We start from the raw sequence: 45,221 nt of genomic DNA on the forward strand, positions 1-45,221 counted from the left end.
ACTCTAGCACGGCGGCCCGGGCCGCGCGGGGGGCGGCGAAGAACTGGGCGGTTTGCGCGCGGTAAAACACTACCTGCAACGCGCCGCCGTACAGGGCTCGCCGAGCATGCTGGCAGCGGTGACCGGGGAATACGTACGCGGCGCCAAGGTCATCGAAACCGACGTGCACCCGTTCCGCCGGTACTTCCAGGACCTGCAGATCGGCGAGTCACTCCTGACCCACCGGCGCACCGTCACCGAAGCCGACCTGGTGAACTTCGGTTGCCTGTCGGGTGATCACTTCTATATGCACTTCGACGACATCGCCGCCAAGGAATCGCAGTTCGGCAAGCGCATTGCCCACGGCTACTTTGTGCTGTCGGCAGCGGCTGGCCTGTTTGTCTCCCCGGCACCCGGCCCGGTACTGGCCAACTACGGGCTGGACACCCTGCGGTTTATCAACCCGGTGGGGATTGGCGACACCATTCAGGCGCGCCTGACCTGCAAGCGCAAGATTGACCAAGGCAAGAAGAGCCCCCAAGGCATCCCGCAAGGGGTAGTGGCGTGGGATGTAGAAGTGACCAACCAACTGGGCGAGCTGGTCGCCAGTTACGATATTTTGACCTTGGTGGTTAAGCGCGAAGCATAAGCACCTTCCACCTGAATCGGTCGAGAACCATACTGCATGCGCCTCAAAGGACTGAACTAAGTCTTTTGGGGCGCATTTTGTTCTGAACTTAAAATGGCAAACCTACACGCGCCTTAACAGGATTGATCCACATGACACACCCCATCTTCCGCCAGGCAGTACCCACTGATGCGGATCGCTGCTTCGAAATCGAAACCCAGGCCTACGAAGGCGACGAAGCCGCCACTCACGCAAAAATCGCCACGCGTATCGGTCAGTATCCAGAAGGCTTCCTGGTGCTGGAACTGGACGGCGAAATCGCCGGGTTCATCAACAGTGGTTGCGCCCATGAAGTGGTCATGTCTGACGAGTCTTTCAAAGAGCTGATAGGCCACGACCCAGACGCTGCCAATGTCGTAATCATGTCGGTGGTGCTGGATCCGGCCCATCAAGGCAAGGGCCATGCGGGCAAGCTGATGCGCCAATTTGTCGAACATATGCGCGGCATGGGTAAATCCACCATTCACCTGATGTGCAAAGAACAGCACATCGAGCTCTACACGCATTTTGGCTATGTCTACGTGCAGCCTTCACCCTCCGAGCATGGCGGGATGGCGTGGCACGAGATGGTGATGGTGCTGTAGGAGGGATCGTCTTAGACGCCGCGCTGTCGCGCAGCAAACAGACCACTGTAGTCGCTGACGAGGTACGAAGGCTGCGATCGGCTGCGTGCAGCCGTAAAACCATCTACCTCGGCATTCTTGGGTACATATCCATTGCTGCGGCAACGGCCACTTAGGGTTCCGCCCTTACGGCGCGTCACTTTGAAAGCGCAAAGTAACCAAACGCTTTTTGCCCCACCACTCGGTGCCTCGCTGTGGCTCGGCATGCCCTCACCACAGGCCTTGCTTCGTGGGCCCGCCGCGATCGGCCATCCATGGCCGTGTCGCGGCTAACCCGGCGTCCTGCCGTGTTACCCACTGCGCAAAACCTGCGTTCGGCCAGCGTGGTTTAACGGGGCCTCTTAGATCAAGAGCAAAAGCCAGATCAAGATCAAAAGATCGCGAGCAAGCTCGCTCCTACAGGGCCTTTAGAATCAATCAATTTTTTTATTTGATAAGAAAGGCCGCGCCGTCTTGGACACCGCGCTGTCGCGCAGCAAACAGGCTACCGAGAATCTTCAGCATTCCCCAATCGGTTCCCTCTCCTTCGGGAGAGGGCTAGGGTGAGGGGGCTCTTGATTTGAGTACATATCCATTGCTGCGGCAACGGCCACGTAGGGTTCCGGCCTTACGCCGTGCCACTTTGAAAAGCGCAAAGTAACCAAACGCTTTTTGCCCCAACCCCTCGGTGCCTCGCTGTGGCTCGGCATGCCCTCACCACAGGTCAGCGTGGTTTAACGGGGCCTCTTAGATCAAGATCAAAAGCCAGATCAAGATCAAAAGCCAGATCAAGATCAAAAGCCAGATCAAGATCAACAGATCGTGTGGCAAGCTCGCTCCTACAGAGCCTTTAGAGTCAATTACTTATTTTATGTTTGATAAAAGCGAGCTTGCCTCACGGTCTTTTGATCTTGAGCTGTTCGCAAGTTTTAACCTCGCTGTCATACAAATCACCATGACTTGACCGTAACGTGTCGTCGACATTGTCACGGCCTGCTTCCCCTCCCCATGCTGAAAACCACTCATAAATCCAAAAAACTGACACACATGTCAGTTTTTTTCAGTTTGAGCCAGCAACTCACCTACATCCTGCGCCCCAAAACAAAACCCTTAAAATCACGTTAAAACCCATAAAAAACCGCGACTTACACAGCGCCTTTACAGAAACAACACACATCCAGAGCTTTCGTAACAAAATAATATTGCTGAAATCAAAATGAAACACCGCTCCCCTACTCTCCAACCTGTCACTTGAGACAGGTTCGACAGCTACTGTGCCCTGGCTAACCACAAGTGAGAATCTGAATGGGCGATCAGCTGTGTGATCCCCTCTGTGGACTGGAGTACACGTGATGCGAAGCTGGGAAGAACCTAAGAAAAAACGCCTGCATATCGAGATCATTCCGATGATCGACGTGATGATGTTTCTGCTGGTGTTTTTCGTATTGATCAGTCTCAACGTGATCCCTGCGCTGGGGATCAAGACTCAGTTGCCAGGCGCTGCACACGCGCAACAACTCAAGCCGCAAAACAAGGCTGTGATTACCCTGGGCCTGGACGACCGTCTGCAACTGGACGGCAAGGATCTGGACCAGACCGAACTGGTGGTACAGCTCAAGGCCATGGAAAACCCTGAGCAGAAGATGGTGATCATCCTCAACAGCGATGAGGGTGTTGAAGTAGCGCGTTTGGTGAGCGTGATGGACGTGCTCAAAAGCAGCGGTTTCTCCTCCGTTTCCATCGCGACCCGGAAGCTCTAAGTCATGTCGGTTCTTTTCAAATCCCGCAAAGCAATCGCCTGTCTTCCAGCGATTTGCCTGCTGGCGGTGGCCATTCATAGCGCCACACACACGACCTTGAAGATCACGCCGAAGTACGACGATACAACCGTCGAAATCGCCCTGATCGATCCTGAGGAATTGCTCCCGCCGCCACCTGAGCCCGAGCCTGAGCCAGTGGTTGAACAACCGCCACCGCCGCCGGAAATCGAAGAGGCCGAAGCGCAAATCGAAGAGCCACCACCACCGCCACCCAAGCCCAAGCCGCCGGCACCAAAACCGCCGCCGCCCAAGCCCAAGCCACAAGTGGTCAAGGCCGCACCGACACCGCCCAAGCCTCAACCCGTGGTGCAGGCACCGGCCCCCGCTCCGGCAGCAGCACCGCCAGCGGCAGCCCCGGTGACCAGACCTGTTGCGCAAGTGCCACACACCAACCCGGCAGACCAGGAGAGCCGCTACACCGCTCGCCTGCTGGCGGAGTTAGAGAGATACAAGCAATACCCGCGAGGTCGCGAAGCTTCATTACAACGCCCGGAAGGCAATGTGGTGGTGTGGTTGCTGATTGACCGAAGCGGCAAGGTGCTCGATTCGGGCATTGAAAAGAAGGCGGCAAACATGTTGCTCAATCGGGCAGCACAAACAAGTTTGAAACGCCTCGACCAAGTTGTGCCTTTTCCCGACAACACTTTTTCGGGCAAGGATAAATACCGCTTTAGCGCCACGCTTGTATACAACATTGAGCAATAACTAAAACCACTTCTGCTCCACTCATGATGTTCAAGAGGAAAGCGTTTTGAAACTCAATACTTTATTTGCAACGTTGCTGGCCGTTGGGGTTGGCGGCTGGACTTTGTCTGCGCTCGCGCAAGATTCAGTTGATATAGGCGACGTTAAAGTAACCGGCCAAAGTCTGGGCAATGGCCATATGGTTCAGGAAGACTCGGCCAAGGCACGCTCAACGGTAACCAAAGAGGCGATGGACGAAATGGCACCGACTGCCAACGCCCTCGACAAACTCAAGTACACGCCCGGCATCAACGTGTCCAGCACCGACGCCTCGGGCCTTAGCGGCACCAGCTTCACCATGCGCGGCATGAACTCCGACCAGGTCGGCGTCTCGGCTGACGGCATCCCGATCAACGACTCGGGTGACTACTCGATCTATCCAAACTTGCTCGGCGACCCGGAAAACTTCAGTGAAATATTCGCCACTCAAGGTTCTTCGGAAATTGACGGCCCGCATATTGGTTCCAGCGGTGGCAACATTGGCCTGGTGACCCTGCGCCCGACGAAAGACTTTGGTGTTTTCGTTAAACAAGCAGTAGGTTCCAACAGCCTCGACAAATCATTTGTGCGTATTAACACCGGCGACATCAACGGTTTTAAAACCTATATATCGGCGTCGCACACCGAAGGTGATAAGTGGCGCGGTAAAGGCGTTGTACGCGCAGACAAAGTTGAATGGAACACGTTGTTTGAAGACGGCAATGGCAACTCGACCAACGCCATCATTAAATACAACCGCCAAGACAACTATAACTACAACACTCTGAGCAAGGCGCAGTTCGAGAAGTCGGGTCGCAGCCTTGATTACGCAGAAAACCCGATCTACAACAGCAGCGGCAAGTTGACCTCGTATTACAAGATCAACCGAAACCCGTTTGAAAACCTGTCCGCCACGCTGACCCAGCGCTTCCAGCTGCGCGACGACCTGTCACTGTCCATCGCGCCTTACTACATGTGGGCCAACGGCGGCAGCTTCAGCGGCCAGACCGCCTCCGCCCTGTCGTCCACCAGCAGCAAAGCCGGCAACTACGACCTCAAGGGCCTGCCGTACGACACCTACTACCGCCCTTCCTGGACCGAAACCTGGCGTACAGGTATCTACAACAAGCTGAAATGGGACATGAACGAGTCCCACAGCATCGACCTGGGCTACTGGTACGAGCGCGCCCGTCAGCGCCAGACCCAGCCATTTATCAGCATCGATGCCAACGGCGCGCCAAGCGACATCTGGGGCGATTACAACTCGGGCAACCAGGTTAAAGACAACAATGGCGTGACCGTACAGGGCCGCCATCAGTACACCGTTACCCCGGCGCAGAAACTCTCGCTGCAAGACACCTGGATCGTGACACCCGACCTGACCCTGGTCGGTGGCCTTGCCTACCAGTACGTCGAGCGTGACGGTAACAACCTCGGCGACCTGTACAACAAGCCTGAAAAGCGTGACGCCAAGTACCACCAGTTCTTGCCGAACTTCAGCGCCCGCTACCAGATCAACGAGCAGAACCAGGCGTTCTATAACATCACCCGCAACATGCGTACCCCGCCTAACTACGTGCTGTACAACGTCGGCGACTCGATCAGCACCAAGCCTGAGCTGAGCTGGAACCAGGAACTGGGCTGGCGCTTCACCAAGGACGACATGGCGTTGAGCGCAACGCTGTTCCACATCTCGTACCGCGACCGTCAGTTGTCGACCACCAACTCGGATGGCGACTACGAAATGCTCAACGTCGGCAGTGTGGTCAACAAAGGTCTTGAGCTGGAGTGGAGCGGCCTGCTGCCGTACAACTTCAACTACTACACCTCGTACACCTACACCGATTCCGAGCAGAAAGACGACATCTCGATCCGCAACAAAAACCTGCCGACCGCGGGCAAGCAACTGGCCAACGTGCCGAAAAACATGCTTAACGCCAGCATCGGTTGGGACAACAAACGCTACTACGCCAACATCGCCGGCAAATACGTCGGCAGCTACTACGGCGACTTGACCAACGACCAGGAAATCGCTGGCCGTACCACCGTTGACCTGAGCGCCGGTGTGCGCCTGCCGGTCGACAAAAAGATCTTCAAATCTGCCGCCATCCGCGTCTCGATGCTCAACGTCTTCGACAAGGAATACCTGTCGTCGGCACGCACCGTGGTGCTCAACGCCGCGCCGGTTAACGGTCTGAACGCTGCAACGCCGTACTACAACGTCGGTGAAGAACGCACTGCCATGGTTTCGTTTGAAGCCAGCTTCTAACCCTTGATTTGACCTGTAACCAGGCCCGGCTAAACAGCGGGCCTGGGCTGTACCCACCCATAGGAAGAACCTGATGAACATGAATCTGCTGCACGATCTCACTTTCTACGTCATGTACGGCGCTGCTGCGCTGGCCGCCTTTGTCGTCGTTGAACGTTGCATCTTTTTCAGCTACTCCCTGCGCAAGGCCCGCCAACTGGTCCCGGCCATCAGCGGTAAAGTGCGCAGTGTCGATGACCTGCCAGCAGCCTTGACCCAACGTGACAGCCTGCCACTGCAATTGCTCTCGCAGATTTACGACGGCCGTCGCCAACTGCACTCGCACCAGGAACTCGAAGACCTCGGCCAGGCCATTTATATCTCCATGCGCGGCAAGCTGTCCCACAGCCTGTGGATCCTCGAAGCCGTCGTCGCCGGCGCACCGCTGCTGGGCTTGCTCGGCACCATCATGGGCATTATCGACACTTTCAAAGCCCTGGCCGAAGCCGGTGTTTCCGACCCGGGTGAAGTGTCCCGCGGTATCGGTACTGCGCTGTACGCCACCGCGCTAGGTATCGCCATTGCACTGGTGGGCATGGTCTTCAACAGCCACCTGCAAGATCGCCTGGAACTGATCAACGACAACCTGAAAATGCTTCTGCTGCGCGCAGGCCTGGGCACTCAATACGTCGCCTCCCCTACACCTGCCGCCTCGCTGGCCGGCCAGCCACGTACCGCCTGAGCCAAGCCAAGGAGCCCCCATGTCGAATGTATTCTCGCGCCTGTGCCAGGCCAGCCTGATTCTGCCGCTGGCCCTGGCAATAGCCGCCTGTAACCCGCCCGGCAAAACGGTCGAGGTCAACATTGCTGCCATCAACGACTTCCACGGCAACCTCGCACCCAACCCGTTCACCTACGCCGATGCCTCGGCGCCGGGTGGCAAGGTGACGATGCAGGCGGGCGGCATCAACGCCCTCAGCGGTGTGGTCAGCGAATTGCGCAAAAAAGACCCGCAAACGCTGTTGGTCGGCGCCGGGGACATGATTGGGGCCAGCCCGCCGATGTCTGCCATGTGGGCCGACGAGCCGACGTTGACGGCTCTCGGCACCCTGGGGCTGAAATTCAGCGTGATCGGCAACCATGAACTGGATCAGGGCACGATCGAGTTGCAACGCCAGATCAACGGCGGCTGCGACTCACCGCGCCCGGAAAAGGCCTGCCTGTACAGCAAGGATTACAAAGGCACGCGCTTCCCCTATGTGGCAGCCAACCTGATGGACGCACAAACCGGCAAAACACTTTTCCCGGCTTACCAGATTGAAGAAGCCAACGGCGCGAAAATAGCGTTCGTCGGTGCCGTGCTGCGCAATGTCTCGACCTATGTCAGCACCCAAAGCATGAACGGCCTGTACACCATCGATGAAGCCGAAGCGGCCAACGCGCTGTTGCCAGAACTGCACAAGCAAGGCGTGGACGCGGTGATCATGGTGATTCACCAGGGCGGCGAAACCGCCGAATCCTTCGACAAAACCGATTGCAGCCAGCTCAAGGGCGACATCCTCGACGTGACCAACCGTCTGGCCCCGGAAATCAAAGTGGTGATCACTGCGCACACCCACCAGGGCTACATGTGCCGCCTGGGCGACAAACTGATCACCCAGGCCAGCTCGTACGGGCGTCTGGTCACGCACCTGAACCTGAAGATCGACACCGGCAAGCACCAGTTGCTGGATGCCAAGGCCGAAAACATTGTGGTCGACCCCAAGCGCTACCAGCCGATGCCAGAAATCGCTGCACAACAGGCCGAAGTCGAAGCCCGTAGCCATGAGCAACTGAACAAGCCCATCGCGCGCATGGCCGCGACAGAAGTCAAACGCACACTCAACGCCGCAGGCGAGTCCGCCATGGGCGACCTGGTGTCCGATGCGCAACTGCATGCCACCCGCTCGCTGGGTGCGCAAGTGGCGTTCATCAACCTCGGCGGGATCCGTACCGACCTGATTCTCGACCCGGGCCAGGACCAACTCAGCTACAGCCAGGTGGCCTCGGTCCAGCCCTTCAACAACACCCTGAACATCCTCACCCTGACCGGCGCGCAACTGAAACAACTGCTGGAGCAACAGTGGCAAAACAACGGTTTCGGCTTCTACCCGTTGCAGCCGTCGTCTTCGCTGACTTACAGCTGGGATGCCAGCAAACCTCAAGGTGACCGGGTACTGGCCAACAGCATGAAAATTGACGGTGTGCCGGTGATTGCCGACTACCCGTACCAAGTCACGGTCAACTCGTTTATGGCCGGTGGCGGCGATAACTTCACGGTCTTCAAGGACGCCAGCGAACGTCTGGACACCGGCCTCAATGACCTCAATGCGTTGATCGACTACCTGCAAGTCAACGACCGCGCCGGTAACCCGGTGGGCGAACAAACTCCCGCGCAGCGCATTCACAAGGTCGACGATGCATTGGCCAAGAGTGCCCAGCGATGAGCCGCACGGCCCAAGCGCAAGCACTTTACGAGCGCCTGCTGCCCGAGGCCATTGCGGCCTCGAAAGCCGCCTGGTGCCCGCACTCGGACTTCCCTGTCGGGGCCGCGTTGCTGACCGCGGATGATCAGATCATTCGCGGCTGCAACGTCGAAAACGTCTCGTACGGGCTGACCAACTGCGCTGAACGCAGTGCACTGTTCAGCGCGATCGCCCAGGGGCATGCCCCCGGCAGCTTCAAGGCGATGTTGGTGTATGCCCCCAAAGTGGCGCTGATTTCACCCTGCGGCGCCTGCCGTCAGGTCATGCACGAACTCATGCTTGCTCACTGCCCGGTGTTTTGCGTCGGGCATCAAGAATCGGCCAGCCGCGACTGGACCATCGAGCAACTGTTACCCGGCGCTTTCCGTTTTTAACGACCCACTGCCCTGCCCGCCGCAGCACCCAACAGAGGTGCAGGCGATTTTGATGCTTTACACATGGGAATGCAGTCATGAGCTTCATTGGTGTAGGTGTATTGATCCTTCTGGCGGTCTTGCTCTCCAGCAACCGCCGGGCGATCAAGTTACAAACAGTGGGCGGAGCCTTTTTACTGCAAGCAGGTGTCGGTGCATTCGCGCTGTACGTGCCATGGGGGCAGACCACCCTGGCGGCCATTTCCAACACCGTTTCGTCGCTGCAGGACTATGCCAACGAAGGGATCAGCTTTCTCTTCGGGCCGCTGGCCAGCGAGAAGATGTTTGAGGTGTTCGGCCATCAAGGGTTTGTCTTTGCGATCAAGGTGTTGCCGCTGATTGTGTTCTTCAGCAGCTTCATCGCCATTCTTTATTACCTGGGCGTGATGAACGTAATCATCCGGGTGATCGGTGGCGCATTGCACCGCATCTTGGGCACCAGCCGCACCGAGTCGATGTCGGCCACCGCCAACATCTTTGTCGGCCAGTCCGAAGCGCCGATGGTGGTGCGCCCGTTTCTGGCCAGCATGACCCGCAGCGAACTGTTCGCGGTGATGGCGGGCGGTCTGGCCTCGGTGGCCGGCTCTGTATTGATCGGCTACGCCAGCCTCGGCATCGAGCTTAAATACCTGATCGCTGCCAGCTTTATGGCCGCCCCCGGCGGGCTGCTGATGGCCAAGCTGATGGAGCCTGAAACCCACCTGCCCCATGACGACCCGAGCTGCGTTGAGGTCTACCCCGAGGACAAACCGGCCAACGTCATCGACGCTGCGGCACTGGGCGTCAGCAACGGCCTGCACCTGGCACTCAACGTCGGCGCCATGCTGCTGGCCTTTATCGCCCTGATCGCCATGCTCAACGGCATTCTCGGCTGGTGCGGCGCCTGGTTCGGCCTGCCGCACCTGAGCATGCAACTGATCCTCGGCCACCTGTTTGCACCGCTGGCCTTCCTGATTGGCGTGCCGTGGAGCGAAGCCACGATTGCGGGCGGGTTTATCGGTGAAAAACTGGTGCTCAACGAGTTTGTTGCTTACGTCGACTTCGCGGCTTACATCGATCCGGTGCAAGCGGCAAGCAAAGGCGTCAGCGTGTTGTCGGCCCACACGCAAGTTATCGTGACCTTTGCCCTGTGCGGTTTTGCCAACCTCTCATCGATCGGCATCATCCTCGGCGGCCTGGGGGTCATGGCCCCCTCCCGTCGCAAGGATCTCGCCCGCATGGGCCTGCGCGCTGTCACCGCCGGGACATTGTCTAACCTTATGAGTGCAGCACTGGCCGGCGTGTTTATTTCACTGTGAAACGCACCTTATTACCCCAACAGGCGCCCGCCACTGACCGGGCGCCCTTGAAAGATCGAAGAACCGACATGAATGACACCGAACTCCAACTGGCACGTCGAGTCATCGCCCTGCTGGACCTTACCTCACTCAACGCCGACGACACCGACGCCAGCATTCAGGCGCTGTGCCGCAAGGCCCTGACCCCGGTCGGGCCTGTCGCCGCAGTGTGTGTCTACCCGCAGTTTGTCCGTTTGGCGCGCAGCACCCTGAATACCCTGGGTGGCGACTCGATCCAGGTGGCCACTGTGTGCAACTTCCCCGCAGGCGATGCGCCGCTGGCCGAGGTGCTTGAGCAAATTCGCCAGGCACTGGCAGACGGGGCCAACGAAATCGATGTGGTTTACCCGTACCGCGCCCTGATTGGCGGCGACGAACAACGCGGACGCGAGCTGGTCGCCGCCTGCAAAGCGCTGTGCGAAGGCCGCGCGCTACTCAAAGTGATCCTCGAAACCGGCGAACTCAACGCCTTGCTGATCCGCCGGGCGAGCATCGACGCCATCGAAGCCGGGGCCGACTTTATCAAGACCAGCACCGGCAAAGTGAAGGTCAACGCCACCCCTGAAGCGGCTGAATTGATGCTGCATGTGATCGCCAAAACCAACCCGAACGTCGGCTTCAAGCCCGCAGGCGGCATGCGCATGCTGGGCGACGCAGCGGTGTACCTGTGGCTGGCCGAGCACACCCTTGGCAAAGCTTGGATCTCGCCGCGCCACTTGCGCTTTGGCGCCTCCAGCCTGCTCGACAACACGCTTGAACTCATCGGCCTGAGTGCCGACACCCCAGCGCAAGGAGCGTACTGATGAACTGGTTGCCACAAGAAGTCATTCGCCGCAAAAGCGCAGGCCTGACCCTCAGCGACAGCGATATCCAGCGCTTTGTTCGCGGTATCACCGACAACAGCATCGGCGAAGGCCAGATCGCCGCCTTCGCCATGGCCGTGATGCTCAAGGGCATGACGGTGCAGGAACGCGTCGCCCTGGCGCTGGCCATGCGCGACTCAGGGCAAGTCATGAGCTGGAACCTGCCGGGCCCAGTGGTCGACAAACACTCCACCGGCGGGGTCGGTGACATGGTCAGCCTGCCGCTGGCACCTTTGCTGGCCGCCTGCGGCTGTTACGTGCCGATGATCTCCGGGCGCGGGCTGGGCCACACCGGTGGCACCCTCGACAAACTCGACAGCATCCCCGGCTACAACAGCCTGCCCTCGCCTGAGCGTTTGCAAGCCATCGTCGCTGACGTGGGTTGCGCGATCATTGGCCAGACTGGTGATCTGGCCCCGGCCGACAAGCGCCTGTACTCGATTCGCGACGTGACCGCGACCGTCGAATCCATCGACCTGATCACCGCCTCGATCCTCAGCAAAAAGCTCGCGGCGGGGCTCGATGTGTTGCTGATCGACGTCAAAGTGGGCAACGGCGCGTTTATGTCCACCGCCGACAACGCCGTGGCCCTGGCCGACTCGCTGGTGTCCGGGGCCAACGGGGCCGGGGTCAAGACCCGCGCCCTGATCACCGACATGAACCAGCCGCTGGCGCGCTCGGCGGGCAACGCGCTGGAGGTCGAAGAAGCGATTGCCCTGTTGCGCGGTGAAGTGCGCAGCGAACGCTTGTGGGAAGTAACCCTGGCGCTGGCCACCCAAGTGCTGCTCTGTGCAGGCCTGGCCAGCAGTGCCGAACAGGCCCGTGAGCACTTGCTCGACGCCTGGCGCAGCGGTGAAGCCCTGCGCCGCTTCTCACGTATGGTCGAAGCACTCGGTGGCCCGGCCGATCTGGTCGATCACCCGCAGGCCTACCTGGCTTCAGCCGAGGTAGTGATCCCGGTCTGCGCCCCGGTGTCGGGTGTGGTCAACAGCATTGATACCCGGGCCATCGGCATTTGCGTGGTGTCTCTGGGCGGCGGCCGCCTGCACCCGCAAGACCGCATCGACCCGAGCGTCGGCCTCAGCCAGTTGAAGCTCCCCGGCGAACACGTTGAGGCGGGTCAACCGTTGGCCATGGTGCATGCCAGCAACCCGTTCAAGGCCGAGCAAGCCACCAAGGCCGTGCTTGCGGCCTATACCATCACCGAGCACACAGACAGCGCCTCGCCGTTGATCGTGCAGCTGTTGATGGAGGCTTCATGAGCCGGGCACTGCTGCTGGTGCTCGACTCTTTCGGGATTGGCGCTAGCGCCGATGCGGACACCTTTGGTGACAGCGGGGCCAACACCTTGCTGCATATCGCCCAGGCCTGCGCCCGTGGCGAAGCCGACACCCCACAACGCCAAGGGCCGCTGCACCTGCCCAACCTGGCCCGCCTCGGGCTGGGGCATGCCGCTGCATTAAGCGCCGGGGTATTCCCGCCCGGCCTGCCAGCCGAGAGTCAGGTCGAGGGCGCCTACGGCTACGCCCGTGAGCTATCCAGCGGCAAAGACACACCGTCCGGGCACTGGGAAATGGCCGGTGTGCCGGTGCTGTTTGAATGGGGTTACTTTTCCGAACAGCAAAACAGCTTCCCGCCCGAATTGCTGGAGGCTTTGATCGCACGGGGCAATCTGCCGGGCATTCTCGGCAACTGCCACGCCTCCGGCACCACTATCCTTGAGCAATTGGGCGACGAGCATCGGCGCAGCGGCAAACCGATTCTCTACACCTCGGCCGACAGCGTGTTGCAAATCGCCGCCCACGAGGACGACTTTGGTCTTGAGCGGTTGCTGGCCCTGTGCGAAATCGCCCGTGAATTGTGCGATGCGTACACCATCGGCCGGGTCATCGCCCGGCCCTTCAAAGGTGATAGCCCGAGCACCTACGTGCGCACGGGCAACCGCCATGACTACACCGTGCCGCCGCCCGCCCCGACCGTACTTGACCGCATGTGCGAAGCCGGTGGCCAGGTTTTTGCCGTGGGCAAGATCGGCGATATTTTTGCCCACCGTGGCATCAGCCGCTTGTACAAGGCCGACGGTAACGATGCGCTGTTCGACGCCACCCTCAGCGCGCTGGACGAAGCCCCGGACCACACGTTGATTTTCAGCAACTTTGTCGACTTCGACATGCTCTACGGCCATCGCCGTGACATTCCCGGCTATGCCGCAGCGCTGGAGGCCTTCGACCGGCGCCTGCCCGAGTTGCTCGCACAGATGCGCCCTGACGATCTGCTGCTGCTTGGCGCCGACCATGGCTGCGACCCCAGCTTTGCCGGCAGCGATCACACCCGCGAACACATTCCCGTGTTGGCCTGTGGCGCAGGCATTACGCCTGGCAGCCTCGGCGAACGCGACAGTTTTGCCGATTTTGGCCAGACCCTGGCTGATTTCTTCAGGCTACCGCCATGCTCCCATGGGCGGTCTTTTCTTCACGAAACACCGGCGCGAGGCAACTGATCATGGCCACTGTGCACATCAACGCCGAACCTGGCGCCTTTGCAGACACCGTGCTGATGCCCGGCGACCCGCTGCGCGCCAAGATGCTCGCTGACACCTACCTGACCGACGTGGTGCAGGTTAACGGCGTGCGCAACATGCTGGCCTACACCGGCCGCTTTAACGGCCAGCGGATCTCGGTGATGGGCTCCGGCATGGGCATCCCCTCGGTGTCCATCTATGCCCATGAACTGTTCAGCCAGTTTGGCGTGGAGCAGATCATCCGCGTCGGCAGTTGCGGCTCGGTGCAGCCCCACGTACAGCTCAGCGAGCTGGTTATCGCCATGGGCGCCTGTACCGATTCCAACGTCAACCGCAAACGTCTGGCAGGCCACGACTTTGCCGCCATCTGCGATTACCGCCTGCTTGAACGGGTGGTGCGTCAAGCCGACAGGCAAAAATTGCCGGTACACATCGGCAATATTTTTTCCGCCGACCTGTTCTACGAACCTGAGACCTGGCTGTTTGAACGCATGCAAAAAATGGGCTTGCTGGCCGTCGAAATGGAAGCGGCCGGGCTGTATGGCGTTGCCGCCGAGCTGGGGAAAAAAGCCCTGACCGTACTCACCGTCAGCGACCACATCCTCACCGGTGACAGGCTCAGCGCCCAACAACGCCAGGACGACTTCCACGCCATGATGCAGTTGAGCCTGGAGGCGCTGACCACTCCGTAACCCCTGACGCTTAAGACCAACACTTCCCTACTTGCCTGGATCGATCCACCATGAAATTCCTCCGTGCCCCTATCGCCATTGCGCTGAGCGTCCTGTGCCTGAGCGCCTGCACCCCCCATCACAGCGCCGACACGGCGCGGGTGTCGCTGATGACCTATAACGTCGAAAACCTCTTCGACACCGTGCACGACGAGGGTAAGGACGACTACGCCTACCTGCCCCTGAGCGTCAAACAGGCCCACCCGGAATACCTCGCCACCTGCACCAAAATTGACGTGGCGGCGTGGCGCAAGGAGTGTGAAGAAAACGACTGGACCGACGCCCTGCTCAACGAAAAGCTCAAACGCCTGAGCGCCGTCATCCAGCAGATCAACCAGGGCCGCGGCCCGGACATCCTGATGCTCGACGAAGTTGAAAACATCAACGTGATTGAGCAGCTCAACAGCCACCTCGGCAAGTCGGACTATCAGACCCGCGTGCTGATCGAAGGTTGGGATGCGCGGGGTATCGACACCGCCGTGCTCAGCCGTTTACCGCAATGGGACAAGGCCCGTCTGCACCGCGTGCCGTACAAAGCCCTGGGCAACGAAGACCAGGAACGCGTGAGCAAAACCCGCGGCATTCTTGAAGTGCGCTTGTTGCTGCCGGGTGGCCAAAAGGCCGCCGTGTTCGCCGTGCACCTGCCGTCTGGCGGCGCTCCGGGCTATCTGCGCCAGCAAGCCGTGGCGTATCTGGCACACCTGAAAAGCGAACTGCCAAGCGATGTGCTGCCCATTGTCGGCGGTGACTTCAACATCAATGCCGGGGAAGAAAAACAGAACGGCTACATCGCCAAAGACCTGGCCAGCACCTGGGCAGTCTCGCAATTCATTGGCTGCAATGACTGCAAAGGCAGCTACTACTACCACACCAAACGCGAGTGGTCGTTCTTCGACATGCTGCTGTTTCCCAAGCAAATGACCACGGCGGGCGGCTTCAATGGCTGGCAGGTTGACCCGGCGAGCATCCGGTTAGCCAACCGCAGCCCGTACCAGGTCAATCGCTGGGGCAGTCCGGCACGTTTTGACAGTGCCCGGCATGCCGAAGGCGTTTCTGACCACTGGCCGCTGTACGCAGAAATATTCCGCCCTGCGCCTTGAAAAAGCGGGCCGGTCGGCCGTCTGTTCAGGCGGCCGACCTGATTGTCGTGAATGATTTGAACTATGCTACGCACGCATAAACCCGAGCTGATCCTTCGCCCGAATATGGAATTCGATGACCAATCCTAAAGTTAAAATCCGCCGAAAAAACGTCGAAAAAATCCTTTTAGCCGCGGAGAAAATTTTTGCCGAACAAGGCTATGCCGGGACCAAAATGGCCGACATTGCCCTGCATGCCGAACTGCCACGCTCCAACCTGCATTACTACTTCACCACCAAGGAAGACCTCTACCGCGAGGTGCTGGTTAACCTCCTCGGCACTTGGGATCTGGAAGGCGACTGCTTTGTGCAGTTCGACGACCCGCGCGTGGTACTGACCAGCTACGTGATGAAAAAAATGACCCACTCGCGTTTGCGCCCCCACGGTTCAAAACTCTGGGCCAACGAGATCATGCGCGGTGCGCCACTGTTTCAGGACATGCTTGAAGAACACATGTCCAAGGGCGCCAAATTCATGGAAGAGAAGATCCGCCAGTGGGTTGAAGAAAAACGCATCAACCCGGTCGAGCCCTCTGCCCTGCTGTACATGATCTGGGCCTCGACCCAGCACTACGCGGACTTCGACTACCAGGTCAACGTGCTCAACGGCCACCAGCCGCTGTCAGACCAACAGTTCGACCAAGCGGTACAAACCATCACCACGGTCATCCTGCGCGGCATCGGGCTGGAGCCGTAGGCTGCCCTTGCCCCCCGTTGCCTCGCGATTTTTCAAGATCAAAAGATCGCGAGGCAAGCTCGCTCCTACACATTGATTACCCCACACCCGCCCCAAAACGTGGCGCCCGGTAACAAATCGCACCGCTTAGGCGCACCTTCCCCCCTCAAAAAATCATTTATCTGACTCTAAAGCGCTCTTTCGCACGCCAAAAATAATAGTTGGCACGAAATACGCTTACTCACAAATAACAAATTGTTGAACAATCATTGCCGCACTGCTGTCACCCACCGAGGATACGAAGATGCGTAAAGGTCTGATGAGCAAAAACACCAAGCACACCCTGGCGCTGACAGTCGCCCTTGCGTGTTTAGCGCCGCTGGTATCGGCGGCAGAGGTCAAAGGCACGCTCAAACAAGGGGAGCTGTCGGTCGGCTCCGACCTGACCTACCCGCCCTACACCTACCTGGATCAAAAACAACCCGCAGGGTTCGACCCGGAGTTCATCCAGTTGCTCGGCCAGCAATTGGGGCTGAAGCCGCGCTTTCTCGATACCCGCTTTGCCAACCTGATTCTCGGGGTCAACGCCCAGCGCTTCGACGTGGTGGCTTCGGCGCTTTACGTCACCCCGGAGCGCGCCAAGCAGGTCGACTTTGTCAGCTACCTGAAAACCGGCTCGTCGCTGATGGTGCTCAGTGGCAGCGACTTCAAGCCTCAGCAACCCCAGGACTTGTGCGGCAAGCGCGTCGGCTCGATCAAAGGCGCCTCGTGGGTGCCCAAGCTCAACCAGGTTTCCGCCGAATACTGCCTGCCCCATGGCAAGCCAGCGATTGAGTCCCGCGAGTTCCCGACTTCGCCGGAAGCCACCCAGGCCCTGCTGTCGCGCGCGGTCGACGTGCAAATGGAAGACCCCGCCGTGGCCAAGATCACCGTCGAAAAACTTCAGGGCAAAACCGTTATCAGCTCCAACGAACTGATTTACCCGGTGGTCATCGGCCTGGCCGTGCGCAAGGGCAACCAGCCGCTGCTGGAAGAACTGACCGAAGCCCTCGCGCAAATCAAGCAGAACGGCAGCTACGGCCAACTGCTCGCCCGCTACAACCTGGCTGAACCCACGACTCAGGAAGTCAGCACGGCATTGGGCAACTGAAACACCCCGTGAGGCGTAACCGGTAGCGGATTCCCCGGTGTTTCCCTACCGGCGCAACGATCACAGACATTCGGAGCAAGCACATGCAATTCGATTGGCACTACACCCTGGGCCTGTTGTGGAACGGTGACTTCTGGCGGGCTGTCGCGACGGTGGTTGAACTGAGCCTGGAAACCTGGGTGCTGGGGATCATCTTCGGCTTCTTTCTTGCCCTGGCCAGACAGTCGCAACGCCGCTGGCTGCGCAATGCCGCGGGCCTGTATATCTGGTTCTTTCGCAGCCTGCCGCTGCTGGTCCTGCTGATTTTTGTCTACAACCTGCCGCAGGTGTTTCCGTCCACCAGCGTGGTGTTGTCCAACCCCTACAGCGCCGGGCTTATCGCGCTGGTGCTCAGTGAAGCGGCGTATATTGCCGAGATCCACCGTGGGGGGCTGCTGGCCGTGGTCAAAGGGCAACTGGAGGCCGGCAAGGCGCTGGGCGTCGGCTATAAAGGCATTCAACGCCTGATCGTGGTGCCTCAAGCCTTGCGTGTCGCGCTACCCACCCTGGCCAATGAATACATCACGATCGTCAAACTGACCTCGCTGGTGTCGGTGATTTCGCTGTCAGAAATCCTTCTGGTAGGCCAACAGCTTTACACCCAGAACTTCCTCGTGATGGAAACCATGCTGGCCGTGGCGTTCTATTACGTGCTCATCGTCACAGTGTTCAGCCGCCTGCTGCACCTGCTGGAAAACCATCTGGACGTGACCCGCCGCAAACCCAAAACCATCGCCCCGGCTGAACTGGGTCAAGTGGTGACCCGGCGTAACAGCGATCAGGCTGCGCCCGGCGAATTCGCCCTGCAAGCGCAAAGCGTGCGCAAGTCGTATGGCGAGCTGGAAGTGCTCAAAGGCGTGGACCTGAATGTGCGCTGGGGTGAAGTGGTGTCGATCATCGGCCCTTCCGGCTCGGGCAAAACCACGCTGATCCGCACCATGAATGGCCTCGAAAGCCTCGACCATGGCCAGATCACCCTGCAAGGCCAGCCATTTCTGCGCGGCACGCAAGACCCTGAAGGCCCGCTCAGCCACAAAGTGCACATGCAAAACATTGTGCATGTAGGCATGGTCTTCCAGGGCTTCAACCTGTTTGCCCACAAGACCGTGCTGGAGAACGTGATGCTCGCCCCGGTCTATCACGCCCACGGCGCGGGTGAAGAACTGCGCCTGCTGAGCCTGGCCCTGTTGAAAAAGGTCGGCATGCTCGACCACGCCGGAAAATACCCGCATCAACTGTCTGGCGGCCAGCAACAGCGGGTGGCCATCGCCCGGGCATTGGCCATGCGCCCTTCGGTAATGCTGTTTGACGAACCCACCTCGGCCCTCGACCCGGAACTGGTCGGTGACGTGCTGGCGGTCATCGAAGAGCTAGCCCGCGAAGGCATGACCATGGTCATCGTCACCCACGAAATGAACTTCGCCTTCAAGCTTTCGGACCGCGTGGTGTTTATGGAAGGCGGCCAGATCATCCAGGACGCGGCGCCGCGCGAGATGCTCGAACAACGCAGCGAACGCATGACCAAGTTCCTCAAAGACGTACAGCTTGCATGAGCCCAAGGAGTCTCAGCGTGAATCAGCCCAAGGAAAAAAGCCTGTCCCTGTCGGATCAGGTCGCCATCGAATTGCGTGAAGACATCATTGGCGGGCGCCTGCTGCCGGGTATGCCGCTGACAGAAAGCGAACTGGTGAATGCCTACAACGCCTCACGCAACACCGTGCGCGAGGCCCTGCACCAGTTGGGCCGTGAAGGCCTGACCAGCTACGTACGCAACAAAGGCGTGATGGTACGGCGTATGGGCATCGACGACGTGCGCGACATTTTCAATGTGCGCCGCACCCTCGAATTACAGGCCATTGCCGCCAGCAAACCGCTGCGCGAGTACCAGTCCGACTTGATGCTTGAAGCCATCGAAGCCGCGCAACTGGCCCAGGACCGGGAAAACTGGCAAGCCTTCGGCACCCACAGCTTGCGCTTTCACCAACACATCGTCGGCTTGCTGCGCAGCCCGCTGTTCGATGAGTTTTTCACCCAGGTCGCGGCGCAAATGCGTCTGGTGTTTTCCAGCGCCCCCAGTGAAGAAAACTTTCAGAAACCCTGGCTCGAACGCGACCGCCAGATCCACGACCTGCTCGCCGAAGGCAACAAGAAAGCCGCCGAGGAAGCCATGAGCAGCTACCTCAATGATTCCGAAACCGTGCTGTTGGACATTCTGGCCAGCACGCCCAAACCCTGAGAAGAGGACCCACTATGTACAAGGACTATCCAGCGGCCTACCAAGTCAGCAAAGGTGCCGCGCTACAAGTCGACAAGCCTTTCTATGACCGCGTGCGTGAATCTGCCGGCAAACGCACCCTGATCGAACAGTTCGAAGTGCCGATCCGTACCGGCCGTGCCTGGAAAGTACCCGCAGGCCATGTGTTTCGCGTGACCACGCCGGTAGGCCCGCAAGTCGGCGACTTCAACATCTGGAACGCCAACGACCCGCGCGAGCGGATGTGGGCCGCCCGTACCCGCCAGTTGCAGGGCGCGCACGTGACCACCTATGACCGCCTGTGGTCGAACCTGCCGTTTTTGCGGCCCTTGGTAACCATCACGGACGACAGCTTGGCCGATTACGGCATTGACGAACACGGCGGCCGCCTGCACGACTTGCTCGGCACCCGCTGCGACCCTTACGTCAACAAGATGCTCACCGGCGAAGACTTTCATCATCACTGCCACTCAAACCTGACCCGCGCAGTCCTGCCCCACGGCCTGACCGAGTTCGACGTGCATGACGTGCTGAACATCTTCCAGTGCACCGGTCTGAACCACGATGACATGTACTTTATGAAGGCATGCCCGGCAAAACAGGGTGATTACCTGGAGTTTTTCGCCGAAATTGACGTGCTGTGCGCCCTGTCGACCTGCCCTGGGGGCGACCTGTCATTGCCCATGTGGGGCCCGGACGCAGAAGACCCGCTCAAGGTCTGCCGCCCGCTGGGCGTTGAAATCTACAAGCTCGACGAGTCGCTGCTCGAAGGCTGGAAGCAACCCGAACGCGCCGCCTATAACGGCAATCACGGCTTGCTGATTGCCAAGGCTGAGTGGGAAAAGTAATCCCCGCTGCAACCGTGCACGTGTAACCCGCAGCGGCACCGTCAACGCCGGCCCGCTGACGGGTTTGCACAAATCAGTCATTATCTGCTCCCTACCCGGCCCTCTATTCAGGAGCAAGAATGGACAAGCACATTGCCGCCGTCCCGCTGGACAAAGCCTATCGACTGATCAACCACGGGCCGACCATTTTGGTGTCGGCGCGCCATACTGGCGTGCAAAACGTCATGGCGGCCTCCTGGGCCTGTGCGCTGGACTTTGCCCCGCCCAAGCTCACCGTGGTGCTGGACAAGAGCGTAAAAACCCGCGAACTGGTGGAGCACAGCGGCTTGTTCGTGATTCAGGTGCCGACCGTGGCGCAAATTGAACTCACCAGCAAAGTCGGCAGTTTGAGCCTCAACACCGACCCGAACAAACTCAGCGACAGCGGTGTTGAACTGTTTGCTATTGAGGGGCATGACCAGCCGTTCGTAGCCGACTGTTCGGCATGGCTGGCCTGCAAACTGATCCCCGAACCGCACAACCAGACGGCCTACGACCTGTTTATAGGTGAAGTGGTCGGTGCCTGGGCAGACACCCGCGTTTTCAGTGACGGCCATTGGCACTTCGAAACCGCCAACCCGGCCTGGCGCAGCCTGCACTACATTGCCGGTGGCCATTACTACGCAACCGGCGAAGCGCTGGATATTGACGAGGCCTGACCCTCGCTACGGGTTGTACGCGATCAAACTGTAGGAGCGAGCTTGTCTCGCGATCTTTACGGCCGATGCTCGACCGATCGCAGCCTTCGTGCCTCGTCAGCGACTACAGGGCGGTTAGGCGTTATGTCTAACGACGGTTAATCCTTCTTGCTCATCCGGGGCCTTGAAGTAACGGGTGATCAAGTCGAACTCTGCATCGGTGGCGGCAAACTCATGCTCGCCCTTGGCGTTGCGCGCGCGCAATCGGGCGCGGCAGGTATCGTCATCGACGTCCAGGTAATGCAGACAATGCGCAACCTGTACCTGATCAGCCAAGGCCCGCAGCCATTGGCGGTCAGCGACGGTGTTGGCCGGAAAATCCAGCACCACGCTGACACCGGAACCCAGCAGGTCGATCACCAAGGGCTGTAACACGTCACGCAGGCGCCGGGCGCAGCGCAGGTAATCGGTTACCGAGCGAATCTCCTCAGGGTAAAGCGCCGCCAGCCAGCGATCTTCGCTAATCAAAATCGCCGCATGCTCTTCGACCAACGCCTTGGCCAGGGTCGATTTGCCCGAAGCGATCTTGCCGCACATCAAATGCAGAACGGGGGTGGTCATAAGCAGCCTTCCTGAAGGTGAGCCAAAGATCATGCCCAACCGGTATCGGGCCAGCAAGCAATGCCCAGCCGAAACACGCAACTTTCACCTTTGCGCCCGCTTGGTTATGCTCGGCGCTGGCTGATGCTGCCCGCCCTTTTGTCTCTCTTGAGCATCAAGGCTTGGCAGCGCGAGCATCCAGACATGTCGGTGACAGGAGGCAGCATGTTTTCAATCGAATTTGAAAAACCCATTCCCATCTTGCGAATGTTTGACGAGGCCAAGGCGCGGGAGTTTTATCTCGAGTTTCTGGGCTTTGACGTGGAGTTCGAGCATCGCTTTGAACCTGGCATGCCGTTGTACCTGGGCATCAGCCGTAACGGGCTTGAACTGCATTTGTCGGAACATCATGGCGATGCCAGCCCGGGTTCGACGCTGTTTGTCCCGATGCACAATATCGAGCTGTTTCACGCTGAGTTAACAGCTAAACACTATGGTTATGCGCGCCCGCAAATCGTTCAACAGGACTGGGGCCAAGTGTTGGAAGTGCACGACCCTTTCGGCAACCGCATACGGTTCTGTCAACGCTGATCGGCCCACCCTCGCAGACTGATAAAAAATTATGTGGAAATGATACTGGTTCTCATTAGAATGCTCCCCGAGCACGCTGGATTTGCGTGGGAATGGCGGGAGCGGTTCAGCATGAGTACAGAGGACAGTCAGCAAAAACTGAGCGAGCTTTTCATCAACCAGCGGGTTTCGCTGGTGCGGATGCTCTCGCGGGTGGTGGGCTGCGCCAGCCTGGCAGAAGACCTGGCGCAGGAAACCTATGTAAAAGTGGCTAATGCGCTGAAAACCCGGCCAGTGGAGTTTCTGCACCCTTTTTTGTATCAGACTGCCCGCTACCTGGCCTTCGATCACCTGCGCAGCTTACGCAGCAAAAGGCGCTTCGAATGCCAGGTCAGCGATGAGCGCCATTTGACCGAAATCGCTACCACCGCCCCCGGCCCGGACAGTCAGCTGCAAGGCCAGCAGTCCCTGAAGCAGTTTCAGGCTGCCCTCAAGACCTTGCCCAAGCGCCAGCAACAGATTCTGGTGCTGAGCCGATTACAGGACCTGTCCAAAGGAGAAATCGCCCAGCGCCTGGATGTTTCGATCAGTACGGTTGAAAAAGATTTGCGTACTGCGCTTAATGCCTGCGCCAAAGCCATCCAGAAGCAAGCCGCCCATGACTGACTCACCCACCGCCCCTGTTGTGCCCAGCGAGCACGTGCAACGTCAGGCAACCGACTGGTTCGCCCAGCGCGAAGAAATGGCCCGGCAACCCGCCTTGCGTCAACGCTTTGAACAATGGCGTACGGCAAACCCCGAACACAGCGCCGCCTACCAGACCCTGGAAAACCTGTGGCAAAGCCATGCGTTCGAGCAAGCGCTGCACAGCCTTGACCTGGATCTCGACCTGCCCGCCGCCCCGGCCCACAAGCCGCGCAAGGCGTGGGCGTTTGCCACTGCTGCGATGCTGCTGCTCATGCTCACCAGCGCCTGGTTGTCCGACCTGCCGATGCACCTGCGTGCCGATCAAATGACTGCCGTGGCAGAGGTCAGACACCTCACCCTGGGCGATGGCTCGCAGATTGTGCTGGGCAGCAACAGCGCCATCAGCACCGACATCAACGCCGATCACCGGCGCATCCGCTTATTGCGGGGTGAGTTTTTTATCGAAGCCTCCCATGACCCATCGCGCCCGCTGGAAATCGACGCCGCCGACGCCCGCGTCACCGTAGTCGGCACCCAATTCAGCGTGGCCCTCCAGGGCGAGGACGTTACCGTCGCAGTGCGTGAAGGCAAGGTGCGCTTTACCGACAAGGCCGGTGAGCAAAGCCTGTTGCAGGCCGGCAACTGGCAACAGTTCGAAAACGGTCATTTGCAAGACCTCAACAGCGACGGGGCTGAACGGCAAATGGCCTGGGTACAAGGCCGACTGTCATTTCAGGACCAGCCGCTGGCGCAGGTGCTGAACACCCTCGGGCGTTACTACCCGCAGCCCATCCTGTTGTTCAACGAAGCGGCGGCCAAACACCGTGTCAGCGGCAATTACCAACTGAACAACCCCGTGGCAATCGTTGAGGCGCTGAATAAAGTCACTTCAACCCAACTGACGCGTTTGCCCGGTGGCGTGCTGGTGATTCATTAAGAGTTGAGTATCGTCACGGCCCGACGAGCAACTGTCACTTAGACCGCGTTCGCGGGCCGGTCGCCGCTGACCAGCTCGCCGAGCTCGATGTCATGTTCCAGTCGGCAACGATGATCCACCAACACCAAGGTGTTGCCGCTACGCTCGACGAAACGATGCAGCGCCTGCACACGCTCGGCCAGTTGTTCGGAGGGCAAAGCGCTGAACGGCTCATCCAGCAATAAAAGATGGTGGCGTTCCTTCGGCAATGTGCTCAGCCAGGTATCCAGCCATCTGCTTGCCCGGCGCACCGCTGAGCAACGCCAGGGTATTGCTGTCCAGGTAATAGCGGGTTGATGTCAGGTCCGGCGTCGCGCCCGGTTCTTCTATGACCACATCGGTGATACCCGCCACGCCCTTGAGATACTCGCTCTTGCCGGATCCGGAGTGGCCAGACAGCGAATACAACCGGCCCACTTCCAGGTGCAGAGCGCGATAGGCACGTTGAGCGATAAAGGGCGCGATGCGCAGGCTCTGCCCGGCGATCACAACAGCCACCGAGCTTTTAGGCCGGGCAAAATGTTGCAGGCGCTCCACCGACACCGACTGCGATTTGAACCCCGTGATGGCTAGAAACACATTGGCCAGGTCGGAACGCACCAGCAGCAAGGCCGTGACCGCGAGCACAAAAGCCGATTCGCGGGTCTGATAAAAACTGCCCATCAGGGCCACCAGGACAATCACCAGATCGCTGAGCAAGGTGCAACTGGCCGCAGTGATGGTGCGGGCGATCACGCTGCGCATGCGGGTAGTGTAGAAATGCTGCAGCCCATCAGCTATCGCGTCCCGCTGGGTCAGCGCCAGCCAGTCGCCCAAGCGTTCGAAACCCACGCCAGCGATCCGGGAAATGGCAAACGCCACATGGGCCGAGCGTAGAAGGGAGTCGAATCCCTTCACGCTTTCGACTCGAGTTCGATACAGCTCGTTGATCGAAAGACGATACAACACCGCCAGCAGACCGCTGAACAGTAGCGCCACGGCGATGCCGAACAGGCCAAACCCCATCCACAAGGCCACGCCATTGCACAGCAACAACGCGATGATCCAGGCAATGTCGTGGGCATACCAGGCAATGCGTTCGAATGTAGTGGTGATATCGCGAGAAACCACCTGCAACGCATCAGCCAGGCCGGTGACCCGGATGTCGCGCAGGCCAACGGTGAACAAGCAGGAAAAGCGGCTGCGCAACAGATTCTCGATAAACAGCCCGCCCGTGATTCCTGCTCCTACCCCGGCCACGACATACAACAGAACCTGCCACGGCGAGTAACCGGCCTCTGGCAGCGTCAGGTTGGCCGCATAGCTCATCATCAGCGCCGGCACCCACAACATCAGCACACCCCAGCCACAGTACTTGAACAGATCGGCGAGACTGAAGCCGGCCGGCGGCGGGTCTCTGGCAGGCACTGGCGAAGCCATCCGCTCGCCGACTTGGGCCAGCGGGCCTTCGCGCAGCGCTATCGCCCTTGTGGCCGATGGGCTGAAGATTACCCAAGGCAGGCGCTCCAAGGCGTCTTTCACTGCCAACGCAGCCGTAGCATCCAACGCCGACAAGTCGTGATCAATACTTAGGGTCCCATCCTGGGCACGGGCCATAAATACCCCACGCAGCAGTTGCAAACGCAAGCGCTGCCCGGCAGAGAGGTTGCTCCCGTTCAGCTCGACAGGCAGTTTCAGGACCTGATGTGGGTACTGTCCTAGCTCGGGTATCAGCCGCAAAGCACCCAGCAACGCGTGCAGATCTTCGCGTTGGCTCTCCAGCGGGCCAGGAATCAGCTCGATCAGAGACCCGGGCCAGATCGGCCAGTCGGCATCGAACGCGATCAAACCGCACGCCTTATCGGCTGCAGCTGGGGGTAATAGCGAATGCCTGGAGGAATTCTGATACAGGCCATTGAGCTCTTTCAGAGTGCGGCCGACAGCCTTGTAACTCACATAGGAACGGGGTAACGCGAGCACCGCCGCCAGCAACGGAATGCTCAGCCAGAAAATCGCCCCGTCCCAGACCATAGCCGATTCAGAGGTGCCCAGCAGCCCCAGCAAGACAAAAGGAATCAGGCGGCCGAAACCGATGATATAGCTGTCGGCACCGCGCAGGAGCGTATCCACGTTTCGCAGGAAGCGTTCGCCCGCCAGCGTCCGCTCAATACTCTGCAAGGCTGTGCGGTCAGCGAACTGCTTGAGCCACGGTCCTTCGCGTAACCATACCGAACACTGTTCGATACGCTGTGCCACCCTGTCCATGATCCGCTTGTAATTATGGTCCGAGAGCCTGGCCAAGAGATAGGAAAGCGGCAGGAATGCACCGATCACCGCAACCGCCCAGAACCCTGCGGGGCCAAAGACCAACAACGCCAGCAAGATTGAAAGCAGCAGGAAAACCGGAATCGCCAACAGGTTAACGCAGGCACCGATCCCGTCGAGAATGATGCTGAAATCCCGCGAAACTACCCGTTCCAGCACCGAGACCTCTACCCGGAGGTGCATTTTACGCGCCAAAAGGCGCTCGAACTCGCGGCATAACCTCAAGGAGATGTAGCGTTCCAGATTGAGCTCGCTCACCACCAGCAAAAAACCGCTGATGGCCAAGAACAGCAGGAGCGCGACATCGGCACTTCCCTGGGCCATCACCAGAGTGTTCAGCCTATAGATGAACAACAACGGCACGCTGTATTGCAATAACGACACCAGCACATAAGCGCCGACCGCCCAGGGCGCAACGCTAAAGACCAAGCCGAAAAAACCATCGGCAAAGGATCGTCCTTCAGATGGAGCGGCCATCCGATAGCACAATGCCGGTGTAAAGCAGTAAATCCACCTCATGGCAGCGCCTGCTCGTAATACATCCGCCCAGGCCCCAAGGCCTGTACACGTTGCAGGCAGTCGCGGATTTTCTGCAGATCGTAATAGTGGGCAGAAATCTCACGGCATGCACAGTAATGGGCCACCCACTCCTCCAGATCCCACGAGAACTCCGGGCCCGCTCCCAGGAAGCGGCTCAAGGACACGATGTCGAACCACACGCTGCGATGCAGGGAATGAGTCTCCAGATCGAACGAGGGGACACGGCAGTGACATACCAACACTAGATAACCGATAGGGCACTCGCAACGCTAAAAAGGCGCAAGGAGTAACTTTGGGAAGCGTCCTACAAGAGGGCGAACGGTAATTGTCCTAGGCTAAAGCACAGAGAATTAAAACTGTCGCGGCCTGACTTTACTGGGGACTGTGCGGACTTCGTATTGAGTGGTCGTGATTGCCGAGTTGACGAATCCAGACGAAGAAAGCCGCATATGATTAGGACGACCGCCATGGCTCACACACCATGGCGGTGTCATTCAGGTCAGCGCGAAGCCCAGGCGTTGAACCGCTGTTCCAGTTGTTCGCCGTGATCGGCCCAGAACAGCGCATCTACCGGGATCTGCTGCGCCAGGTTGGCAGGCGCGGTGGGCAGTTCGGCGATCCGGACCTTGTCGAGCAGGTCCATGGCGCGCATGTTGGCGGCGCCGTAGTCGATGTTTTCGGCGAAGTTTTTCTGCTGCTCAGGCTCTAACGTAAAAGCGATGAACTCGCGGGTCTTGTCTTGATGCTTGGCGCCTTTGGGGATAGCCCAGGAATCGAACTCGTAGAGCCCGCCGTTCCAGACCAGGTCCAGGTCATACTTTTTCTTTTGCTCGGCCGAGAGCCGTCCGTTGTAAACGGAACTCATCACTACGTCCCCGGCAGCCAAAAACTGCGGCGGCTGGGCACCGGCCTCCCACCATTGAATGTGCGGTTTAATCTGGTCCAGTTTGGCAAAGGCACGGTCCTGACCGGCCTTGGTCGCCAAGGTGGTGTAGACCTCGGCAGGCGCAACGCCGTCAGCGATCAAGGCAAACTCCAGGGTCGATTTAGCCAGCTTGCGCAGGCCACGTTTGCCCGGGAATTTCTCGACATCCCAGAAGTCCTGCCAGCCGGTAGGCGCCTCTTTCAGCTTCTTGGTGTTGTAGGCCAGTACCGTCGAGTAGACGAGAAAGCCGATGCCACATGGCTGGATGGCGCCCGGCACGAAGTCTTTGGGGTCGAGGCCGATTTGTGCCGGATCGAGGGTTTCAAACATGCCCTCGTCGCAGCCGCGGGCCAGCTCGGCAGACTCAACTTCCACGGTGTTCCAGGACACACTGCCGGTGTCGACCATGGCTTTGACCTTGGCCATTTCCCCGTTGTATTCACCGGAAATCACCTTGCTGCCATCGGCCTTTTGCCAAGGCTTGTAGAAGGCTTTTACTTGGGCGTCCTTGTTGGCGCCGCCAAACGAAACGATGGTGAGGTCGGCCGCGAGGCCGTGGCTGGCAGTGACGATCCCCGTTGCCAGAACTGCGAATTTCAGAGCTTTGATCATTATTGTTATCTCCTACTGTTCAAGGGTGATTGCACATCACTCGAATGGGTCTTGCTCTCCTGTTGCGGGCTGAATGAACGTCGTAAGGTGGCACGGTGCTATTGAGGGTAAAAGTCTGCTTTCCTGATGCTTGGATCGGTTTTGACTAAACAATGGCAGGCTTGCACACACTTCATTGCAGGCAGAAGCGGGCCCCGCGCAAAAAATTGTCAAAAAGTTTTACGGCTTTCGTGAGCTCAACCCGTCAAGGTGTTTGTTATTGCAAATACTTCCTATTCACTCGGGGCTCGCATGTACTTTCCTACCCTCAACACCACCTATGCACGCAGCGCATTGGCGCTCGCTGTTTTCCTCGCATACAGCAACGTTCAGGCCGTCGAGCCCGCAACCACCTCCGTCAGCAATACAGCGCTGGACACCCACAGTTTCGCGATTGCCCGCCAGCCGCTGGCCAACGCGCTGGACCAACTGAGCACCCAGAGCGGGCTGCAAATCGCCTACTCCGCAGACATGGCCCAAGGCATTACCTCGCCGGGCGTCAACGGCACCATGACCACCCGCCAGGCCTTGACTCAACTGCTGAGCGGCAGCGGCCTTGAAGCCCAGTCGAGTGGCGAAAATGCCGTGGTGCTGGCGCCGGTGCCGCAAACCGGTTCGGCACTGGAGCTGGGCGCGACAGCGGTCACTACCAACCTGTTGGGTACCGTGACCGAAGGCTCGGGGTCCTACACGCCGGGCACCATCGCCACCGCCACACGTTTGGTGCTGACACCTCGCGAAACACCGCAAACAGTCACCGTCGTCACCCGTCAGCACATGGACGACTTCGGCCTCAACAACGTCGACGACGTGATGCGCCACACCCCCGGCATCACCGTGTCGGCCTATGACAGCGACCGCAGCAACTACTACGCACGCGGGTTCTCGATCAGCAACTTCCAGTACGACGGCATTCCGTCGGCCACCACCAACGTCGGCTATTCGTCGGGCAACACCTTGAGCGACACGGCCATTTATGACCGTATTGAAGTGATCAAGGGTTCCACCGGCCTGCTCACCGGGGCTGGTTCGTTGGGCGCGGTGATCAACCTGGTGCGTAAAAAGCCCACCTCCGAGTTCAAAGGCCATGCCACGCTCGGTGCGGGCTCGTGGGACGACTACCGCAGCGAAGTAGACGTCAGCGGCCCCCTGACCGAAACCGGTAACGTGCGTGGCCGCGCAGTCGCGGCCTATCAGGACAAAAACTCGTACCAGGACCACTACTCGCGCAAAACCTCGGTGTTCTACGGGATTCTCGAATTTGACCTGACGCCCGACACACTACTGACCGTGGGCGGCGACTATCAGGACAACAAACCCATGGGGTCGAGCTGGTCCGGAAGCTACCCGCTGATCAATTCCAAGGGCGACCTCAACAGCGTCAAACGCTCGTTCAACAACGGCACTGACTGGAGCAACTGGAAGCAATACACCCGCACCGTGTTCGCCACGCTTGAGCATGACCTGGGCGAAGGCTGGGTGACCAAGCTACAACTGGACCACAAGCTCAATGGCTACGATGCGCAGATGGGCTCGATCCAGGGTGACTATCCGTATGAAGACGGCACTACCCCGATCAATGCCCAACGCTACGTTGGCAACACGCGCAGCAACTCGGCCGACCTGTATGTGAGCGGTCCCTTCCAGCTGTTTGGTCGTGAACATGAAATGGTCCTTGGCGGCTCGATCAGCTCGGCCCACTGGAAGGGTCAAGGCTACTGGAACCCCATCTACCAGGGCACCAACCTGGTGGACTTCAACAACTGGGACGGCCACGCCGAAAAGCCGGCCTGGGGGCCTGTTGGGCAATATACCGATGACGTGATTCGCCAGACCGGCACCTACATGACCACCCGCTTCAACGTCACTGATGACTTGAAAGTGCTGGTCGGTGGCCGCGTGGTGGACTACCACATGACCGGCAACACGCCGTCGTACCGCGAATCCGGGCGCTTCATTCCCTATGTCGGGGCCATTTACGACCTGAATGACACCTACTCCGTGTACGCCAGCTACACCGATATTTTCATTCCGCAGGAAAACTACAACCGCGACCGCAATGATCGCCTGATTGATCCGGACAAAGGCGAGAACTACGAAGTGGGGCTCAAGGCCGAGTTCCTTGAAGGCCGCCTGAACGCCAGCCTGGCTTACTTCGAAATTAAAGAAAGCAACCGCTCAGTACCCGATGATGCCTACAACAACCTCAAGCCGACCCCTTCCAACTATGCGTTCGTCGGCACCAAAGCCCGGACCAAAGGCTTTGAATTTGAACTCTCGGGCGAGCTGAGCCCTGGCTGGCAGGTACAAGGCGGCTACACCCACAAGATCGTGCGCGACGACAACGGCGAGAAAATCTCCACCTTCGAACCGCAGGACCAGTTCAAGGTGTACACCAGCTACAAACTGCAAGGCCAGCTGGACAAATTCACCGTGGGTGGCGGCGCACGCTGGCAGAACACCGCGTGGCAAAACATCTGGAACTCCCCGCACGGCCAGTATGAGAAGTTTGAACAGCCGGACTACTGGGTGGTTGACCTGATGACCCGTTACCAGATCAGCAAAAACCTCTCGGCTACGGTGAACGTCAACAACCTGTTCGACAAATACTACTTCACCAACATTGGCTTCTATAACTCGGCGGTGTACGGCGAACCACGTAACTTCATGGTGACCACGCGCTGGGATTTCTAACGCAGTTCTCTGTAGTCGCTGACGAGGTACGAAGGCTGCGATGCGGGCCGCAGGACCGCCGTCTGGGGGCGCTTCGCAGCCTCATGCTTCGACAGCGACTACAAGTACAGCCATGCCCATGCGCCGCAATTCTCTGTAGTCGCTGACGAGGCACGAAGGCTGCGATGCGGGCCGCAGGACCGCCGTCTGGGGGCGCTTCGCTCCCCATCGCAGCCTCATGCTTCGACAGCGACTACAAGTACAGCCATGCCCACGCGCCGCACTTCCCTGTAGTCGCTGACGAGGTACGAAGGCTGCGATGCGGGCCGACCGCCGCTTAGGGGCGCTTCGCTCCCCATCGCAGCCTCATGCTTCGACAGCGACTACAAGTACAGCCATGCCCACACGCCGCAATTCTCTGTAGTCGCTGACGAGGCACGAAGGCTGCGATGCGGGCCGCAGGACCGCCGTCTGGGGGTGCTTCGCTCCCCATCGCAGCCTCATACTTCGGCAGCGACTACAAGTACAGCCATGCCCACGCGCCGCAGTTCTCTGTAGTCGCTGACGAGGTACGAAGGCTGCGATGCGGGCCGCAGGACCGCCGCTTAGGGGCGCTTCGCTCCCCATCGCAGCCTCATGCTTCGACAGCGACTACAGTACGGTCTCGAAACACCCAGTAGCTGGCCGCCATCAACAACCATGCTGCCATCGCGCCATACAGCATCACCCAGCCAAAGCCGTGGGCCAACGCAGCGCCCTGCCCCACACCATTGACGCTACCGGCTGAAATGGTCTGCGCCAGCACGCGCAATTGCTCCTCATCGACCAGGCCGGTCACGCTGCCACGCAACGAAGACAGCGTGCCTTGCACGAGGATAAAACCCATCAACGCGATGTTCACCGCGAGGCTGATCATGCGCGCGCTGATGTCGATGCCCGAGGCCATGCCTGAGCGCTCACTGGGTACAGAACCGGTGGTGGTATTGGTCACCGGGGTGTTGGTCAGGCCAAGTCCGGTCCCGGCCAGTACGCAACCGGCCAGCATGGTCAGCCAACTGGCCTGCTCGACGCTGCTGCCCCATTTCATTAACAAAAAGCCCAGGCCGATGGTGAACAAACCCACGGGAATAACCCTTTCGGCGCGGTAGCGCAGCGCCAGTCGTTCGCCAAGTGGCGGCACCACCAGCGTCGGCAAGGTATACGCCAGCAAGGCCAAGCCGGTCCCCACACTGCTGTAGCCCAGGCTGTTTTGAAAGTACAACGGCAGGTAGATCATAAAAGGCCAAAAACTGAAGTTCATCGCCGCAGCGCCAATCAGCGCGCCCGAAAAACGCCGAATACGCAGGACCGAAAAGTCGAACATCGCATCGCTGCCACGGCGCTGCGACCCTACAAACACCGCAAAACTCAGCACCGCTGCGAGCAAGCTGAACAGGGCCTCGCGGGTGCCAAATCCGGTGACTGCACCTTGGGTCAAAAACCACGAAAGCCCCAGCACCGCCAATGACAGCGACGTAATGCCCAGCACATCCAGACGCCGACGTTGCGGGTCTTTAGACTCCTCGACCCCGGCGATCACCAGCAGCAGCGCGAGAACTGCAATTGGCGCATGCACCAGAAACACCCATTCCCAACTCGACACGGCGACAATGCCCGCGCCAATGATCGGGCCAAAGCCCAGGCCAATGCCGAAGACAATGCCCCACGCGCTGAAGGCTTTACCCCGTGCAGCCGCTGTCTGAAACCTGTGGGAGAGCACTGCCACCTGGCAGATCAACATCGCCCCGGCCGCCATGCCTTGCAGAAAACGGCTGGCAATCAGCACGTCATTGTCGGGTGCCAGGCCGCAGCTCAACGAGGTGATGCCGAACAGTACCAGGCTGATCATAAACACGCGTTTACGCCCATACCGATCCGCCAGTGTGCCGATGGCCATCAGCACCATGGTGCAGGCGATGGTGTAGGCATTCATGATCCACTGCAAATCGCTGAAATTACTGTGCAGCTCTGCTTCAAGGGTAGGCAGGATGGCCGGTACGCTGGATATTTCGAGGCCAAACATCAGGGCTGCAATGCACACGGCAGCCAGGGTAAAAGCATCTTTTTGTGCGGGGGAGAACAGCATGGCGATCTTCCAGATCAAAGGGATGGGTACTGGCAAAGGCTCCATAAGGTATTGCTGCCAGCATCACCCGAGGTGTCTTCAGGCGACCGCGCGCATTCTGCGAGCAATTAAAAAATGACAAAAATGATTTAATTTCGTAGGTTTTATTAACTTTCATCATGAGTGGGCCAAATGGATTTCGACCCGGCGCTGTTGCGCGCCTTTATTGCAATCAAAGAAACCGGCAGTTTCACCCGTGCCGCAGAGCGGATGCACATCAGCCAATCGGCCATAAGCCATCAGATCCGGCGTCTCGAAGAACAGGCCGCAACCAAACTGCTGAGCCGCACCACCCGCAGTTTGACGCTGACCGAAGATGGCGAGGATTTTCTGCGCCACGCCGAATGCATCCTCAAGGCACAGGACGCGTTGATCCGCCGTTTTGCCACATCATCGGTGTCAGGTGCCGTGCGCTTTGGCCTGCCCGAGAACTTTATCGGTGATGGTTTGCCGCCGTTGCTGACGCGCTTTACCCGGCAATTCCCGGCCGTGCGCCTGGACGTCACGGTTTGCCCTTACCTTGACCTGCGCGCGCAGGTCGACACCGACAAGCTCGATCTGGCCGTGGTGCTGGCACTGCCGGGCAGCCCGCCGGGGGGCACGGTTTTGCGTGAAACTCACTTTGTCTGGGCGGCTGCGCACGACTTCGAGTTCTCAGGGGAGAACCCGCTACCGCTGGCCTTTGCCCCCATGCCTTGTGTACATCGGCAAGTGGCCATCGACGCGCTGCAAAACTCCGACGTGCAATGGCGGGTGGCGTTCACCTCACCCAGCCAGCAAGGCTTGCGCGCAGCGGTACTGGCCGGGCTGGCCGTGACCGCTTTGCCCTTGGGTGATCTGGAGCCCGGCATGCGCGTGATTGACGGTCACTACGGCCTGCCAGCGTTGCCCGAAGCGGACTTCCGGCTTATCTGGAGCACCACCACCAAAACCCCGGCGGCCTGCGCATTCGGGCAATTGCTGATCGGTGAATGTGAATGACAGGCCTCGCAGAAACAGCCTGATTAAGCGCCTTCAAACTTGAACGGCGCTGCCACTTCAAAGCGGCCCGACACTTCGCCAGAGAAGATGTTGCTCTGATTCGGCCCCAGATCGAGCTTTTTGACCTTGCCGGTGGCTTGGGACAGGTCCAGTTTTTTCAGGTCCACCCAGAATGTATTCGGGGTGACGGCCGACTCAAAAAAGTACAGCCCCTGCTTGTGGTCGATAACCGAGCGCCAGCGGGTCGAGGAGATATTCGGCTCGCCGGGGGTGGTGATGCCGTAAGGCACCGACACGTTGCGAATCACGCTAAACACGCTGGCCAATGACAAGCGCGCATCTTGATCCTTGGGCACTGCGTTCACGTAAAACGACGCACGGGCAAATCGGTCCGCAGACCGGTTAGTGCCCGGCAACATGACCGTGCCGCCAATCGCCTGCCAATAGGCGTTCATCGCCAACTGGGCCTCGAATGCCGGGGAGTTGGTCATCACCTGGTACTTGCGGCTGTGGTGAATCACTTGCTTGCCGTCGATGTATTCAATGATCGCACTGTCGCCCGAGGCATCAGACATTGACAGGTGCAGCGTGGCCAGTCGGCTTTCGCCCGGCACTTGCGCAGTCACTACATTGAATGGCTCAGTTTTGAGCACTTCAACGGCCTCGGCCACAGTGCTGAAGTTGTCCAGAACGTATTGCGCCCAAGCGGCAATGCTCAAGCCGGGTTTGTCCTTGTTGAACGGCGGATACTCCGACTCCACCAGCCACAAGACGTTGGCCGCGAGGCCGGCTTCGTTGACGCCGTCAGTGGTGGAAATGTCGTAACCGCTGGCAATCAGGCTGCCGTACTTGGAGGTCCACTTGACGGACGAAGGCCCGACTTCACCCGTACGCTGCATGCCCTTGGGAAACACCCACAGGTTGGTCGCAACGTCGGTTTTCCAGTCCATGGAACGGGCCGTGATCACGCTGTGATCGTCGCCCAGGTACACCAGCCGGGTGCACGCCTGCGCCAATGGCAGTGATAAAACAAACCCTGATACCGCCAGTACCAGCGCTTTGAGAACAGGCTTTTTCATTCCGTTGATCCTTGCAAAAACAGATTAGAAACGCATGGACAAGCCCAACACCGGGCCGCGCTGAGTCACATCGTATTTAAAGGTGTTGCCGGTAAAATCCCGGCTTTTGTATTCCTGCGCCAGCACCCGATAACCGACCCGCACAATCGTCGGGTTTTCGAACAGGTACAGGCGGTAGCCGAGGTAAGCCTGGGCGTTGTAGGTTTTTTTCGATGAAGTATCAAACCCGCCGGTGTCCGCCGCGCCAGACAGCGTCCAGCGATCGGTCAGATCGGCCTGCATGCGCAGCCCTACAAACGGGTCGGTCCACTCGGATTTTTTCTTGGTGCTGTAGCCCACCGGATCGATCTCGACCTTGGTCGACAGCTTGGTCCAGCGCAGCCCCGCCGTGGGCTCGACCCGCCAGCTACGTGGCTCGCCAAACACATTGTTGCCGCCTAAAGCGTATTCATACACCCGGTAATACACGCCCCCGGCCAGGGTGCTCTGAGTGATGTCCAGGCCGATTTTCTGGCCGTAGGCACGCTCGGACTGGCTGGTCTTGGCGTAGACCCCGTCCAGGTAAAAGCCCAGTTTGCGGTTGGTGACTTCCAGGTTGCCCATAAAGACCCGGTTGAGATTATTGAAAATCTCGCGAAAGCCAACATCCGCCTTGGCATCAACCCCGCCCAACGCGACCTGACCATTCATGGCCGGAGCCCAGACAAAAGGGCTGACCAATACCAGCCATTCATCTTTATCAGCCCTGGATTTGCCCTGAGAATCGTCGGCATTTGCCGTCGTGTAAACGCCCATTAAAGGCCAGGCAATGCACATCATTCTGAACATCTGCTTAGCCGCAACTAGCCTCAGTGTCATCGCTTTCGTCTTCCTGACTGCAAGTTCTAAATTTCTGACCACTGTGTATAGCACAGCCATCCTGAACCGCTAATGCATGCCCGCGAAAACCTGGAGCGGGCGTGCTCGCGGTCTTTAAATCATCGCCCAACCGCTATTTAACCAAGCGTTTTTCCTTGGACGGCCGATAGCCAAAGTAGGCGCTGTAGCATTTGCTGAAATGACTGGGCGAGACAAATCCGCACGCCACCAGCACATCAACCTGGGACAGTTCGGTGTGTTGCAGCAAGCGGCGCGCTTCGGTAATGCGCAGTTCCATGTAATAACGCTGTGGCGTGGTGCCCAGCTGTTCCTTGAACAATCGCTCAAGCTGGCGACGCGAGCGGCCTGCGTACACCGCCAACTGTTCCAGTTCCAGCGGCTCTTCAAGGTTGGCATCCATCAGTTTCAACACCTCGCGCAAGGGCGCGCTGACGCTGATTTTTTCGGCGGGTTTGATACGTCGATAACGCGACTCTTCAAACGCCAGAATGTCCTCGACCCCTTCGACCAGCGCTTTGTCATGCAGGCTCTTGATCCACGCAAGGGCCATCTGAATCGCCCCCGAGGGGCTGGAGGCCGTGAGCCGGTCGCGGTCAATCACAAAAGGCTCGCTGGTCACATGCGCCGTTTTGGACACTTCGGCCAACGCCGGGCGATGCTCAGGGTGAATCGCACACCGATAGCCCTCCAGCAACCCCGCACTGCCGAGAAACCAGGCGCCATTCCACAACCCGGCCAGGGTGATGCCCTGGTGCGCAGCGGTTTTGAGCACGTGGGTAAATGCCTCATCGCTGTTCAGTTCAGTGCGGTAGCCGCCACACACCACCAGCACATCCAGCGCGTAGAGCTGCGACACATCAAGCTGCGAATCGGGCCGGATCACCAGCCCCAGGTCACTGACCACCTCGCCTTGCGCCAGGCCGAAAGTCTGGGTGGCAAACAACCCTGGGCGCAACAAGTTGGCGGTGATCAGCGCATCCAGCGCCTGGGTAAACGCTGGCAGAGAAAAGTGCTCAAGCAGGACAAAACCCACGCGCACCGTTGGCCGGTCCAGATCCGGGTTTTCGGTTAGATAGCGCAGGTTCTTGCCTTTCAGGCCTGCACTGAATTGACGACGCTCAATCACGATTCGATCCATCTGGTCAGGTTAACGAACAGCCGCATGTACCGGGCCGATCATACCTGCACAGGTATCGATTATCAGAACAATGCTGACTTCACCCGTGAAGGGTGAATGCCTGCATTCGCCAGGCACCACACGTCAACGCCGATGTGCCAACGAACGCACCATCCGGTCGCCCAGGCTTTGCACGCTCTGCACCAGAACTACCAGCACGATGACGGTGACCACCATCACCTGGTTGTTGAAGCGTTGATAGCCGTAGCGAATGGCCAAATCACCCAGCCCGCCGCCGCCAATAACCCCGGCCATGGATGAAAAGCCAATCAGCATGACCAGGGTCAAGGTCACGCCCGCCACTAACGCCGGCAAGGCTTCGGGCAGCAGCACTTTAAAGATCACGTCACGCAGATCACCGCCCATGGCGAGGATCGCTTCGATACGGCCCTTGTCGACTTCGTCCAGGGCGTTTTCGACAATTCGCGCAAAGAACGGGAACGCGCCAATGGTGATGGGCACCACCGCCGCCGTGCTGCCCAACGTGGTGCCGACAATAAGCCGGGTCAGCGGAATCAAGGCGATGAGCATGACCACGAACGGCAATGAACGCCCGAGGTTGACCAGCCCGCCCAGGCTTTTATGCAATTGCGGCATCGGATAAATGCCGCCACTGCGACTGATAAACAGCAATACCCCCAAAGGCAGACCGATCAGCAGGGTAAACAGCCCCGCCAGCAGCACCATGTACAGGGTCTCTCCGGTGGCATTGAACACCAGTTGCAGAATCTCGTTCCAATCGATGGTTCGGTTCATGTGCGTTCTACCCTTACGCCGCGCTGTTTAAGAAAGTCCACGACCTGGGTCAACTTCAGTTCGCTGCCCGGCTGACGCAAGGCCACACGCAAACGGCCCACGTTTTGCCCGCCAACCGACTCAACTCCTTGGGCCAGCAAGTCCACTGCGACACCGTGCTGGCGAGTCAATTCGCTGAGCACTGGCGTGGCCAGCAGCGAGTCGAAAAAGCTCAGTTCCAGTACCTGCGCGTCACTGCCCAGCGCAGTGCTGTAGCCCGGTAACAAGGAGCGACCGAGTGCAGAGTCGGGGTTTGCCAACAGCTGAGCAATCGGCCCCGCCTCGACCAGACGACCATTGGCCAGTGAGGCGGCGTGGTCACATATAGACTTGACCACGTCCAGCTCGTGGGTGATCAGGACGATGGTCAGCCCCAACTGGCGATTAATGTCGCGCAGCAGTTCAAGAATCGAGGCTGTGGTTTCCGGGTCGAGGGCACTGGTTGCTTCATCCGAAAGCAGGTAGGCAGGCCGCGCAGCCAAGGCCCGGGCGATGCCCACCCGCTGTTTCTGCCCGCCGGACAACTGCGACGGGAACGCCAGCGCCTTGTCACTCAGGCCCACCAGCTCCAACAACTCCAGCACCCGCGCCTGACGCTGCGCTTTACTGACCCTGGCAATTTCCAGAGGCACGGCGATGTTGTCAAAAACATTACGCGAGTGCAGCAGGTTGAAGCCCTGAAAGATCATGCCGATGCGTTGGCGTTGCAGGCGCAGTTCGCGATCTGACAGCGCTGTCAGGTCTGCACCGTCCAGCACAATACGCCCGGCACTGGGCCGTTCGAGCAGGTTGAGACAGCGCAGCAGCGTCGATTTACCCGCCCCGCTACGCCCAAGAATCCCGTAGATGGCACCGTCTGGAATGCACAATGACACTTGATCCAGTGAAGGCGCCTGCCCCGGTATGTACGTCTTGCTCAACTGCTCGATGCTGATCATGGTTGGGCACCCACCTGGGTCACGGGCAACACCGAGCCGGTGTAGGAATCGGTAATAAACTTAGCCACCTCTGGCGACGTCAGGTCCTTGGCCAGGCGCTTGATGCGCGGGTCATCCAGCAGCTTGGGCGTGGTCACCAGAATGTTGGCGTAAGGGTTGTGCTCGACCTTTTCGAGCCCCAAGGCGTCCTTGGCCGGCACCAGCCCGGCTTCCAGCGCGTAGTTGCCATTGATCACCGCCAGATCAAGGTCGCCCAGCGCCCGTGGGATCTGCGCCGACTCGACTTCGAGGATTTTCAGTTGTTTGGGATTTTCGGCGATGTCCTTGGGGGTTGCCTGCTCTGCGGCGGGGTCGTTGAAGCCGGGCTTGAGCTTGATCAGGCCGTTGTCTTGCAACAGATACAGGGCACGGCTGAGGTTGGTCACGTTATTGGGCACGGCGACGGTGCCCTTGACCGGCACATCGGCGAAGCTTTTATGGCGTTGGGAATAAATGCCCAGCGGCTCGATATGCACGGTCGCGGCCACGGCAAATTTTTGCCCTAAGGCCAGCTCCTGCGACTTCAAATACGGCAAGTGCTGTGTGTAGTTGGCATCGACATCACCGTGGGCCAACAGCTCGTTGGCGTTGATGCCGCTGGTAAGTTCGATCACCTTGATCTTCAGTTCCGGGTCGATCTTGCGCACGTATTCCAGAATCTGCGCATGGGGCACCGGGTCTGCTGCTATTCGCAGGGTTTCCAGCGCCAATGCATCGTAAGACGTCAGCAAGCCGCCGAGCACCGCCAGGGTCAATCCTGTTTGTTTGAACATGGTCAAAATCCTTGATCGGGTGAGGAACTCAAGCGCTCAGCGCGTCGGGAATCAGTGCATCGGCGTAATAACGCTGTGCGACATCGGGGTGCGAACGCAGGCGACCCTTGAGGTAGTTCCAGCCCACATCCCGAAACAACGGGTTGTCCGGGTCGCTGGCAGGTCCTCGGGCCTCGCGCAACAGCGCCGCAGGCAATGGATACAGCGGCACCACGGCATCCAGTCGGGCACCCAGGAAGAACGCGATCGACAAGCGCTCGCTGCCCTGGGCCGGTGACACCACACGGTGCACGGTGGCGCGCAGATAGCCATTAGTCGCCAGCTCGAGCAACTCGCCAATGTTCACCACCAGGGTGTTGGCGCGCGGCAGTGCGTCAATCCAGCGCCCCTCTTCAACCTCGACCTGCAAACCCGCCTGCTGGTCCTGCAACAGAAAGCTCAGAAAACCTGAATCCTTGTGTGCGCCAACCCCTTGGTTGCTGGCATCTGCCGCCTGGCCCGGATAGCGAATCAACTTGATGTGCTCATTGGGTGTGTCGCCGTACAACTGATCAAAGGCGTGCTCGGGCAGCGACAGCGCCTGGGCAAACGCGCGCAATAAACGCAAGGACATGGCGGTCATCGCCTGCTGCCATTCCAGCAGCAAGGGTTTCAGCTCGGGCAGCGCTTCGGGCCACTGGTTGGGGCCTTGCAGACGTGCCCAGAACGGGCTGTTCGGGTCAGTGGGCAGCACCGCCCGTTCAGCGCCAAGGTCGAACTGCTCGCGCAGATCGGGCTTGCCACGGGTGATCTCGGAAGCGGCGCGGTTGTAGCCGCGAAAGTGCGGGGAGTTGATCATCCCGACGGCCGCTTTATCGGCGTCGGGCAAGGCGAAAAATTGCCGTGAATGCTGTTGCACCTGGCTCAACAACTCGCTGTCGATGCCGTGCCCGGTCAAATAGAAAAAGCCAACGTCCCGTGCCGCGTTACGCAACTCCTCAAAAAAGCCCTGACGCTGCGCCACGGTGCCTTCAAGCAGCGACAAGTCGAGGACTGGCAAGGCGGTGATATCCCTTGTATGCGGCATGCTTCACTCCCATGTGAATCAATGAAGATCGCGGGCGATGCAACTGCCCTGCGTTTCATTAAAGCTAAACGATCTTAAAAATCTCCATCCAATACCTTTTTAGAATTAGCTTAGGTAAAAACTCATCTTGTCTTGCGATCTTTTAAAAGATCAAAAGATCGCGAGGCAAGCTCGCTCCTACAGAGGTTTTTTGCCTGAACAGGGTGGACACGCTAAGTCCAAAATCGAATTAACAAATGAAAATTCAGTATTTATAGAAATAAGAACAACGGATTACTGTGGAGCCATTGAGTTGCCACTGCCCAAGGATCTGACCATGTCCGTATCTGCCAATGTGATTGATTTCGCCCTTTATCGAAAACGCCGTCAGGCACGTGCGGCGGCTGAGCTGATGTGGACTGCGTACGCAGCACGAGCCGGGATCGCCGTGTTTTTTGCCCCGCCGGTGAGTTCGTCCAGCGATACCCGCCGGGCGTAACGTGGATGAATTACCTGCACACCGTTCCCGATCTGCCCGAACTCCCTCCCCCCGCCAAAGACTGTAATAACGGCGACGATGACGCCATTGGCCAATGCGTCGCCCTCAACCTGCAACGCCTGCGCAGCAAGCGCTATTTGTCACTGGATGCACTGGCCCGCGCCAGCGGCGTGAGTCGGGCGATGCTGGCGCAGATTGAGTCCGGGCGCAGCGTGCCGTCGATCAAGGTGCTGTGCAAAATTGCCAAGGGGCTGAAAGTTTCGGTGGCCGCGTTTCTGGAAAACCGCGCGTTTGAAGGGGTCGAGCTGCTGCCGGCGCAACAGAGCAAGCGACTGGTCAGTGCCAGTGGTGCGTTCACCAGCCGGGCGTTGTTCCCCTACGACAGGGCGCGCCAGTCCGAGTTTTACGAGATTCGCCTCAAGCCGTTGGGCGAAGAAGTGTCCGAGGGCCATGGCCCCGGCATTCAGGAGAACCTGGTGGTGGCCCAGGGGGTGGTGGAAGTCAGCGTTAACGAAGAACGTTATTTACTCTCGACCGGGGACTCGATCCTGTTCTATGCCGACCAGCCCCACCGCTATCGCAACCCGGCAGACAGCGAGGCCGTGGCGTTTCTGGTGATCACCTACCCCGAACGCCTGGATTAAATGCAAAAAACCCGGACGGGGAACGTCCGGGTTTTTCACAGGCTTGCACCACCCGTAGCAGCTGACGAGCTTGGCGAGGCTGCGTCCAATTGCGCAGCGATTGCAAAGCCTGACGTTCTGGACCATTTACGACGACTGCGTCGCCGGACGTAGCCTCGCGGTGCTCGGCAACTGCTACGGGCGGGGTGTTACGGGTTGATGGGTTAGCAGGTGCAGCACATCATTGGCATGCCGTTGCAGCTCATCATCATCGGCATGGCGCAGTCGTTCATCATTTTCATCATCAGCATGCAGCAGTTGTTCATCATGTCCATGCTCATGCCGGGCATCGGCATCATCATGCAGGTCATGCCATCTGCTTCCATTTTGCATTCCATGATGCATTTCATCATCGGCATCGGCATGCCCATTGGCATCATCATCGGCATGTTCATGCTCGACATACTGTTCATCATCGCCATGCCGTCTTCAGACATGCACATCATCGACATGTTGGCGCACTGCATCATCATCGGCATGCCGCAGTTCATCATCATCGCCATCATTTCAGCGTTGTTTTTGAACATCGCCATGTCCATGCCCGCAGCTGGCTTCATGGTGCACTTCATGCCCTTGTCGGTCATTTCGCACTTCATGGTGGCCATCATCATCGGCATGCCCATCATCGGCATCATTGGCATGGAGGTGTTCATTGGCATTTGCATGGCGTTCATCATGTTCGAAACTCCGTAATCGACAGTCATGTAGAAATTCTGGGTTCGATTTTAGAGCGCCCCGAGGCACGCGCAAGGTGACGGCCGAGCAGCAGAAATAGCCGTTGCACCGCCTGTTTACCCAAGCAATACAGCCTTTAACGCTGCCATTGCAGGTAAATACCTGTTGCAACTGCATAATCTGTCTGCTGTTACAGCGATACCGACGCAATAGATATTCGTTCGAGGAATATCTAAAGACCTGAAAGAAATAAACGGTCTAACCAATGATCAATCAAGGCCAGACCGGTTCGCCCAGGTTGAGCATCAAGCGATTGGCCCAGGCAAAAATGGCGATAGCGTGGATCAAGTCGAGTATTTCACCGTCATTCAGGCCCTGTTCGCGCAATGCCAATAGCCGCTCGGGCGGTAACTCACCGGGGGTCAGGGTCAGGTCAATGGCGAACTGCACAATCGCCTGTTCCCGTGGCGTGGTGCCCGCCGTGTGCGGGTCGGCAAACACCTGGGCGATGGCGTCGTTGCGCTTGGCCAGTTGTTCGAACCGTTGGGCATGCACCGAGGCGCAAAACACACACTGGTTGATTCGCGACACCACGGCGCTGGCCAGTTCGCGCTCGGCACGGGACAAACCGCCCGGCGCATACATGATCGCGTTGAAGGCCAACGAACGCTGACGTAGCACCTCAGGCTGGTGGATGAGCGTCAGGTAGTACTGCGACACTTTCGCCTGCGGGTGACTCTCTTCCAGCACCGCCTGCTGCGCGGGGCTGGCCTGCGCCGGATCAAGGGTCGGCAGCCAGGCCTTCCAGCCCAAGGTGCGGTTGGTGAAGCCTTGAATATCCAGTGACTCGCTCATTGCGCAGGCTCCAGTGCTTGCAGTGCGCTAAGGCCCGCCGCCAGGCGCACTTGGTAGGAAATAAAGGCAATCAACTGCCCCAACGTGACCACGTCGATGGTCTCAAGGCCTGCGGCCAGCAATGCATTAAGCGCCTCACGGTCACCCTCAACCGGATTGCGCACCAACGTGCGGGTAAAGCCCAGCACCGCCTGCAAGCGCGGCGATTGCAGTTGGGTCAATGTGTCCTGCTCGACAGCCGCCAGGGTTTGCGGGTCGGTCGCCAACAGGTGCAGCGGTTCGCGGTAATGCGCGGCCAAGGGTGCATGCGGGGTCAATCGGCAGGCATACCAGGCCACCAGCAAACGCTCTTCCAGGCTGAGGTTGCCGGGCAAGTCGGCATCGAACAACGCCTCATAACTGCCTTGCGTGGCGCTGACCACTTTGCCCCTGGCCTGACGCAACTGTTGCACCGGGCCACCGGCGGTGAGTAACAACCGATCCAACAGATCGGGTGTGGCAGAACTGTTCATTGCAACTCCTTGGATTGCGCCCGGCGTGCCGCCACGGCGTTATGCAGAAAATCCCTGACGGCCTGCCACGATTGCTCATTGGCCTGGGCATTGGCTGAAGGTTCGCCGTCGTCGCTGTAGGTGGCGGGAATGTACGGCAGCAAAATGCTGTGCCCGGCCTGCGGGTAATCGTGCTGAGCCACCGGCCACGGGTGTTCGAACCGGGCAAGGCGCTGGCTGACCATCTGCCCGAAATGGCTGGATGGCCAGGCGGCATCGTCGCCTGCGGTGAGCAACAGCACCGGCCCGCGAATGTGCTCAACGGCGATCCGTGCCCGCTCCACGGCCTCTTCGTCTTGCAGCGCGGTATTCATAGACACGGCATTGCGCTGCCCGGCATCGCGGGCGGCCCATGAGGCATGCCGATTGTGGTTCCACAGATGCACCAAAGGCTGCCCGTTTAACAGCCAGGCCGGGCCATCGCGGCCAACGGCCGGGTCTGCCGCTGCTTGCCCGCCATGCACCAGCGCACTGGGCACGTAACCGATCACAGCGCCCACCGAGTCCGGGAACAGGCTGCCCAGCAAGAGCACCAGTTCACCGCCGCGCGACTGTCCGCTGAGGGCGATAAAGTCATGGGCCGGGGCCAGTTCACGGCGCATCCAGGCCAAGCCCTGCTTGAAGTACTCCAGCGGCGTATTGGAGATGTAATCCGACAGGCCCGGCGCCTTGAAGTAACCCAGCGCCAAGGCGCTGTAGCCGCGCGAGGCATACAGCGCGGCGCGGGCTTCGTTGATCCCGCCGCCAGAACCATTGAGCACCATCACGGCCGGGTGCGGGCCTGCGCCTGCAGGCTCAAACAAGGTGCCAACCAGGCCGTCTTCACGGATCTCGCGACGCGTCACGCCGGGCGCGGCAAGGCGCTGGGTCAGGGTGTGTTCCAGGTCGCTGCCTTGCAGTTGGATGCGGGTCAGCAGCGGCTCCAGCAC

43 protein-coding genes and 1 pseudogene are annotated in these 45,221 nt (G+C 59.1%); 28 read left to right on the forward strand and 16 right to left on the reverse strand.

Going from position 1 to position 45,221, the window contains the following annotated elements; translation table 11 throughout:
* Positions 1-7: 7 nt before the first annotated feature.
* From GHO25_RS17845 to GHO25_RS17940, 20 genes and pseudogenes are all read left to right on the forward strand, one after another.
* Positions 8-628: pseudogene (locus GHO25_RS17845) on the forward strand (MaoC/PaaZ C-terminal domain-containing protein); the annotation flags it as partial.
* Positions 629-759: 131 nt separating this feature from the next.
* Positions 760-1,251 (forward strand): GNAT family N-acetyltransferase, encoded by a 492-nt coding sequence (locus tag GHO25_RS17850; RefSeq protein WP_153391559.1) that lies wholly within the window; start codon positions 760-762, stop codon positions 1,249-1,251.
* Positions 1,252-2,621: 1,370 nt separating this feature from the next.
* Entirely contained in the window at positions 2,622-3,029 is a 408-nt protein-coding gene (locus tag GHO25_RS17855; RefSeq protein ID WP_048372729.1) for a biopolymer transporter ExbD, read from the forward strand.
* 3 nt (positions 3,030-3,032) lie between these two features.
* Complete coding sequence (locus GHO25_RS17860) at positions 3,033-3,794, forward strand: energy transducer TonB (protein WP_123749397.1); 762 nt, start codon at positions 3,033-3,035, stop codon at positions 3,792-3,794.
* A gap of 46 nt (positions 3,795-3,840) precedes the next feature.
* Positions 3,841-6,081, forward strand: coding sequence for a TonB-dependent receptor (locus GHO25_RS17865; RefSeq protein WP_153391561.1), 2,241 nt, complete (start codon positions 3,841-3,843; stop codon positions 6,079-6,081).
* A 73-nt stretch (positions 6,082-6,154) separates the two neighbouring features.
* Positions 6,155-6,802, forward strand: a complete 648-nt coding sequence (locus GHO25_RS17870) for a MotA/TolQ/ExbB proton channel family protein (protein ID WP_048372726.1) — start codon at positions 6,155-6,157, stop codon at positions 6,800-6,802.
* Positions 6,803-6,821: 19 nt separating this feature from the next.
* Positions 6,822-8,546, forward strand: coding sequence for a bifunctional UDP-sugar hydrolase/5'-nucleotidase (locus GHO25_RS17875; RefSeq protein ID WP_153391563.1), 1,725 nt, complete (start codon positions 6,822-6,824; stop codon positions 8,544-8,546).
* The gene (locus GHO25_RS17880; RefSeq protein ID WP_048372724.1) at positions 8,543-8,959 is read left to right on the forward strand and encodes a cytidine deaminase; all 417 of its coding nucleotides are present in this window, start codon (positions 8,543-8,545) and stop codon (positions 8,957-8,959) included. Before GHO25_RS17875 ends, GHO25_RS17880 begins: the two co-directional genes overlap by 4 nt.
* Positions 8,960-9,036: 77 nt before the next feature.
* Positions 9,037-10,296, forward strand: a complete 1,260-nt coding sequence (locus GHO25_RS17885) for a NupC/NupG family nucleoside CNT transporter (protein ID WP_048372721.1) — start codon at positions 9,037-9,039, stop codon at positions 10,294-10,296.
* 68 nt (positions 10,297-10,364) lie between these two features.
* On the forward strand, positions 10,365-11,138 hold the full coding sequence (deoC, locus tag GHO25_RS17890) for a deoxyribose-phosphate aldolase (protein WP_153391565.1): 774 nt from the start codon (positions 10,365-10,367) through the stop codon (positions 11,136-11,138).
* On the forward strand, positions 11,138-12,460 hold the full coding sequence (gene deoA / locus GHO25_RS17895; protein ID WP_048372717.1) for a thymidine phosphorylase: 1,323 nt from the start codon (positions 11,138-11,140) through the stop codon (positions 12,458-12,460). The genes deoC and deoA overlap by 1 nt, the downstream gene beginning before the upstream one ends.
* Positions 12,457-13,698, forward strand: a complete 1,242-nt coding sequence (locus GHO25_RS17900; protein ID WP_153391567.1) for a phosphopentomutase — start codon at positions 12,457-12,459, stop codon at positions 13,696-13,698. Before deoA ends, GHO25_RS17900 begins: the two co-directional genes overlap by 4 nt.
* 2 nt (positions 13,699-13,700) lie before the next feature.
* Complete coding sequence (gene deoD, locus GHO25_RS17905; RefSeq protein WP_153391569.1) at positions 13,701-14,411, forward strand: purine-nucleoside phosphorylase; 711 nt, start codon at positions 13,701-13,703, stop codon at positions 14,409-14,411.
* A 50-nt stretch (positions 14,412-14,461) separates the two neighbouring features.
* Complete coding sequence (locus GHO25_RS17910) at positions 14,462-15,550, forward strand: endonuclease/exonuclease/phosphatase family protein (protein ID WP_153391571.1); 1,089 nt, start codon at positions 14,462-14,464, stop codon at positions 15,548-15,550.
* Positions 15,551-15,665: 115 nt separating this feature from the next.
* Positions 15,666-16,286 (forward strand): TetR/AcrR family transcriptional regulator, encoded by a 621-nt coding sequence (locus tag GHO25_RS17915; RefSeq protein ID WP_048372709.1) that lies wholly within the window; start codon positions 15,666-15,668, stop codon positions 16,284-16,286.
* 283 nt (positions 16,287-16,569) lie between these two features.
* Positions 16,570-17,415: an ABC transporter substrate-binding protein gene (locus GHO25_RS17920; protein WP_153391573.1), complete on the forward strand. Its 846-nt coding sequence runs from the start codon at positions 16,570-16,572 to the stop codon at positions 17,413-17,415.
* Between the two features lie 83 nt (positions 17,416-17,498).
* On the forward strand, positions 17,499-19,007 hold the full coding sequence (locus GHO25_RS26760; protein WP_123749407.1) for an amino acid ABC transporter permease/ATP-binding protein: 1,509 nt from the start codon (positions 17,499-17,501) through the stop codon (positions 19,005-19,007).
* A complete protein-coding gene (locus tag GHO25_RS17930) occupies positions 19,004-19,690 on the forward strand; it encodes a GntR family transcriptional regulator (RefSeq protein WP_048372704.1) in 687 nt (228 codons plus the stop codon). Before GHO25_RS26760 ends, GHO25_RS17930 begins: the two co-directional genes overlap by 4 nt.
* Positions 19,691-19,704: 14 nt before the next feature.
* On the forward strand, positions 19,705-20,556 hold the full coding sequence (locus tag GHO25_RS17935; RefSeq protein ID WP_153391575.1) for a DUF1989 domain-containing protein: 852 nt from the start codon (positions 19,705-19,707) through the stop codon (positions 20,554-20,556).
* Between the two features lie 119 nt (positions 20,557-20,675).
* Positions 20,676-21,254: a flavin reductase family protein gene (locus GHO25_RS17940; protein WP_153391577.1), complete on the forward strand. Its 579-nt coding sequence runs from the start codon at positions 20,676-20,678 to the stop codon at positions 21,252-21,254.
* A 114-nt stretch (positions 21,255-21,368) separates the two neighbouring features.
* Here the strand turns inward: GHO25_RS17940 and GHO25_RS17945 are convergent, their stop codons facing one another.
* The gene (locus GHO25_RS17945; protein ID WP_153391579.1) at positions 21,369-21,854 is read right to left on the reverse strand and encodes an ATP-binding protein; all 486 of its coding nucleotides are present in this window, start codon (positions 21,852-21,854) and stop codon (positions 21,369-21,371) included.
* 60 nt (positions 21,855-21,914) lie between these two features.
* Between GHO25_RS17945 and GHO25_RS17950 the strand changes: the two genes are divergently transcribed.
* The 3 genes from GHO25_RS17950 (at position 21,915) to GHO25_RS17960 (ending at position 24,027) form a co-directional block, all read left to right on the forward strand.
* The gene (locus tag GHO25_RS17950) at positions 21,915-22,424 is read left to right on the forward strand and encodes a glyoxalase superfamily protein (protein WP_256677244.1); all 510 of its coding nucleotides are present in this window, start codon (positions 21,915-21,917) and stop codon (positions 22,422-22,424) included.
* A gap of 111 nt (positions 22,425-22,535) precedes the next feature.
* Positions 22,536-23,069 (forward strand): RNA polymerase sigma factor, encoded by a 534-nt coding sequence (locus tag GHO25_RS17955; RefSeq protein ID WP_048372695.1) that lies wholly within the window; start codon positions 22,536-22,538, stop codon positions 23,067-23,069.
* The gene (locus tag GHO25_RS17960; protein ID WP_153391581.1) at positions 23,062-24,027 is read left to right on the forward strand and encodes a FecR family protein; all 966 of its coding nucleotides are present in this window, start codon (positions 23,062-23,064) and stop codon (positions 24,025-24,027) included. The genes GHO25_RS17955 and GHO25_RS17960 overlap by 8 nt, the downstream gene beginning before the upstream one ends.
* A 38-nt stretch (positions 24,028-24,065) precedes the next feature.
* Here the strand turns inward: GHO25_RS17960 and GHO25_RS17965 are convergent, their stop codons facing one another.
* From GHO25_RS17965 to GHO25_RS17980, 4 genes are all read right to left on the reverse strand, one after another.
* Positions 24,066-24,275 carry a hypothetical protein gene (locus GHO25_RS17965; RefSeq protein ID WP_153391583.1) on the reverse strand — a complete coding sequence of 70 codons (210 nt, stop codon included), beginning with the start codon at positions 24,273-24,275 and terminating at the stop codon, positions 24,066-24,068.
* Positions 24,238-26,847, reverse strand: a complete 2,610-nt coding sequence (locus tag GHO25_RS17970; protein WP_153391585.1) for an ABC transporter ATP-binding protein/permease — start codon at positions 26,845-26,847, stop codon at positions 24,238-24,240. Before GHO25_RS17970 ends, GHO25_RS17965 begins: the two co-directional genes overlap by 38 nt.
* A gap of 38 nt (positions 26,848-26,885) precedes the next feature.
* Positions 26,886-27,074: a hypothetical protein gene (locus tag GHO25_RS17975; protein ID WP_153391587.1), complete on the reverse strand. Its 189-nt coding sequence runs from the start codon at positions 27,072-27,074 to the stop codon at positions 26,886-26,888.
* Positions 27,075-27,409: 335 nt separating this feature from the next.
* Positions 27,410-28,447: an ABC transporter substrate-binding protein gene (locus GHO25_RS17980; RefSeq protein ID WP_153391589.1), complete on the reverse strand. Its 1,038-nt coding sequence runs from the start codon at positions 28,445-28,447 to the stop codon at positions 27,410-27,412.
* Positions 28,448-28,738: 291 nt separating this feature from the next.
* On the opposite strand from GHO25_RS17980, the gene GHO25_RS17985 reads away from it, so the two are divergent.
* The gene (locus GHO25_RS17985; protein ID WP_153391591.1) at positions 28,739-31,180 is read left to right on the forward strand and encodes a TonB-dependent siderophore receptor; all 2,442 of its coding nucleotides are present in this window, start codon (positions 28,739-28,741) and stop codon (positions 31,178-31,180) included.
* A gap of 613 nt (positions 31,181-31,793) precedes the next feature.
* On the opposite strand, the gene GHO25_RS17990 is transcribed toward GHO25_RS17985, so the two are convergent.
* On the reverse strand, positions 31,794-33,284 hold the full coding sequence (locus tag GHO25_RS17990; protein ID WP_153391593.1) for an MFS transporter: 1,491 nt from the start codon (positions 33,282-33,284) through the stop codon (positions 31,794-31,796).
* A gap of 171 nt (positions 33,285-33,455) precedes the next feature.
* Here GHO25_RS17990 and GHO25_RS17995 point away from each other — a divergent pair, with 171 nt between their 5' ends.
* A complete protein-coding gene (locus GHO25_RS17995; RefSeq protein WP_153391595.1) occupies positions 33,456-34,304 on the forward strand; it encodes a LysR substrate-binding domain-containing protein in 849 nt (282 codons plus the stop codon).
* A gap of 23 nt (positions 34,305-34,327) precedes the next feature.
* Here the strand turns inward: GHO25_RS17995 and GHO25_RS18000 are convergent, their stop codons facing one another.
* The 7 genes from GHO25_RS18000 to GHO25_RS18030 form a co-directional block, all read right to left on the reverse strand.
* Positions 34,328-35,383 carry a linear amide C-N hydrolase gene (locus GHO25_RS18000; RefSeq protein WP_153332026.1) on the reverse strand — a complete coding sequence of 352 codons (1,056 nt, stop codon included), beginning with the start codon at positions 35,381-35,383 and terminating at the stop codon, positions 34,328-34,330.
* Between the two features lie 24 nt (positions 35,384-35,407).
* Complete coding sequence (locus GHO25_RS18005; RefSeq protein WP_256677245.1) at positions 35,408-36,211, reverse strand: hypothetical protein; 804 nt, start codon at positions 36,209-36,211, stop codon at positions 35,408-35,410.
* A 163-nt stretch (positions 36,212-36,374) separates the two neighbouring features.
* Positions 36,375-37,400: a GlxA family transcriptional regulator gene (locus GHO25_RS18010; protein WP_153391597.1), complete on the reverse strand. Its 1,026-nt coding sequence runs from the start codon at positions 37,398-37,400 to the stop codon at positions 36,375-36,377.
* Between the two features lie 123 nt (positions 37,401-37,523).
* Positions 37,524-38,195 carry a methionine ABC transporter permease gene (locus GHO25_RS18015; RefSeq protein ID WP_048389456.1) on the reverse strand — a complete coding sequence of 224 codons (672 nt, stop codon included), beginning with the start codon at positions 38,193-38,195 and terminating at the stop codon, positions 37,524-37,526.
* Entirely contained in the window at positions 38,192-39,172 is a 981-nt protein-coding gene (locus GHO25_RS18020; RefSeq protein WP_153391599.1) for a methionine ABC transporter ATP-binding protein, read from the reverse strand. The genes GHO25_RS18015 and GHO25_RS18020 overlap by 4 nt, the downstream gene beginning before the upstream one ends.
* Positions 39,169-39,984 (reverse strand): MetQ/NlpA family ABC transporter substrate-binding protein, encoded by an 816-nt coding sequence (locus tag GHO25_RS18025; protein WP_153391601.1) that lies wholly within the window; start codon positions 39,982-39,984, stop codon positions 39,169-39,171. Before GHO25_RS18025 ends, GHO25_RS18020 begins: the two co-directional genes overlap by 4 nt.
* A gap of 28 nt (positions 39,985-40,012) precedes the next feature.
* Complete coding sequence (locus GHO25_RS18030) at positions 40,013-41,050, reverse strand: isopenicillin N synthase family oxygenase (protein ID WP_048372663.1); 1,038 nt, start codon at positions 41,048-41,050, stop codon at positions 40,013-40,015.
* A 316-nt stretch (positions 41,051-41,366) separates the two neighbouring features.
* Here GHO25_RS18030 and GHO25_RS26160 point away from each other — a divergent pair, with 316 nt between their 5' ends.
* From GHO25_RS26160 to GHO25_RS26765, 3 genes are all read left to right on the forward strand, one after another.
* Positions 41,367-41,528 carry a hypothetical protein gene (locus tag GHO25_RS26160; protein WP_164488153.1) on the forward strand — a complete coding sequence of 54 codons (162 nt, stop codon included), beginning with the start codon at positions 41,367-41,369 and terminating at the stop codon, positions 41,526-41,528.
* A gap of 5 nt (positions 41,529-41,533) precedes the next feature.
* Entirely contained in the window at positions 41,534-42,172 is a 639-nt protein-coding gene (locus GHO25_RS18035) for a helix-turn-helix domain-containing protein (RefSeq protein ID WP_088500284.1), read from the forward strand.
* A gap of 210 nt (positions 42,173-42,382) precedes the next feature.
* Entirely contained in the window at positions 42,383-42,904 is a 522-nt protein-coding gene (locus GHO25_RS26765) for a hypothetical protein (RefSeq protein ID WP_178110135.1), read from the forward strand.
* 255 nt (positions 42,905-43,159) lie between these two features.
* Here GHO25_RS26765 and GHO25_RS18045 read toward each other — a convergent pair whose 3' ends face one another.
* From GHO25_RS18045 to GHO25_RS18055, 3 genes are all read right to left on the reverse strand, one after another.
* Complete coding sequence (locus GHO25_RS18045; protein WP_048389460.1) at positions 43,160-43,741, reverse strand: peroxidase-related enzyme; 582 nt, start codon at positions 43,739-43,741, stop codon at positions 43,160-43,162.
* Complete coding sequence (locus tag GHO25_RS18050; RefSeq protein WP_153391603.1) at positions 43,738-44,253, reverse strand: CMD domain protein; 516 nt, start codon at positions 44,251-44,253, stop codon at positions 43,738-43,740. Before GHO25_RS18050 ends, GHO25_RS18045 begins: the two co-directional genes overlap by 4 nt.
* Positions 44,250-45,221: acyl-CoA thioester hydrolase/BAAT C-terminal domain-containing protein (locus GHO25_RS18055; protein ID WP_218581081.1), on the reverse strand; the 972-nt coding region annotated here is incomplete at its 5' end. The genes GHO25_RS18055 and GHO25_RS18050, both read right to left, overlap by 4 nt.

It is taken from the genome of Pseudomonas sp. FSL R10-1350 (assembly GCF_009600525.1).
GTDB lineage: Bacteria > Pseudomonadota > Gammaproteobacteria > Pseudomonadales > Pseudomonadaceae > Aquipseudomonas > Aquipseudomonas helleri.

Bases quoted from the DNA above. Each gene is read 5' to 3' on its own strand.
- GHO25_RS17850 (WP_153391559.1), top strand. From the start codon at position 760: ATGACACACCCCATCTTCCGCCAGGCAGTACCCACTGATGCGGATCGC.
- GHO25_RS17855 (WP_048372729.1), top strand. From the start codon at position 2,622: ATGCGAAGCTGGGAAGAACCTAAGAAAAAACGCCTGCATATCGAGATC.
- GHO25_RS17860 (WP_123749397.1), top strand. From the start codon at position 3,033: ATGTCGGTTCTTTTCAAATCCCGCAAAGCAATCGCCTGTCTTCCAGCG.
- GHO25_RS17870 (WP_048372726.1), top strand. From the start codon at position 6,155: ATGAACATGAATCTGCTGCACGATCTCACTTTCTACGTCATGTACGGC.
- GHO25_RS17875 (WP_153391563.1), top strand. From the start codon at position 6,822: ATGTCGAATGTATTCTCGCGCCTGTGCCAGGCCAGCCTGATTCTGCCG.
- GHO25_RS17880 (WP_048372724.1), top strand. From the start codon at position 8,543: ATGAGCCGCACGGCCCAAGCGCAAGCACTTTACGAGCGCCTGCTGCCC.
- GHO25_RS17885 (WP_048372721.1), top strand. From the start codon at position 9,037: ATGAGCTTCATTGGTGTAGGTGTATTGATCCTTCTGGCGGTCTTGCTC.
- deoC (WP_153391565.1), top strand. From the start codon at position 10,365: ATGAATGACACCGAACTCCAACTGGCACGTCGAGTCATCGCCCTGCTG.
- deoA (WP_048372717.1), top strand. From the start codon at position 11,138: ATGAACTGGTTGCCACAAGAAGTCATTCGCCGCAAAAGCGCAGGCCTG.
- GHO25_RS17900 (WP_153391567.1), top strand. From the start codon at position 12,457: ATGAGCCGGGCACTGCTGCTGGTGCTCGACTCTTTCGGGATTGGCGCT.
- deoD (WP_153391569.1), top strand. From the start codon at position 13,701: ATGGCCACTGTGCACATCAACGCCGAACCTGGCGCCTTTGCAGACACC.
- GHO25_RS17910 (WP_153391571.1), top strand. From the start codon at position 14,462: ATGAAATTCCTCCGTGCCCCTATCGCCATTGCGCTGAGCGTCCTGTGC.
- GHO25_RS17915 (WP_048372709.1), top strand. From the start codon at position 15,666: ATGACCAATCCTAAAGTTAAAATCCGCCGAAAAAACGTCGAAAAAATC.
- GHO25_RS17920 (WP_153391573.1), top strand. From the start codon at position 16,570: ATGCGTAAAGGTCTGATGAGCAAAAACACCAAGCACACCCTGGCGCTG.
- GHO25_RS26760 (WP_123749407.1), top strand. From the start codon at position 17,499: ATGCAATTCGATTGGCACTACACCCTGGGCCTGTTGTGGAACGGTGAC.
- GHO25_RS17930 (WP_048372704.1), top strand. From the start codon at position 19,004: ATGAGCCCAAGGAGTCTCAGCGTGAATCAGCCCAAGGAAAAAAGCCTG.
- GHO25_RS17935 (WP_153391575.1), top strand. From the start codon at position 19,705: ATGTACAAGGACTATCCAGCGGCCTACCAAGTCAGCAAAGGTGCCGCG.
- GHO25_RS17940 (WP_153391577.1), top strand. From the start codon at position 20,676: ATGGACAAGCACATTGCCGCCGTCCCGCTGGACAAAGCCTATCGACTG.
- GHO25_RS17945 (WP_153391579.1), bottom strand. From the start codon at position 21,854: ATGACCACCCCCGTTCTGCATTTGATGTGCGGCAAGATCGCTTCGGGC.
- GHO25_RS17950 (WP_256677244.1), top strand. From the start codon at position 21,915: ATGCCCAGCCGAAACACGCAACTTTCACCTTTGCGCCCGCTTGGTTAT.
- GHO25_RS17955 (WP_048372695.1), top strand. From the start codon at position 22,536: ATGAGTACAGAGGACAGTCAGCAAAAACTGAGCGAGCTTTTCATCAAC.
- GHO25_RS17960 (WP_153391581.1), top strand. From the start codon at position 23,062: ATGACTGACTCACCCACCGCCCCTGTTGTGCCCAGCGAGCACGTGCAA.
- GHO25_RS17970 (WP_153391585.1), bottom strand. From the start codon at position 26,847: ATGGCCGCTCCATCTGAAGGACGATCCTTTGCCGATGGTTTTTTCGGC.
- GHO25_RS17980 (WP_153391589.1), bottom strand. From the start codon at position 28,447: ATGATCAAAGCTCTGAAATTCGCAGTTCTGGCAACGGGGATCGTCACT.
- GHO25_RS17985 (WP_153391591.1), top strand. From the start codon at position 28,739: ATGTACTTTCCTACCCTCAACACCACCTATGCACGCAGCGCATTGGCG.
- GHO25_RS17990 (WP_153391593.1), bottom strand. From the start codon at position 33,284: ATGCTGTTCTCCCCCGCACAAAAAGATGCTTTTACCCTGGCTGCCGTG.
- GHO25_RS17995 (WP_153391595.1), top strand. From the start codon at position 33,456: ATGGATTTCGACCCGGCGCTGTTGCGCGCCTTTATTGCAATCAAAGAA.
- GHO25_RS18000 (WP_153332026.1), bottom strand. From the start codon at position 35,383: ATGAAAAAGCCTGTTCTCAAAGCGCTGGTACTGGCGGTATCAGGGTTT.
- GHO25_RS18005 (WP_256677245.1), bottom strand. From the start codon at position 36,211: ATGTTCAGAATGATGTGCATTGCCTGGCCTTTAATGGGCGTTTACACG.
- GHO25_RS18010 (WP_153391597.1), bottom strand. From the start codon at position 37,400: ATGGATCGAATCGTGATTGAGCGTCGTCAATTCAGTGCAGGCCTGAAA.
- GHO25_RS18015 (WP_048389456.1), bottom strand. From the start codon at position 38,195: ATGAACCGAACCATCGATTGGAACGAGATTCTGCAACTGGTGTTCAAT.
- GHO25_RS18020 (WP_153391599.1), bottom strand. From the start codon at position 39,172: ATGATCAGCATCGAGCAGTTGAGCAAGACGTACATACCGGGGCAGGCG.
- GHO25_RS18025 (WP_153391601.1), bottom strand. From the start codon at position 39,984: ATGTTCAAACAAACAGGATTGACCCTGGCGGTGCTCGGCGGCTTGCTG.
- GHO25_RS18030 (WP_048372663.1), bottom strand. From the start codon at position 41,050: ATGCCGCATACAAGGGATATCACCGCCTTGCCAGTCCTCGACTTGTCG.
- GHO25_RS26160 (WP_164488153.1), top strand. From the start codon at position 41,367: ATGTCCGTATCTGCCAATGTGATTGATTTCGCCCTTTATCGAAAACGC.
- GHO25_RS18035 (WP_088500284.1), top strand. From the start codon at position 41,534: ATGAATTACCTGCACACCGTTCCCGATCTGCCCGAACTCCCTCCCCCC.
- GHO25_RS18045 (WP_048389460.1), bottom strand. From the start codon at position 43,741: ATGAGCGAGTCACTGGATATTCAAGGCTTCACCAACCGCACCTTGGGC.
- GHO25_RS18050 (WP_153391603.1), bottom strand. From the start codon at position 44,253: ATGAACAGTTCTGCCACACCCGATCTGTTGGATCGGTTGTTACTCACC.